Origin of the sequence: Plantibacter sp. T3 (assembly GCF_902506515.1) — a bacterium.
Lineage (GTDB): Bacteria > Actinomycetota > Actinomycetes > Actinomycetales > Microbacteriaceae > Plantibacter > Plantibacter auratus.
Genome location: NZ_LR733286.1, coordinates 280,864 through 336,282, shown reverse-complemented (window position 1 = coordinate 336,282; position 55,419 = coordinate 280,864). Strand labels below are relative to the sequence as shown.

The window sequence follows — 55,419 nt, the reverse complement described above, 5'->3', positions numbered from 1 at the left end:
GACCTCGGTGCGCCCGGCGCCGACGAGTCCCGCGAGGGCGACGATCTCACCCGAGCGCACCGTGAACGAGATGTCGGAGAAGACGCCGGCGCGCGACAGCCCGTCGACGGTGAGGACCGCGTCGCCGATCTCCGCGTCCTGCTTGGGGAAGAGAGCGGCGATGTCGCGACCGACCATCTGCCGGACGATCGCGTCGACGGAGGTCTCGTTCGTGACGTGCGTGGCGATGTAGCGGCCGTCGCGCATGACCGTGATGCGGTCGCACAGCGCGAAGACCTCCTCGAAGCGGTGGGAGATGAACATGATGCCGGCGCCCGCGTCGCGCAGGGAGCGGGCGACCTGGAAGAGGCGGTCGACCTCGACGCCGGAGAGCGCGGCGGTCGGTTCGTCCATGATGAGGACCTTGGCGTCGAGCGAGATGGCCTTCGCGATCTCGATGATCTGCTGGTCGGCGATCGACAGGCCCTCGGCGACGCGGTCGGGGTCGATCTGGACGCCGAGGCGGTCGAACAGGGCGCGGGCGGCCTTCCGCATGGCGCCAGTGCTGATGAGTCCGAGGCCGTTCTTCGGCTGGCGGCCGATGAAGATGTTTTCGGCGACGGTGAGGTCGGGGAACAGGGTCGGCTCCTGGTAGATCACGGAGATGCCCGCGGCCTTGCTGTCGGCGACACCGCGGAAGGCGACGGGCTTCCCGGCGAGGGTGAAGTCGCCGGCATCTGGGGTGTAGAGCCCGGCGAGGATCTTCACGAGCGTGGACTTCCCGGCGCCGTTCTCGCCGACGAGCGCGTGGATCTCGCCGGCCTCGATCTGGATGGTGCCGTCGGCCAGGGCGACGACGGGGCCGAAGGTCTTGGCGGCTCCGATGAGGGAGAGCGCCGGCTGGGCGCTGCGCCCGGCAGGTTCGGTGCGCGCCGGTTGCGCTGGATGGTCGATCGTCATTGAGGGTCCGTTCCTCCACGGTGAGGGGCTCGCTCCCGGCGGGATGTGAATCGATTCAGGGTCGGGAGCACCTGCACTGTATGGCCGTCGGATCGCGGGCGGCAAGGCGAAGCGGTCGTTCCTGACAGGACCTTCAGAAACGGCGCCCCGGTCGGCTCGCCTAGGCTGTGGATGCTCGATGGCGAAGGAGGACGACCGTGCGGATCCTCGTCGTCGATGACGAACGCGAGATGGCTGGCCTCCTCTCCCGCGGTCTCGGGTCGGACGGCCACGACGTGACGACGGCGTTCGACGGCCCGACCGCGTTGGACCTCGCGCGGCAGGCGATCGCGCCGGTGTCCGGTGGCGACGCGGGCTTCCAGGTCGCGGTGGTCGACGTCATGCTCCCCGGGCTCTCCGGATTCGCCGTCTGCCGCGAGCTCAAAGGCCTCGACCCGACGCTCGCGGTGATCCTGCTCACGGCGCGCGATGCCGTGGACGACCGGGTCCGTGGGCTCGACGCCGGAGCCGACGACTACATGATCAAGCCGTTCGCCTTCGCCGAGCTCGCCGCCCGGATCCGCGCGGTCCGGCGTCGGGACGCCCTCACCGTGCAGCCCCGCTTGGACGTCGGTGGGTTGACGCTCGACCTGCACCGGCACCGCGCGCGCGTCGGTGACCACGACGTGCCGCTGAGCGGGACCGAGTTCGACGTCCTCCGGGTGCTCGCGACCGATCCGGGCGTCGTCGTCTCGCGGGCGGCCATGCTGCGGGAGGTCTGGGAGACCTTCGACAACATCGACCCGAACGTCGTCGACCAGTACATCAGCCGCCTCCGTCGCAAACTCGACCTGGCGGAGGCGGGCGTCCGCATCGTGACGAGCCGCGGCGTGGGGTTCTCGCTCGTCGCCGCAGGGAGCTGAGGGCGTGTCGTCGGACCGTCGCCGGTCGACGCGGCACCACGGCATCCGCACGCGGATCGCCGGGGGCAGTCTGCTCATCGCCGTCGTCGTATCGCTCTTCGCCGGGCTCGCGATCAACGCCCAGCTGGAGCGCATCGTCCGCGACGGCACCGTGCAGGCGCTCCGCAGTGACGGCGCACAATACGTGTTCGCGCTGCAGGCGAGACCCGACGACCCGCTCCAGGGGCCCGGCCTCGGCACCCGTATCGCGGTCATCGCCCCCGACGGCTCCATCCCGGTCTTCAGCCTGCCGACGACGCTCGCCGCGCAACTCCCGGCGCTCGCCGCGACGCGGGAGGTCACCACGGTCGACGCCGGTTCCGCCACCTACATCCTGTTGTCACAGCCCGTGACCGTCGGTGGCGACACCTGGTACGTCATCGCCGGACGCGACGAGGCTGAGGAGACGACCGTCCTCGTCCAGATGCGCCTCCTGCTCGTCGGGTCCTTCGCGCTCCTCGTCCTCGGTGTCGCGGCCGGCGGGTGGATCCTGACGACGGTGTCGCTCCGGCCCGTCACGCGGCTCCGGGTGAGCGCGCAGAGCCTCAGCGAACGGTCGACGGACGAGGTGCTGCCGGTCGGCCGCGCGGACGACGAGATCGCGCAGCTCGCGATCACCCTCAACGACCTGATCGAGCGGCTGCGGGCCTCGGCGGACCGCGAACGGCAACTCGTGTCCGACGCGAGTCACGAGCTCCGCACGCCGCTCGCGATCCTCCGCACCCAGCTCGAACTCGCGCGCCTCGAGGACTCGTCGCGTGAGCAACTGCTCGCCGACATCGAGGGGGCGGAGCGCAGTGCGACGCGGCTGTCGGCGCTCGTCACCTCGCTGCTCGAGCTGTCCCGCATCGAGGCGGCGACGCCGGAGGAGCGGACGAGCGCGGCCAGGTTGGAGGCCGACGTGCTCGAGGCGGTCGAGCGCGCGCGGTTCCGGGTCGCCTCGGACGACGCGCTGGCCGGGATCGAGGTCGAATACGTGAGCGCGATCGCTGAGAGCGGGCCGGGGGAGGGTGCGGCGGTGTACGCCGTGCGCGCCGACGATGTCGGTCGGGTCGTCGACAACCTCGCGGGGAACGCGCTGCAGGCCTTCACCGAGCGCGGGGGCGCTCCGCGCCGGGTGTCGGTCATGCTCGACGACGACGGCGGTCAGCTCACGCTCCGGGTGTCGGACAACGCCGGAGGACTCGACCCGGCCTTCGAACCGCGGGCGCTCGAGCGGTTCAGCCGGTCGGACGCGACGCGGTCCTCCGGGCACGGTTCCGGGCTCGGGCTCGCGATCGTCGCTGCCATCGCGCGCAACGCGGGTGGGGCGATCGTGCTGCACAACCGTCCCGGCCACGGTCTCGAGGTCGTCGTCACCCTGCCCGCCGCGTCGGCCCTGCCGGTCGATCCCGCCTGATCGTCGCCCCGTTCTCAGGAGTCGCCCGGTGTGTCGGGGTCGGGCGGGGCCGCCGCGCCCGGGAACTCCTGAGTTGGGGACGGCGGCGGGCGGATGGCCCGTTCTCAGGAGTCGCCCGGTGTGTCGGGTTGGGGTGGGTGCGGCGCGCCGGGGGAGTCCTGAGTTGGGGACGGCGGCGGGCGGGTGACAGAGGGCTGCACGGGCGCACGAAGGCGCTGCATGCAACAATGAGCCAGCCCGTCCGGCGTCGCCTGGCGGGTCTGACAGGCGAAGGGGAGCTGTGAGCGCGAGCGTGAAGGACGTCGCGGCGAGAGCCGGCGTCTCCGTCGGGACCGTCTCCAACGTGCTGAACCGCCCCGAGAAGGTCTCGCCCGTCACGGTCGACCGCGTCCACGCGGCGATCGACGAGCTCGGCTTCGTGCGGAACGACGCGGCCCGCCAGCTCCGGGCCGGTCGCAGCCGCAGTGTCGGCCTCGTCGTGCTCGACGTCGGCAACCCGTTCTTCACCGACGTCGCCCGCGGTGCCGAGGACCGGGCCGATGCGGAGGGGTGGTCGGTCCTGCTCGGCAACAGCGACGAGAGCATCGACCGCGAGCGCGCCTACCTCGACCTCTTCGAGGAGCAGCGGGTCGCCGGCGTGCTCATCACCCCGCTCGGCGACGACCTCACCCGGCTCAGTCGACTGCGCGACCGCGGGACGCCGACGGTCCTCGTCGACCGGCAGACGGAGGACACGAGCTTCTCATCGGTCGCCGTCGACGACGTCGCGGGTGGGCGACTCGCGGTCGAGCACCTCATCGGACTCGGTCGGCGTCGTATCGCGGTCGTGGGTGGTCCGTCCTCGCTCCGGCAGGTCGTCGACCGGCTCGCCGGTGCGCGTCAGGCGGTCGATGCAGCCGCGGCCGGTGGGGCCGAGGTCACCCTCCAGGTCGTGGAGACCACCGCGTTGACGGTGCTGCAGGGCCGTTCCGCGGGTGAGGCCATCCGGAACCGTCCTCGTGACGAGTGGCCCGACGGGGTGTTCGCGGCCAACGACCTCCTCGCGATGGGGGTCCTGCAGGCGTTCAGCATGCTCGGTTCGGTGCGCGTGCCGGACGACATCGCCCTGATCGGGTACGACGACATCGACTTCGCGTCGGCGGCGGTCGTCCCGCTGTCGTCGATCCGTCAGCCGAGCGCGCTCATCGGCCACACCGCCGTCGAGCTCCTGCTCCGTGAGGCGGACGCGGGCGCTCGACGCGTGCCCGAGCAGATCGTCTTCCAGCCGGAACTCGTCGTCCGGCAGTCGACGGTCGGCGTCGACCCGTCCTGAGGCGGGTGCCGCCCTGCGTCATGCCAGGTGGTCGGGGACCCACGGGTCGATGAGGTGGAGGCCGACACCGGCGAAGTCGCGCGTGTTCCGCGTTGCGAGAGCGGCGCCGGAGGATCTCGCGATGGCCGCGATGATCGCATCCTGAGGTCCGATGGGGTTGCCGGTGCGGCGTCGCGTCGTCATGAGCTCCGCGTAGTCGAGCGCGGCTTCCGCAGAGAAGGGGAGGACGCGTCCTGCGAAGTCGGCATCGAGCACGGTCGCCACGGCCTCGACGAGCGCCGATCGGCGAGCGCCGTCAGGGAGGCGCAGGGCTCCTTCGAGGAGCTCGGCAGCGGTCATCGCGGTGAGGTGGAGATCGGCCTCGTCCTGCCGGTCGACCCACCGGGCAACCGTGGGGTCGGGCCGTGGCCTGAACAGTTCGGAGACGACGTTCGTGTCGAGGATGATCACCTCGGGGCCGGGTCGTCCGCGTCGGCGCTCGCGGCATCGTCGAACGGATTCGGTCGGGTGGTCGTGGTGCGGTCGGGCAGTTCGATGACGAGTTCACCGTCGAGGTGGAGGTCGACGAAGCGCTGATGGATACGCTCCGCCAGGCCTGGTCGGTCGCTGTCGGCGGCCGAGGTGGCGCGGAGATCCTCAGCCGTCGTCGTCCTGACGGCCGCGGCGAGGATCGCCCGGATCTCCGCCTCCATCGAGCGTCCGTGCAAGGCGCCGAGCTGTTGCAGACCGCGTTTCGTGTCCTCATCGAGATTCCGGACGGTCACCGTGGGCATGTCGTCACCTCTCGCAGGAATGGAGTGCTAGCACGATGCTAGCAAATCGGTGATTCGTGCTTCATCGGTCCTCCACAGGCTGGGCCAAGCGGAGGATCCTCTCAGGGACGTCCACGTAGGGTGGCCGTTTCGCCTCCCTCGGATCGGGCAACCGGTCGACCGCGGTCATCGAGGGGCGGCTCTGCCGAGGCGATGCTGCACCCACCGAGCATGAACCGAGCGCGCCCCCGACGCGACCGAGACCCAGGACGGTACCCCGTACATGACCAGCACCACCCCTGCGCGCGCCCTCGAGCGCCGCGACCCGAACACTCCCGCCGTAACCCCCGTGACCCCCGCCCGGACCGGCGGCCGCCACGTGGCCCTCAGCCCACGAGCCGCCCGTCGCGCGGCTCGACTCGAGGACGCCAGCTGGACCGCCTCCGCCGAGGAGGAGCGACGTCACGTCGACCTCGTGCCCACCAAGCGGCCCTCGACCCCACGCGCCAAGAGCTCGTTCGCGAAGCGCGCCAAGCCGTTCGCCACGTTCGGCGTGATGTCGCTCGCCACCGGGCTCTTCGTGTCGGTGTCGCTGCCGGCGGCCGCTGCGGGCGTCGACGTCGATGCGGCGACCGGTGGCGCGATCCCGTCTGCAGCGACGATGCAGTCGGTGTCGTACTCCGTGCCGTCGACCGCAGCCGATGTGCCCTTCGTGCGCGACGGCTACGGCGCAACCAGCCAGGAGGAGATCGACGCCGCCTCGGCCGCCGCTGCAGCAGCCGCAGCCGAGGCGGCCGCGAGTGCATCCGCCGCCTCCTCGTCGTCCGCGTCGGCTTCGGCGGGACGAACCTACGCGGCTCCAGCCGTCGCCCGATCCGGCGAGGCGATCCTCGCCTACGCGGCGCAGTTCGTCGGCGTCGTCCCCTATGGCAACGGCAACGACCCGTCCGACAGCTTCGCCTGCGACGGCTACGTGCAGTACGTCTTCGGGGCGTTCGGTGTGTCACTGCCCCGCGGCGCCGGTGCGCAGGCCGCGTCGGGCGTGCAGATCTCGGCGTCGGAGGCCGTCGCCGGTGACCTGCTCTACTGGCCGGAAGGTCACATCGCGATCTACGACGGCGCGGGCGGCATGTACGACTCTCCCGACTGGGGTCGCTACGTGCAGCACCGTCTGTCGATCTGGGGTGACCCGGTCTACATCCGCATCCCGTAGGCCGAGCGCTGAGTCGCCCGGAACGGTGCGTTTTCACCGTAAATATGCACGGTTCCGGGCAACTCAACCGGAGCGGCGGATACCGTGGAGCGATGAGCGACACACGCAGCTTCGAGACCTCCCTCGGCACGATCCTCGGTCGGGTCGACGGGGCGGTGATTCGGGCTCGCGGCATCCCGTACGCCCGCGCGGGACGCTTCGAGGTGCCGGTGCCGACCGGTCTTCCCGTCGGCGCCGACGGCGATCCGGTGCCATTCCGGGCCTTCGAGCGGGCGCCGGCCTCACCGCAGCGTTCCTCCCGGGTGCTCGAGGCCGTCCTCGAGGGTGCTGGCGAGGGGATGGTCGACTCCGAGGACTGCCAGGCGCTCTCGATCACGGTCCCTGCCGACATGCGCCCGGACGAGTCGCTGCCGGTGATGGTGTGGATCCATGGCGGCGCCTACGTCACTGGCGCCGGCGACCTCGACGTCTACGATCCGATCAGCCTGGTCGTCGAGCAGCGGGTCATCGTGGTGTCGGTCACGTACCGGCTCGGGATCCTCGGCTTCCTCGGTGACGGCGAGACGCTGCCGGCGAACCTCGGCCTGCTGGACCTCGTCCTCGCGCTCCGGTGGGTCCACGAGCACATCGCTGCGTTCGGCGGCGACCCGGGGTCGGTCACGCTCTTCGGGCAGTCGGCGGGCGGCGATGCGATCGCGCACCTCATGATCAGCGACGGCACCGCGGGGCTCTTCCAGCGCGCCATCGTCCAGAGCGCGCCGCTCGGCATCAGTAGTGGGCGGGCGAAGATGGCGAGCGCGATGATGCGGGCGGCCGGCAGCCCGACGCGGGACACCCCGGTGGTCGAGTTACTCGCGCTCGAAGAGCAGGTGGAGCGGGCGGCGCGACGGTTCGGACTGCGTGGCGGCATGGCGTTCGGCACCCAGTACGGTCACGCGCCGCTCCCGGCGGAGGCCGACCGCGACGCCGCCTGGCGGGAAGCCGCCTCGCGCATCGACGTCCTGATCGGCTCGACGACGGAGGAGACTCGGCTGTACGTGCCGCTCATCCCGGCCTTCGCCCGTGTGACCTCGATGCCGCTCGTCGGTGACCCCATCCGGCGGGCGCTCGTCGGCGCGACGACGCACGTGACCTACACGCGCGACGCCCGGAAGTTCGTCGAGCGGCATCGCGCGTCCGGCGGCCGGGCCACGCGGTACGAGCTCAGCTGGGCGCCGCCCGGCAGCCCCTACGGGGCGTCGCACGTGACGGACCTGCCCCTGCTCCTCGGCACAGAACGGTCGTGGAGCCGGACGGCGCTCATCGGCTCGGCGACGTGGGCCGAGGTCGACCGTCGTGGCCGCTTCCTGCGTCAGATGTGGGCCGATTTCGCGCGTCACGGGGTTCTGGCCGCAGACGCGACCGCGGGCCTGAGCGACGTGGTCACGCTCGACCGCTGAGCATGCGGCGGGTGGCTAGCCCTGGAGGGCCTTCACCGAGGGGAGCAGCTCCACGTAGCTGGCGTAGTAGATGACCCCGTCCCGGTAGGTCACGACGGGCAGGTAGTCGGGGTCGTTCACGTCAGGAGCCTGGAGTGTGCCGGCGACCGGCGTGCCGATCTCGGTCCACCCGGCACTGATGAGCGACTGCTGCTGCGCGTCCCACTCGGCGCTGGTCGTGGCTCCCTGCGCGTACCAGACGCGGATGTCGCCGCCGGAGCGGGTCCAGTAGCAACCGAGGCCGCCGGCGTCGATGATCGACTGCATCGTGTCGTCGAGGACGAAGATGTCGGGGTTCAGGACCAGCCCGTCCTCCGCGAGGCTCGTGTACTCCTCGTCCGTCAGGACGGTTTCGCAGGTCGCGTCGCTCATGGGCTCGGAGGTCGCCGAGGGTGTGGCCGTCGGCGTCGGCGCCGCGGTGGTCGCGGAGGGCGACGAGGTCTGCCCCGGGGTGCCCGCCGAACAGCCGGCGAGGGTGAGGAGGATGACGGCGAGGGCGGGGATGGTGGAGCGCTTCATGATCGTCAGTGTGTCAGACGACTCACACTCTCGGAATCGGGGCCGGCCCGGGTTGCGTGGCCTCCGACAGGTGGGCTACTTGTCGACGACCAGTGCGAGGCAGGAGCGGGCGTGCGCCCGTGCTGCATCCGGTGTCGGCGCAGCGGACAAGCCGAGCAGCCTGCGTCGATGCGGTTCGCCGAGGAGCAGGGTGTAGAGCTGTTCCGCCCGCTCGCCGACATGGCCGGCGAGGAACGCGATCGAGCGGGCCGGGCCGGCGGCGTAGAAACCGGCGGCGACCTCCGGGAAGCGTGGAGATTCCGCGATCACGAGTCGGTGCAGCGCGATCGAGACGTCCGAGTGCAGCGCGATGACGAGTCGGGTGGCCGCGTCCTCGAGGGGTTCGGCTTCGGAGCCTGGCTCGTCGGCCGCGAGGAGATATCCGTGCTGCCGTTCGACCGCCGCCGTCAGCATGCCGGCGAGATCGCCGAACCAGGTGTAGATCGTCCGCTTCGTCACGCCCGCGTCGGCGGCGATCGCCTCGATCGTCGTCCCGCCGTACCCGTGCCCGGTGAACCGGCGGATGGCGGCGTCGAGGATCGCGTCGCGCCGTCGGTCACGTTCGGCTGCCGTCGGGCGACCACGTCTCGATTCCATGCTCTAATGATACGGTAACGTCTCATTAAAGGGAGAGGGTGGAGATGACGAAGATCCTGCATGTCGCGATCGTCGACGATTGGGAGGCCAGTCGGCCGTTCGGCGAGTACGAGGTGTCGACTCGAGCCGTGCCGTTCGTCGACGCCGGCTTCGTCCACGCGACGACCGCTGACCGACTGCCCGAGGTGCTCGAGCGGGTGTACGGGTCGCTTCAGCTGCCGCTCGTGCTCATCGTGCTCGACGTGGAGGAGCTGCAGGCGGCGGGCCCCCAGGTCACCTGGGCTCCGACGCCGCGCGTCATCGCCCCGCTCCCGACCGCCGGCCCGGCGATCACGGCTGAGCTCCCGCTCGAACGAGATGCGGCCGGCACGTGGCAGGTGCCCGCGGCGCTCGCCGAGCTGTTGGGCTGAGTCTGGCGACCACAACTCCTGCGGACGGTTCGCCGCCGACCGTGAGGGCAGCGCCTGGAGCGCATGTCAACCTGCAGACGGGCGATCAGCGGGAGTTGTGATCCCTGCGGCTACCCCAGCGCCGGTTTGATGTCCTTGACGATCGACTCCAGGATGCGCGCGTTGAACTCGACGCCGAGTTGGTTCGGGACGGTGACGAGGACGGTGTCGGCGGCCTGCACGGCTGCGTCCTTCGCGAGCTCTGCGGCGATGACGTCGGGCTCGCCGATGAAGCTGCGGCCGAAGCGCGCGAGTCCGCCGTCGAGGTGTCCGACCTGGTCCTTCGAGTCGGCCTGGGCGCGCAGCCCGAAGTAGCGGCGCGTCTCATCGTCGATGAGCGGCAGGATACTGCGGCTCACGGAGACCCGTGGCTGCCACTCGTGACCGGCTTCGGTCCAGGCGTCACGGAACATCTGGATCTGCTCGGCCTGCAGTTCGTCGAACGGCACCCCGGTGTCCTCGGTGAGGAGCGTCGACGACATGAGGTTCATGCCCTGCTCCGCCGTCCACACCGCGGTGGACCGCGAACCGGCACCCCACCAGATGCGCTCACCGAGCTCCGGGGACTGCGGCTGGATCGCGAGCAGACCGTTGGTCCCCGTCATCTGCGGGTTGGCGCGAGCCACACCCGCGCCCGCGATGGCCGCACGGAACACCTCGGTGTGCGAGCGGGCGATGTCCGCGTCGGTCTCATCGTCGCCCGGCACGTAACCGAACGATTCTGACCCGCGGAGGGCTGTTTCGGGTGATCCCCGGCTCACGCCGAGCTGCAGTCGCCCGTCGCTGATGAGGTCGGTGGCCGCCGCCTCCTCGGCCATGTAGAGGGGGTTCTCGTAGCGCATGTCGATGACACCGGTGCCGAGTTCGATCGTCGAGGTCTTCGCCGCCATCGCCGCCAGGAGCGGGAACGGCGACGCGAGCTGTCGGGCGAAGTGGTGCACGCGCACGTACGCGCCGTCCACACCGACCTCCTCCGCCGCGACCGCGAGGTCGATGCTCTGCAGCAGTGCGTCACGCCCGGTGCGCACGCTCGAGCCCGGAACGTCTTGCCAGTGTCCGAAGGACAGGAACCCGATCTTCTTCACGCTGACTACAGCGTCGCGCGGAGCAGATCTATTCCTGTGAATGGATCGCAGGTCGCCGTCCCCGGCCGTGAACCGGCGTCGCAGTCACCGGCGGCTCGCCGACCTCGGCGACCGTGTGGCCACTGCACGCCGTCTTCGTCACGCTGGCCCGCTCGATGCGCGCGACCGTGAACCACCGCATCGCATCGCGCATCCGGCACCATCCGACGAGGTACCACTGACCGTTCGTCGACGCGAACAGCACGGGCTCGACGTCGCGGGTGGTCGTACTCCCGTCCCGCGAGGTGTACCTGATGCGGACGACCCGCTGCTCGGCCATCGCCTCCTCGAGCGCTGATCGGACGACGCGGGAAGCGGTCGGGGGCGCGTCGACCCAGATCCGACCGGCCAGTGCGTCGGCTCGTGCGCGGGTCCTGGGGTCGAGGATGTCCAGGATCTTCTGCACTCCGGCGGCAGCCAGATCCGCGTACGGGGCGTCGGGTGCCGCGGACACCGCCGACATGAGCGCCACCGCTTGCACCGGGGACAGGCTGACCGGGGGCAGTGTCGCCCCGACGGCCAAGCCGTATCCGCCACCTGGTCCGGGGCGGGACCAGACGGGCGCGCCGCTGCGCTCGAGTGCCTGGAGATCCCGCTTCACGGTGCGCACCGAGACGCCGAAGTCCCTCGCCAACCGCTCGGCGGAGGTTCCTCGCGATCCACCCCGACGCAGTGCCTCGGACAGGGCGTGGAGTCGCTCCGCCCGCTTCATCGGCTCACGAGTTCGAGATTCATGACAGAAATAGTGACACACACCTGCCTGGAGCACGCTTCAGGCTGGAGTCATGAACACACAGAACGACACCCCGACCATCATCCTCATCGCCGGCCACTGGCTGGGCGCCTGGGCCTGGGATGACGTCATCGACCATCTCGACCCCGACCGCTCGCGCACCGTCGCGATCGCCCTGCCCGGCCTCGACGGCGCCGATCCCGACCGGTCCAGCAGGACCCTCGACGACCAAGTGGCCGCGATCACGGAGGTACTCGCCCGGCGGGACGTCTCCGCGGACCACCCGGCCGTCATCGTCGCGCACAGCGGCGCCAACGCTCCCGTCACCCTGCTCCTCGACCGGCATCCGGAGCTCGTCCGCCGGGTGGTGTGGGTCGACTCAGGTCCGGTGGCGCCAGGAACCGTCTTCGCGCCGGACCTGCCGGACGACGTCGACGAGCTTCCGCTCCCGGCGTTCGACGTCCTCGCGCAGCAGGCGAGCCTCGACGGCTTGAGCGCCGAGGTCCTCGACCGGTTCCGCGCCCGGGCGGTCCCCGAGCCGGCGCCCGTCCTCCGACAGGCTGTCGAGCTGACCAACGACGCCCGCGCCGCCGTCCCGACCACCCTGGTGTGCTGCTCGATCCCCAGCGCGCAGGTGCTGGACCTGGCCCGAGGCGGACACCCCATGTTCGCCGAGGTCGCGGGGCTCGCGACCGTCGAGGTCGTCGACCTCCCGACAGGTCACTGGCCGATGTGGAGCCGTGCCGGCGAGCTCGCGGAAGTGATCCGCTCAGCGGCGCTCACCCCGCGACCGAACGGTCGAGACCGATCCGACGCTGGAACCCGCCGCGTCGGCTAGCGGACGTCCGCCGCCAACGCCCGCACCTCGGCGACCTCGCGGATCTCGTCGGCACCGATGTTCGCCCCGAAGAGCTCGTGTCCGGGTTCGAGGACGACGCCCGCGCGCAGCGGTCCGATCTCGACGGGGTCGAACCCGAGGGCGTCCACCACGGCCGAGACGGCTGCCCGGTCCGCGGGGGCGTCGCCGGCGATCGCGATGCCCTTGCGGCCCGGCGTGCCGGCCGGACGCGGCTCCCCGTCGAGGTCGTGGTACCCCATGTGGTTGAACGCCTTGACGACGCGCGACTCCGGCAGGAAGGCGGCGACCAGCTCGCTCGTCGACGTCTCCGGTGCGCTGAGGTCCTCGCGGTGTCCGTCGACCTCCCACCAGTAGTTCATGGCGTCGATGACGAGCTTGCCGCGCAGCTCGTCGACGGGCACCGACCGGTGCTTGCCGAGGGGCAGCGCGAGGATGACGAGGTCGGCCTGGGCCGCCGCCTCGGCGGCGGTCGTGGCGACGGCACCCGGTGCGAGGACGTCGATCGTCAGGGCGATCCGGGCGGCGTCGCGGGAGCCGCTGATGAGCACCCGGTACCCGGCGGCGACCGCGAGTCGTGCCAGGACCGTGCCGACCTTGCCGGCGCCGAGGATGCCGATGGTGGTGCCCTGCGACGGGGTCGGCTCGTCGGCGGATCGGTCGGTTCCGGAAGCGGTGTCGGACATGGGTCTCCTTCGTGGACGGTGCGGCCGCACGTGGTCGCCTGGGTCAACCGGGGGTCGTCCGTCGCTATTCCGACACCGATCGCGCGGGCCGCGCAACCCCTCCTGTCCGATCGTCCGCTCGACGTACCGTTGCCGCATGACTGACGCAGAACAGACCGACGCAACGACCCCTGACGCCACGACCTCCGGTGCACCCGAGACGATCGGCGCCACCGAGGAGACCCTCGGAGCACGAGGCGACGACAGCTCGACGAGCGCGAGCAAGGACCCCGAGGACTGGGTCACCGGCGACGAGCCGATGACCGGCCCGCAGCGCAGCTACCTCGACACCCTTGCGCGCGAGGCCGGCGAAGAGCTTCCCGCCGACCTGACGAAGGCGCAGGCCTCCGAACACATCGACCGGCTGCAGAACGCCACCGGTCGCGGTCAGTCCGGATCCTGAGCGCCGCCGCCACCGTGACCGATCCCAGGACGGCACCGCTCCATCACGAGGTGGTCGTCATCGGTGGCGGCAACGCCGGTCTCTCCGTCGCCGGGAGGCTCCGGCGATACGGCGTCGACGACGTCGCGGTCATCGAACCGCGGGAGCACCACCGGTACCAGCCGATGTTCTCGCACGTCGCTGGCGGGACCGCGTCCGCGTCGGTCGCCACGAGGCCACAGCACGCCGTGACGCCGAAGGGCGTGACCTGGATCCAGGACCGGGTCCGGTCCATCGACCCGGTCGCGAAGACGGTGACGCTGGAATCCGGCACCGCCGTCGAGTACGACCAGCTCATCGTCGCTCCGGGCATCCAACAGGATTGGGACGCCGTGCCCGGTCTGACGGAGGCGATGGCCTCGCCGGTGGGGATATCCAACTACACGTTCGAGTACGCGCAGAAGGCCTCGCGCGTGCTCCGGTCGGTCCGCTCCGGCACCGTCGTGTTCACGCAGCCCGCCGGCCCCGCGAGCTGCTCGGGTGCCGCGCAGAAGCCGATGTACCTCGCGTGCGACTACTGGCGGCAGACGGGCGTCCTCGACGACATCCGTGTGGTGCTCGTCGTGCCCACACCCACGATGTTCGGCATGCCGATGATCGACGCCGAACTCGACCGCAAGGTCGCCGAGTACGGCATCGAGGTGCGGTTCTCGCGCGAGCTCGTCGCGGTCGACCCGGAGCAGCGCGTGGTGACCATCGCGCAGACCGACCCGCAGGACGGCCCGGATCGCGGGCAGGACGGCGTGACGGGCGGACTCCGGGAGGAGATCCCCTACGACGTCCTCCACGCCGTGCCGCCGCAGTCCGCACCGGACTGGCTCGCGGCCACGGCGCTCGCCGCCCCCGGCAACCCGGGTGGGTTCGTCGAGGTCGACTCACTGACCCTGCGGCATCCGCGGTTCCCCGACGTCTGGGCGCTCGGAGACGCCGCCGCGGTGATGAGTTCGAAGTCCGGCGGTGCCCTCCGGCAACAGACGAAGACCCTCGCGAAGAACCTCGTCGCCGTGCGGTCCGGCCAGGAGCCGAGCACGGTCTACAACGGCTACTCGGTGTGCCCGTTCACGGTCTCCCGCGGAACGGTGGTGTTCGCCGAGTTCGACGACCGCTACCGCCCGAAGCCCTCGATCCCGTTCTGGAACGGACTCGCGAAGGAGCGTCGGTTCACGTTCATCGCCGACCGCTACGTCCTGCCCTGGGTGTACTGGAACCTCATCCTGCAGGGTCGGGCGTGAGCTCCAGCTCGCGAACTGTCACCAACCGCTCGTCCAGCGCCCCGTCACTGTGCTGGAGCGACAGTTCGCGGGCTTTGGCGGGTGGCGGTTCGGATTCGGTAGAGAGATGTGCTGGCCGTGATGTAGAGGGTGCGGCCGTCGGGGTCGCCGAAGCAGACGTTCGCGGTGCGCTCCGGGACCGGGATGCGCAGGATGGTCGCGCCGGACGGGTCGAACACCTCGACGCCGTCACCCGCCGACGACCACACGTTGCCGTCGACATCGATCCGGAAGCCGTCGGACGCGGGTACCGCGGTGCTCGCGAAGGTGCGACCGGGGGTGTCGCCGGCGACGACCGAGACGCCGTCTGCTGCGACGTCGTAGGCCGCGATCCGGCGGGCGGCGGTGGCGGTGTCGGACACGTACAGGATCGACTCGTCGGGTGAGAACGCGAGCCCGTTCGGGTGCACCATCGCCGTGATGACCGGCTCGATCGCCCCGGTGTCCGGTTCGAGTCGGAAGACGTAGCACCCGCCGTACTCCTGCTCGCCGGGGTGGCCCTCCTCTCCGCTGGCGTCGATGCCATAGGGCGGGTCGGTGAACCAGATCGAGCCGTCGGAGTGCACGACGACGTCGTTCGGGGAGTTGAAACGGCCGCCGGCCCAGCGGTCGACGAGCGTGACCGGGCCGTCCGGCCCCTCGATCTCGACCGCGCGGCGCCCGTGACTGCACTGCACGACCCGGCCCTCGCGGTCGATCGTGCGGCCGTTCGTGTACTCGGCTCCGTCGCGGAACACGGCCGTGTCGCCGGTCGCGGTGTCGTACTCGAGGATGCGGTCGTTCGGGATGTCGCTCCAGCGCACGCGGCCGGTCTCCGCGATCCACGCGGGCCCCTCGCTCCAGATCGCGCCGGTGTACAGGTGCTCGAGTTCGGCTCCCTCGGCGAGCAGCGGTGAAGGATCGGTCATGGTGACGTCGTCGTCGATCATGACACCCAGCCTATTCGGCAGGTGCTGGTCTACGCCGGATCGATGGGGGAGGAGCCGAGGTTGCGGGCGCTCGGTCGGGTGACGGGCGGCTCGACGATCGACTCCAGGAAGGCCCACGCGTCCATGCGCCAGCGGTCACCGGCGACGTCGATCGCCTCGATCCGGAACGGTGGCGTGAGGATCGCGTCCCAATCGATCGAGTCGAGCACGCGACGCGGGATCATCTCGTCGACGTACGGTGCCTCGCGCTCCGGGTCCGGCGCGACCTCCGGTGCCTCGTCGTCGACGAGGTTCTCGAGCCGGTCGATCATCGCGTCGTCGAACGCCTGCATGCGCGTGATGAGCGCCTGGAGCTCGTCAGGCTCGAGGGCGGCGACGAGTTCGAGCAGGTAGGCGCGGCCCGGATAGGCCTCCGCGGGTACGTCGACGATGTTGTACCGGCCGTCGTCGGAGATCCACATAGGTCAACGCTAGCCCGTCGCGGCTGGAGGCCTGCGGTGAGGTGCGTCGATTCGTCGTTCGAGTCGCCGTGGGACGACGATTCGCCGCACCTCAGGCGGTCGGGACCTGGCTCGGGTGGACGGGCAGCTGCGCGGCTGGACGGACGAGCGCCGTCGGGCCGGGATCGGTGAACCCGAACTGCTCGTAGAGGCCGTGCGCGTCGCTCGTGAAGAGTGTCCACCGGAAGTGCGCGCCGGGACCGTCGTCGATCATCGCCTGCACGATCCGCTTGCCCAGTCCGTGGCCGCGGTGGGCCTCGAGGACCACCACGTCGGCGAGGTACGCGAAGCCGACGCCGTCGGACACCGCCCGAGCGAAGCCGACCTGTGCGCCGGTCTCCTCCTCGTACACGCCGATCACGCGCCAGGCGTCGTCGATCTGTGCCTCGACGTCGGTTCGGCTGCGCCATTTGGCCCAGTAGACCTCACGGAGCAGGGCCCACACGGCGTCCTGGTCGATGCGGTCCTTCGAGTCGTCGATGCGGTAGCCCATCGGCCCACTGTAGGACGGTCGGTGCCGGGCCGTGGAGAGCCAGTCCGGCCTCGGCGGCCCGCTCGTCATCGGGCGACACGACGGAATAGTCGAGCCGTCTGCGGGCTTAGCGTGAGGAGAAGTACCAGCGATGCACCGAACCTCTGGAGGATCATCAGATGACTCACGCCCGCACCACCCTCGGAACGTCCGACCTGTCCGTCTTCCCGCTGAACCTCGGCGGCAATGTGTTCGGTTGGACCGCCGACCGGCAGACCTCGTTCGACATCCTCGACGCCTACGTCGCGGGTGGCGGTAACTTCATCGACACCGCCGACGGTTACTCCGCGTGGGTGCCCGGCAACACCGGCGGTGACTCCGAGCGACTCATCGGCGAGTGGCAGGAACTCCGCGGCAACCGCGACGAGCTCGTCATCGCGACGAAGGTCAGCCAGCACCCCGACTTCCAGGGGCTCGCGGCCGACAACATCCTGAAGGCCGCCGACGCCTCACTCGAGCGCCTCCGCACCGACCACATCGACCTCTACTACGCGCACTTCGACGACGAGTCCGTGCCGTTGGAGGAGACGGTGACCGCGCTGTCGTCGCTCGTCGACGCCGGCAAGGTCCGCTACCTCGGCATCTCCAACTACTCCGCAGCGCGCATCGCCGAGTGGTTCGAGATCGTCGAGGCCAAGGGGCTCCACCGCCCGATCGCCCTCCAGCCCCACTACAACCTCGTCGAGCGCGACTTCGAGGGTGAGCTGCGCACGATCGCCGAGCGCGAGCAGCTCGCGGTGCTGCCGTACTTCTCGCTCGCCAAGGGCTTCCTGACGGGCAAGTACCGCGAGGGGTCGAGCGTCGACAGCGTCCGCGCCGAGGGAGCCCAGGCCTACCTGGCCGCCCACGCCGCGCTCCTGCCGGTCCTCGACGAGGTCGCCGCCGCCCACGGCGTCTCGGTCGCGACGGTCTCGCTCGCGTGGCTCCGCTCGCAGCCGACCGTCGCCGCTCCCATCGCGAGTGCCCGCACGGTCGAGCAGCTGCCCGACCTCCTCGCCTCGGCGACGCTCGAGCTCTCCGCCGACGAGCTGGCCGCCCTCACCGCCGCCTCGGTCGCGTAGGGCTCGCTTCACCCCGCCTGTCCCTGAGCGACCTCCGCCGGTCCCTGAGCGACCTCCTTCGGTCCCTGAGCTTGTCGAAGGGCGCACCTCGACAAGTTCGGTGGCCGGTGGGGTGGCTCGGTGGCCGGTGGGGTGGCTCGTTGGCCGGTGGGGCGTCCTCTCCGCGCTCCGAAACACCCCGGCAACATGTGTCCCGGTAGAGTCGGCCCATGGGTGACCTGTTCAACGGCTATGGCGGCACGCTCGCCCCGCGCAAGACTCCGGGCGGTGTTCCCGCGTTCGACGAGATGTTCGGCGAGGCGGCGGAACACGCGGGTGGTGCGACCGCCAGGCGGGCGTACCAGGAGATCTACAGCTCCCTCGCACGGATGACCCAGGAGGAGCTCCGAGGCCGCACCGACGCCCTCGCCAGCTCCTACCTCGCCCAGGGCGTGACCTTCGACTTCGCCGGCGAGGAGCGTCCGTTCCCGCTCGACGCGGTCCCGCGGGTGATCGAGCAGCAGGAGTGGACGCAGGTCGAGGCCGGCATCAAGCAGCGTGTCAAGGCGCTCGAGGCCTTCCTCGCCGACGTCTACGGCCCGCAGCTCGCCGTACGCGACGGCGTCATCCCCGCGAAGCTCATCTCCTCATCGTCGCACTTCCACCGGCAGGCCTACGGGATCCAGGCGGCGAACGGCGTCCGCATCCAGGTCTCCGGTATCGACCTCATCCGCGACGAGCACGGTCAGATGCGTGTCCTCGAGGACAACGTCCGGGTCCCGTCCGGCGTCAGCTACGTCATCTCCAACCGTCGTGTGATGGCGCAGACGCTCCCCGAGCTGTTCGTGTCGATGCGCGTCCGTCCGGTCGGCGACTACCCCAACAAGCTTCTGCAGGCGCTGCGTGCGTCGGCCCCGCCCGGCGTCGAGGACCCGAACGTCGTCGTCCTCACCCCCGGCGTGTACAACTCCGCGTACTTCGAGCACACGCTGCTCGCGCGGCTCATGGGCGTCGAGCTCGTCGAGGGTCGCGACCTCTTCTGCTCCGGCGGCAAGGTCTTCATGCGCACGACCGCCGGGCCCACGCGCGTCGACGTCATCTACCGCCGTGTCGATGACGAGTTCCTCGACCCGCTGTCGTTCCGCGCCGACTCCATGCTCGGTTCGCCCGGGCTCATGCTCGCCGCGCGCCTCGGCAACGTGACCATCGCGAACGCGGTCGGGAACGGTGTCGCCGACGACAAGCTCGTCTACACGTACCTGCCCGACCTCATCAAGTACTACCTCGCCGAGGACGCGATCCTCCCGAACGTCGACACCTGGCGTCTCGAAGACCCGCTCGCCCTCGAGGAAGTGCTCGACCGCCTGGACGAGCTCGTCATCAAGCCCGTCGACGGCTCCGGCGGCAAGGGTCTCGTCGTGGGCCCGGACGCGTCGAAGGAGGAGCTCGCGACCCTCAAGACGAAGCTGCAGGAGGACCCGCGCGGCTGGATCGCGCAGCCGGTCGTCATGCTCTCCACCATCCCGACGCTCGTCGAGGACGGCATGCGTCCCCGCCACGCCGACCTGCGACCGTTCGCGGTCAACGACGGCAACGACGTCTGGGTGCTGCCCGGCGGCCTGACGCGCGTCGCCCTCCCGGAGGGGCAGCTGGTCGTGAACTCCAGCCAGGGCGGCGGCTCGAAGGACACCTGGGTCGTCGGACGTCCGTTCGACCCCAACGCGGCGCCCGAGGCGTCCTCGCACGACATCCAGGGTCTCGTCGCCGAGCAGGCCACGACCGAGACGACGTCGATCCCGATCATCTACGACCACGGCACGACCCCCGAGCACTCGCCCCAGGACCGTCCGGCCGGCAACCAGGACCAGCAGGAGCAGCAGCAGCAGACGCTCTCCGAGCCCGCTGCCGACGGGTCGACGCAGGAGGACGCATCATGCTGAGCCGCATCGCCGAGAGCCTCTTCTGGATCGGCCGCTACATCGAACGCAGTGACGGCACCGCGCGCATCCTCGACGTCCACCTGCAGCTGCTGCTCGAGGACCCGTGGATCGACGAGGACACCGCCTGCCGGTCGCTGCTGTCCGTCATGGGCAGCGACGCGCCTGCCGACCAGGAGCTCACCCGCCAGGACGTCCTCGCGCAGCTCGCCGTCGACCGCACGCACCCGGCGTCGATCGCCTACTCGCTCGGCGCCGCCCGCGAGAACGCCCGGCGCGCCCGCGAGATCGTGTCGACCGAGCTCTGGGAGTGCCTCAACACGACCCGTGCCCGGATGCCGCGTCGCGTCGCGAGCGACAAGGTGCACGAGTTCTTCGGGTGGGTGCGCGAGCGTTCGGCCCTCGCCGTCGGCATCGTCGACTCCGCCACGAGTCGTGACGACGCCTGGCGCTTCTTCACCCTCGGTCGCAGCCTCGAACGCGCCGACATGACGGCCCGACTCCTGGCGACGCGGTCGCTCACCGAGGCGAGCGGTCCGTCCTGGACGACGATCCTCCGCTCCTGCGGCGCCTACGAGGCCTACCTGCGCACGTACCGCGGCATGCCGAGCGCGAAGAACGCGGCCGAGTTCCTCCTGCTCGACCAGCTCTTCCCCCGGTCGGTCATGTTCTCCATCAGCCGGGCCGAGGAGTGCATGCGCGACCTCGAACCGCGCCGAGGCCGCGTCGGGACGGTTGATTCCGCCCAGCGCCTGCTCGGTCAGATCCGCAGCGACCTCGAGTACCGGCCCATCCAGGACACGCTCGTCGACCTCCCCGGTCGGATGGACGCCGTGCAGAACGTCACCAGCCAGGTGTCGGAGGCGATCCGCGAACGCTACTTCCCCACTCATGCGGTGCCCGCATGGATCGGAGAGAACTCATGACCCGGCTCCACATCAAGCACAGCACGGGCTTCTCCTACGGCGGCAAGGTCAACGCCTCGTACAACGAGGCGCGCATGCTGCCGGTGACGACCGAGGACCAGTACGTCCTGTACTCGCACATCGACATCCAGCCGGGGGCGTCGCAGTCGACGTACACCGACTACTGGGGCATGAAGGTCTCGGCGTTCGAGGTGCTGACGCCGCACGAGGAGCTCTCGCTCACGGCGACGAGCCTCGTCGAGGTCCGGCCGCGCAAGCATGAGCCGCACCCGACCGGCTGGGAGCAGCTCGACATCGCGACCCAGGCCGCCGTGACGCGGGTGGAGCACTTGGAACAGACCCGCCGCACGACGCCGCCGGACGACCTCGTCGAGCTCGCCCGGACCATCGCCGACCGCTACGAGAGCCCGTGCGAGGCCGCGATGGCCATCAGCCGGGAGATCGGCGAGCAGATGGATTACGTGCAGGGCGTCACGAGTGTGTACTCGACCGCCGCCGAGGCGTGGGCGAACCGCAAGGGCGTCTGTCAGGACATCACGCACATCGTCCTCGGAGCGCTGCGCTCGGTGGGGATCCCGGCCCGCTACGTGTCGGGGTACCTGCACCCGAAGCCGCATGCGGCGATCGGCGAGACGGTGACGGGGGAGTCACACGCGTGGGTCGAGTGGTTCTGCGGTGACTGGCGTGGATTCGACCCGACCAACATGGTCGACGTGGGCGAGCGTCACGTCCTCATCGGGCGGGGTCGTGACTACGGTGACGTCTCCCCACTCCGTGGTGTGTACGCGGGCCCCTACCGCTCGAAGCTCTTCGTGAAGGTCGAGATCACCCGAGAGGCCTGACCCGGGTGGTGCTGCTGCCAGTGCGGTGCGCTGACGCGAGCGCGGGTCATGCGCGTGAGCGCGGGGCTCCGGAGGGTCGCGCTCACGCGTCGGCTACGCGATCGCGCCCGTTCAGGTGCTCTCGCGTCAGCGCACCGCGCCGACGCCTACAAGCCCGCGCTCGCGTCGGCGCCCCGCGCCGGCACCCGTAGGATCGACGGCATGCAGACCGAGATGATCGTCCCGGCCCGCCGCCCGATGAAGCTGATCCCCGCGGTGCTGCTCGCCGCGTCCGCGTTCTGCCTCTTCGGCCTCATGCAGCCGCTCGCCGGCTACCCGCTCCTCGTCGCCGCGCTCGCGACCGCGATCCTCATCGACCGCGACCTCGCGAAGGACCTGTTCCTCATCGCGATCGGCATCGGGATCGTCTCGACCACGTCCGTGGAAGCGGACGTCTCCTGGCCGAGCTTCTTCCGCATCGGCACCGTCCTCCTGCTGGCGGTAGGCGTCCCGTTCCTCATCGACCGATTCGTCTACCGGCGGAAGGCGATCACCTTCCCCTGGCGCAGCCGCGAGAAGAAGACGAAGGGCGAGATCGCCTACCTCTTCGCCGTCCCGCTGCTCGGCTGGGCGATCCTCCCGTTCTACTTCATCCGCTCCGGTGCCTACGAGAACTGGCCGGTGATCAGCGACGCCGGAGAACTCGGCCGGTTCTTCGTCGGCGTCAACGCGGTCGGCACATGGGACGAGCTGTTCTTCATCTGCACCTGCTTCGCCCTGCTGCGCCGGCACTTCCCGGTCTGGCAGGCCAACCTGCTGCAGGCCGTCATCTTCGTCTCGTTCCTCTGGGAACTCGGTTACCGCTCGTGGGGTCCGCTCCTGACGTTCCCGTTCGCGCTCCTCCAGGGGTACCTGTTCTCGAAGACGCGGTCGCTCGGATACATCCTCGCGGTGCACCTCCTGTTCGACGCGATCGTCTTCCTCGCGATCGTGCACGCGCACCATCGCGACTGGATCCCGATCTTCTGGTACTGAGCGGCGCGTCCGCCCGCCAGCGCACCGCGCTGACGTGAAGGTCGGTGTCCCGGGCCCAGCGCGGTGCGCTGACGCGAGCGGCGGTGTTCAGGCTTCAGCGCGGGTCTGGCAGGTGACCGCGGGTCTCCAGAGGGGCGCGCTCACGCCACAGACCCGCGCTCACGCGAGCGCACCGCGCTGGCAGCAACCCGGACGGGGATCAGGTGGCGGCGGGCCTCGTCGCCGCTCCGTCGAGCCAGAGCTCGGTCGACTCGTCGCGGTGCACCCCGTCGGTGCCGACGTGCTTCTCGCTGATCGTCGGTCCGTTCTTGATGACGTGGACGAGCGCCATCCCATGACCCCGGCCGAGCTCGTAGTCCGTCTTCAGCCACTCGAGGATCTCGCCGGCCTTGGTCGACACGTCGAAGCCGCGGTCGTGCGCCTCGTCGACGAGCTCGCGCGGGGTCTTACCGGTCTTCGCCTCGGCGGCATCGAGATAGGCCTGGAACGACATGACGGCTCCTTCGTCGATCGAGTGTCAGCGCCATCGTAGCCAGCGACGGCACCGAGCGACAGACCCCGCAGCGCGCCATGCGGCCTCCCTCCAGGGTGGGCGGCGGCGACGCCAATAGGGTGAGGGGATGGACCGCCCCAGCAGGACCCCCGCCGGATTCGCCGCGACCGTCGGCATCGACCTCCTCGCCGTCATCGTGTTCGTCCTCATCGGCCGCGCCAGCCACGGCGAAGGCATCCTCGGACTCCTCGTGACGCTGTGGCCGTTCGCCGTCGGGCTCCTCGTCGGACACGTCCTCGCGCTCGTCCTCGGTCAGCGCGAGACCCGCTCCGTCCGCTGGGCCGGCGTCGTGGTCTGGGTGTCGACCGTCGTCGTCGGGATGGTGCTGCGCGCGGTCTCCGGCCAGGGCGTCCAACTCAGCTTCGTCATCGTGACCGTCCTCGTCCTCGCCGCACTCCTCCTGGGGTGGCGTTTCGTCGCGTGGCTCATCGCCCGCCGACGCCGATGACGCCGCCGACACCGACACCGACGATCACATGAGCGCCGAGCGCTGGGGGCGCTGGTACTTCGCCGTGCAGGCCCTCGCCGGTGCAGCATGGTGGGTGTCGGTGTTCCTCGTTCCGCCCGTCCGTGCGGCGACGCTCGGCAGCCTCGACCCCGTCGTCATGGCCGTGCTCGACGTCCCACTCTTCGTCGTCGCCTCGGCGCTCGCCGCATGGGCCATCCGATGGGCGGCGATCCTCGCGACCGGATGGACGCTGCTGGTCACCGTGTCACTGGGGATCTTCGCGGCCGTGACCCAGGAGGCGGGGATCGGCGCCCTGCTGATGGTCGGCGCCGCGGTCGGCTCGGTCACGGCACTCGCGCTCGTCCTCACCGGCGGGATCCCGAGAGCATGGATCGCCATCGGGCCGTTCGCGTTCCGCCCAGCCGATGCGTCGGCGTCGACCGGTTCACAACTCGCGAGGACCGCCGTCGAGATCGTCGCGTTCTGGGGCGTCTTCCTCGCGGTGATCCCCGCCGTCCTGCGGTTCTTCGAGCTGCGATGGCGGGTCGCGATCGCCCTACCGCCGGGTGCGGAGCAGTTCGCCGTCATCGCCGGCATCGTCGTCTTGGTGCTCGGGAGCGTCGTCGGGCTCTGGTCCGCAGCCGCGATGGCGACGACCGGGGGTGGGACGCCGCTGCCCGCCGCGATGCCGAACCGACTCGTCATCGCCGGGCCGTATCGCTTCGTCCGCAATCCGATGGCCGTCGGCAGCATCGTCCAAGGTGTCGGCGTCGGACTCCTGCTGTCGTCCTGGATCGTGGTCGTGTACGCGGTCTTCGGTGCCGTCGTCTGGAACGTCCTGGTCCGGCCGGTCGAAGAGGCCGACCTCGAGGCGCGCTTCGGCGAGCCGTACCGCCGCTACCGCGAGGACCTGCGGTGCTGGGTCCCGAGCCTCCGTCCGGTGGCGGCTCGTTCGTAACTCCTGCCGCCTGCGACGACCGGCGGCGTCACCCGCTGCCCCGCCCGCCCGCGAGCCCCGGCGGTCGCAGGATGCAGGAGTTGTGAACGCCGAGCGGGTCGGAGCGGAGGACCGTCTAGCGGCGGGAGCCGGTGAGGGTCATCGACTCGTCGACCGGCGACGACTCGGGACGCGACTCGGGACGCGGCTCGGGCGCCTTCGCGCGCGGCTTCGGCAGCGGGATCGGCGAGGTGAGCGCGATCTGCTCCGAGAAGTCCTCCGGCGTGACCGGGGACACGACGCCGTCGTGGGTGAACTGCAGGCGCCAGCGGGAGTCGGGCGCGACGCGCAGGCGGAGGTGATGACGGAACACCCCGTAGGCCAGGCCGGTGGCGCAGGCGGCGAAGCCGGCGAGTGCGCCCAGGCCGAGCGCCCAGCGCGGCCCGAAGGTGTTCGCCACCCACCCGACGATGGGCGCGCCGATCGGGGTGCCACCCATGAGGATCGCCATGTACAGCGCCATCACCCGGCCACGGACGGCGGCCTCGGTGCTCGTCTGCACGAGTCCGTTCGCGGTCGTCAGGAGCGTCACCGTCGAGAAGCCGACGAGGATCAGCACGGCGGCGAACGACCAGTAGCTCGGCATGAACGCGGCCGTGAGGGCAGCGACCCCGAAGAGCCCGGCCGCGCCGACGATCATCCGCATCTGGGCCTTCGCCCGCCGCGCCGCGAGGAGCGCCCCGGTCAGGGAACCGATCGCGAGCACCGACGAGAGGATGCCGTACTCGCCAGCTCCCTTGCCGAACTCGACGGCCATGGTCGAGGCGAAGATCGGGAAGTTCATGCCGAACGCGCCCATGATGAACACGATCACGAAGACGACCATGAGGTCCGGCCGCCCGCGGACGTAGCGGAAGCCCTCGACGAACTGTCCTCGAGCCCGCGGTGGGCGCGGCGCGCGGCGGAGCTTGCCGGTGCGCAGGGCCAACAGGGCGCCGATGACGCCGAGGAAGGTGAAGGCGTTCACGACGAACACCCACCCGGAGCCGATCGCGACGATGAGGAGACCGGCGATGGCGGGGCCGACCATGCGCGCCGCGTTGAAGGACGCCGAGTTGAGCGCGACGGCGTTCGACATGTTGTGCTCGTCGACGAGCTCGGAGACGAAGGTCTGGCGGGCCGGGCCGTCGACGGCGTTGATGATGCCGAGGGCCAGCGCGAAGAGGTACATGTGCCACAGCTCGGCGTGACCGAAGATGAGCAGGGCGCCGAGCGCTGCGGCCAGGAGCATGAGGCTCGACTGGGTGAGGATGAGGATCTTCCGCTTGTCGAAGCGGTCGGCGATGAGACCGGTGATCGGCACGAGGACGAGCTGCGGCCCGAACTGCAGGGCCATGGTGGCGCCGACGGCCACGGCGTCGTTGTCGGTGAGGTCGGTCAGCACGACCCAGTTCTGGGTGGTGGCCTGCATCCAGGCGCCGACGTTCGACACAAGGGCGCCGATGAACCAGATGCGGTAGTTGACGCTGGACAGGGAACGGAACATTGCACTCACTGGGTGGCGAGTCTCCTCATGATCTCGGCTGCGCGGGCGAGGGTGTCGCGTTCGTCCGGGGTGAGCGCGCGCAGCTGCTGGGTGATCCACGCGTCGCGTTTCCGGACGGTCTCGGTGACGGTGGTATGGCCCGCTTCGGTGAGGGCGATGGTGACCTTCCGGCGGTCGGCCGCGTCGGTTTCTCGGGTGACGTACCCGGCCTCTTCGAGGCAGTTGACGGTGCGATTCATGGATGGCGCGGACACGCGGTCGCGTTCGGCCAGTGCCCGCAGGGTTGCGGAGCCCTCTTTGTAGAGCCCTCCGAGGACGGAGAACTGCGGATCGCTGAGGTCGTCGACCGACTTCTCCCCGCGCAGTCGTCTCGCGAGCCGGAAGGTGCCCATCCGGAGTTCGGACGCCTGCTCGGCGATCGTCAGTGCCCTGGTCTTCGTCGCTGCTCCGCTTGCCACGATTCATTAGCCTAGCAAATTAGCCACCCTAAGTAAACCCGCGAACTGTCACCAACCGACAGTGCACGGGGTGCAGGACTGACGGTTGGTGACAGTTCGCGGGCTGGGGTGCGGTCAGAGCCAGCGGCGCGCTCGGAAGATCGCGTAGAGAGTGCCGGAGAGGACGAGCATCGCTCCGATCGCGACCGGGTAGCCGAACTGCCAGTGGAGCTCCGGCATGTCGTCGAAGTTCATGCCGTAGACGGTGCCGATGAGTGTCGGGGCGAAGAGGATCGCCGCCCAGGAGGAGATCCGCTTGATCTCCTCGTTCTGCGCCAGCGCCGTCTCGCTCATCCGACGCGACTCCTCGTTCTGCGCGAGGCTCGCCTCCGAGAGGCGTCGCATCTCCTCGTTCTGCTGCTGCGTCATGAGCGTCGCGTGCACCGTCAGCGCGTTCCGGAGCAGGTGACGGAAGGAGTCGACGCGCTCCGCGATCCGGAGGGTGTGGTCGAGCACGTCGCGGAAGCCGTTGCGCAGCTCCTCGTCGAGACCGTACTTGTCGGCGCCCTGCAGCAGCCCGTGGAGCATGGCCCGCAGGGGCGTGGTCGCGCGCTGGAACGCGATGACCTGACGCAGCAGCTCGTAGATGCGACGCGAGACGTCCGCAGCGTCGCCGAAGAGCTCGTCCTCGATCTCGTCGATGTCGTTCTCGAGCCCCGCGACGACGGGACCGTAGCCGTCGACGACCTGGTCGAGCACGGCGTGCAGGACGGCGTCGGGGCCGAGCGCGAGGATGTCGGGCCGGGCTTCGAGTCGCCGCCTGACCTGGCCGAGGTCGGGCTTCTCCGCGTGGCGGACCGTGACGACGAATCCGGGTCCGACGAACAGGTGTACCTCACCGAACTCGACCCGCTCCTCCTCGTCCAGGTAGCGGGCGGGACGCAGGACGACGAACAGCGTGTCGCCGTAACGTTCGAGCTTCGCCCGCTGATGGCCCTTCAGGGCGTCCTCGACGGCGAGCGGATGCAGGTCGAACTCCTGAGCGACGGAGCGGATCTCCGACGGTTCCGGGCGGTACAGGCCGATCCAGGCCATGCCGCGCTGTTCGTTGAGGAGCTCGTACGTCGCGTCGAGCGATCGCGGGCTCGCCGAGCGCCGTCCGGTCACGTAGATGCCGTTGTCGATGAGTGCCATGAGGTCTCCGTCCATCGATCGACGGGAACGTGCGGCGGCCGCGCGGGTGCAGGCGATCGCGGTGGATCGCACCCGGGGAGGTGTGAGTGAGGGCGCCTCGGCACCGGCGGTGGCAGCGCCTACCGGGTGAGGGAGGCGAGGCGGTTCGTCGATGCGATGGCGCGGATACTGTCACCAGCCATGGCCGCTCACCTCGCTTCCGTCGAAACCTGCCGGCCCGCCGTTCGGGCCTCGTTCACCGTACGCCTGCCCTCCGGGAACTGCAAACGGACTCGCCACGCCGCCGGGCCGAGGGCCTACGCTGGCGGGATGAGCGAGCAGACCCCGCCACCCGTCGACGACGCGAACCGCCCCGTCGAGCCGCGACCGTATGCGACCGAGACGATCGTCGACGACGACGGCGTCACGGTCTACGTCTACCTGTGGGAGGTGCCGAATCCGCGGGCCGTCGTGCACATCGCCCACGGTGCGGGGGAGCACGCCCTCCGCTACGATCGCCTCGCCGCACGGCTCAACGACGCGGGGTACACGGTCGCGGCCGACGACCACCGCGGCCATGGTCGCACGGGGCTCGAGCACCTCGGCCTCGGCAAGCTCGGCCCGCGGACGACCCGGGGTGCGATCGACTCCGTCGCCGCCGTCGGCCGGTACCTGCGGACCCGCTTCCCCGAGTCGCGGCTCGCGTTGCTCGGGCACAGCTGGGGCTCGCTCATGGCGCAGAAGGTCGTCGCCGAACACGACCTCTACGAGCTCCTCATCCTCTCGGGCACCTCGCTCGCGATGCCCGGCGTCATCAACGCCGGTGACCTCAACAAGCGCTGGCGGAAGACCGGGAAGACCGGTCTCGAGTGGCTCAACCGCGACCCGGCCGCCTGGGCCGCATTCGCCGCCGACGAGCGCAACTTCGACATCGGCGTCACCCCGGTGTGGAACCCGATCCAGGCGTTCGCCTTCCTCGGTCGCCCGCCGAAGCGCCTGCCGCGCGCGGTTCCGGTGCTCATCCTCGGTGGGTCCGACGACTCGCTCGGTGGCGTCCGTGGCCTGACCCTCCTCCGCGACGCGTACGTGAAGCGGTCGAAGCTGACGGATGTGACGCTCATCATCTACCCCGAGGCTCGGCACGAGATCTTCAACGAGCTGAACCGCGAGGACGTCGAGCGCGACGTCGTGGAGTGGCTCGACAAGCGAACCTGAGCCGCCCCGGCCCGGCAGCGCCCGCCCCGGTCCGTGAGCGCCCGCCCCGGTCCCTGAGCCTGTCGAAGGGCAGCGAACGCCACCACCCGGTGACAAGCTCAGAGGCCGCGGGGTACAGTCGCGGCACCCACACTCGACGCAGAGGAGACCCGGTGACCTCGGACGGACCCACCTACAGCCACCGCAGACGGAACTCGGCGGAGCGCATCGCGCGGTCGCTCGCGGGAGCGAGCACGGTCCCGTACTGGCTCGACAGCCCTGATCGGCCGTCGCCGGAGCCTCGACTCGTCGGCCAGGTCACGGCGGATCTCCTGGTCGTCGGTGGCGGCTATTCCGGACTCTGGACGGCGCTCATCGCCAAGGAGGCCGACCCCTCGCGTGACGTCGTGCTCATCGAGGGCAAGGAGGTCGGCTGGGCGGCGAGTGGCCGGAACGGCGGCTTCTTCGAGGAGAGCCTCACCCACGGCGTCGACAACGGCGAGCGCCACTTCGCCGACGAACTGCCGGAGCTCGATCGCCTGGCGGACGAGAACTTCGACGAGTTCGTCGCCACGCTCGACCGCCTCGGGATCGACGCCGAGTTCGAGCACACGGGTGTGCTCACCGTCGCGACCGAGCCGCACCAGGTGGACGCGCTGCGCGAGGTGTCGGGGGACGGTGTGTTCCTCGATCGCGAGGCCGTCCAAGCGCTCGTGCATTCGCCGGTGTACCTGGCTGGTCAGCGGGAGTGGAAGAGTACCGCGCTCGTCCACCCGGCGAAGCTCGCCTGGGGTCTGAAGCGCGCGTGCATCGAGCTCGGCGTGCGGGTCTTCGAGCACACCCCGGCGACCCGGCTGCGGCGCTCGGGCGACGGCGTCGCGGTGACCACGAAGCAGGGCGGGGTACAGGCTCGGCAGGTCGCGCTCGCCACAAACGGCTTCCCGTCGCTCCTCAAGCGCACGGAGCTGCTGACGATCCCCGTGTACGACTACGTGCTCATGACCGAGCCGCTCTCGCCGGAGCAGCTCGAGAGCATCGGGTGGACCGACCGCTTCGGCATCGCCGATTCGAGTCGTGAGTTCCACTACTCCCGCCGGTCAGCCGACGACCGCATCCTCTACGGCGGCTTCGACGCGGTCTACCACCGGGGTGGCAGGATCCGACCGGAGCACGATCAGCGCCGCGAGACGTTCGAGACCCTCGCCGACCACTTCTTCACGACCTACCCGCAACTCGACGTCCGGTTCACCCACGCGTGGGGCGGCATGATCGACATGTGTTCGCGGCTCTCGGCGTTCCAGGGCACGGCCCTCGGCGGACGCGTCGCCTACAGCGCCGGGTTCACCGGACTCGGGGTCGGCGCGACGCGCTTCGGGGGGAAGGTCATGCTCGATCTGCTGAGTGGCGAGTCGACCGAGCTGACCCGCCTGAAGATGGTGCGGTCCAAACCGATCCCCATCCCGCCGGAGCCCATCGCGAACCCTGCGATCCAGACCGTCCGCCGCGCGGTCGCCCGTTCCGACGCGAACGAGGGCCGCGACGGCCTGCTCCTGAAGGTCATGGACCGCTTCGGCATCGGCTTCGACTCCTGACCTGGTTCGACGCCCCTTCCGGGGAATCCGGACGCCGTCCAGGAATAGGCTGGGGGCATGCATGGTGAGTACAAGGTCCCGGGTGGCAAGCTCGTCGTCGTCGATCTCGAGGTGGTCGACGACCGCATCGCGGACTTCCGTCTCGCCGGTGACTTCTTCCTCGAACCCGACGACGCGCTCGCGCTGATCGACCGCGCCGTCACCGGGCTCCCCGCCACCACGGACGCCGCAGGCCTCGCCGCCGCCATCCGCGGCGCTCTGCCGGAGGACGCCGTGCTCCTCGGGTTCACGCCCGAGGCGGTCGCGACGGCCATTCGCCGCTCCCTCGCGAAGGCGACGGGCTGGGGCGACTACGACTGGCAGCTCATCCATGAGGGCTCGGTGTCGCCGCAACTCCACCTCGCGCTCGACGAGGTGCTGACGAACGAGGTCGGCGAGGGCCGCCGCGGTCCGACGCTCCGCATCTGGGAGTGGGACCAGTCGGCGGTCGTCATCGGCAGCTTCCAGTCGCTCAAGAACGAGGTCGACCTCGACAACGCGAAGGCGAACGGCTTCGAGGTCGTCCGCCGCGTCTCCGGCGGTGGCGCGATGATGATGCAGCGCGGTGGCATCATCACCTACTCGCTCTACGTCCCGGCCGAGCTCGTGAACGGCATGACCTTCGCCGACTCCTACGCCTACCTCGACGACTGGGTGCTCGTCGCCCTCCGTTCGCTCGGCATCGAGGCGACGTACCAGCCGCTCAACGACATCACGAGCCCGTCGGGCAAGATCGGCGGTGCCGCGCAGAAGCGGCTCGGGAACGGCGCCGTGCTGCACCACGTCACGATGAGCTACGACATGGACGGCGAGCTCATGACCCAGGTGCTCCGCATCGGGCGCGAGAAGCTCAGCGACAAGGGCACCACCTCGGCCGCCAAACGCGTCGACCCGCTCCGCAGCCAGACCGGGCTCTCGCGGGCCGAGATCATCGACCGCATGAAGGACACCTTCGTCGAGATCACCGGCGCGACCCCTGGCCACGTCACGGATGCCGAGCGTGCCGCCGCCGAGCAGCTCGTCACCGACAAGTTCGCCACCGACGCCTGGCTCACCCGCGTCCCGTAGCCTGCCGCAGCCCGCGAACTGTCACCAGTGGCGGGTGTGCGGCTGCATCACCCACCGTTGGTGACAGCTCGCGGGCTAGGGTGGGGGGACGATGACAGCGCAGAACGAGACACCCGACCCGTCGACCCCCGCCACGCAGGCCTCCCTCGAGCAGCGGCTCGCCGACGCGGTGGCCGCCGAGAGCGAGACCCGGGTCGTCGAACGCTGCGTGTCCCTCCTCGCCGGTCGCTACGAGGGTGAGGACTTCCTCCGCGTCGTCGGCGGACACCACGCCGAGGGCATCCTCGGCGGAGCGCCCGCGCTGTACTGGCCTGAGCTCTGGGGCACCCGCGCCCTGCTGCACGTGTGGGACGACTCGGCCACCGCGCCCGTCGTCGGAGCACTCGGCAACCAGGCCTGGCGCGTCCGCGAGATGGCCGCACGCGTCTGCGCCGAACGCCGCATCGGCGACGTCGCCGCGATCGCACCACTGCTGAGCGACGACCACGCCCGCGTGCGCGCAGCCGGAGCCCGGTCGCTCGCCGTCGTCGGTGGTGAGGACGCCAAGCCGCTCCTCGAGGCGCTCCTCCGCGACCCCGACCGCGAGGTCCGTCGCGCCGCGCAGCAGTCCGCGAAAGCGCTCGCCGCTCGCCGCTGACCTCGCGAGGGGGCCCGAACGGTCGGTCCCGGACGCTCGGCACCAGCCATTCGGGACCCGTCGCGGGCCGGACTAGTGGGTGCCGGCCTCGAGCAGGATGATCACGATCCCGAACAGGGCCGTCGCGACACCGCCGAGGAGACACCACCACCAGCGTGACCCGCGCACCACGAACGCCGCGCACCCGAGCACGAAGAGCATCAGCGTCGACACCTGCAACGCCAGGATCACGGCGTGCTCATGGCTGAGCACGCCGGCGACGCCGAACACGAGCGGGATCGTCGGAAGGACGGCGGACAGGAGCATCCCGGACGACTCCTGGAACCCGTGCCTGATCGACGCGCCGAGCGTCACCAACGCCTCGTGTCGGTCGTCACCGTGGTGCGCGAGGGCGGCCGAGTAGACGTGCGCGAGCCAGAACACGATGAGGGTCAGCGCACTCGTGATGAGCACCTGCTCGACGTCGTCCTCCTCGTACACACTCGACGCGCCGACGAGGCCGGCGTAGACGACGGTGCCGTAGATCGCGCTCGAGGAGGTGAGGCGTCGCAACGGTGACGGTTTCGGCTGCATGATCCAGAGGATAGCGGGCGCTGCGGCCCGGCGTCCGGTTCAGTCGCCGAGGTTGCGCTCGCCGCGTTCGTAGACCGAGGCCGCGGGCCCGACGATGTTGGTGTCGGGCGTGCCGACGACCTCGTGGTCCTTGTTGTCGTAGTCGAAGCGGTGCAGCACATGTCGCATCGCCTCGACCCTGGCGCGCTTCTTGTCGTTGCTCTTGACGATCGTCCACGGGGCGTCGGCCGTGTCCGTCGCCTCGAGCATCGCTTCCTTCGCGCGGGTGTAGTCGCCCCACTTGTCGAGTGAGGCGAGGTCCATCGGGGAGAGCTTCCACTGCCGGACCGGGTCGACCTGGCGGATCGCGAATCGCGTGCGCTGCTCGTCGGCGGAGACGGAGAACCAGAACTTCACGAGGTCGACGCCGTCGCCGACGAGCATCTGCTCGAACAGCGGGGCCTGGCGCATGAACTCGTCGTACTGCGCCGGGGTGCAGAACCCCATCACGCGTTCGACGCCCGCGCGGTTGTACCAGGACCGGTCGAACAGCACGATCTCGCCGGCGGCCGGCAGGTGTTGGACGTAGCGCTGGAAGTACCACTGCGTGGACTCGCGGGTGGTGGGCTTCTCCAGCGCGACGACGCGGGCGCCGCGCGGGTTGAGGTGCTCCGTGAAGCGCTTGATCGTGCCGCCCTTGCCGGCCGCGTCGCGTCCCTCGAACACGACGACCAGCCGACGGTCGTTCGCCTTGATCCAGTTCTGCAGCTTCAGTAGCTCGATCTGGAGCAGTCGCTTGTCGCTCTCGTACTGCTCTCGCGACATGCGCTCGGCGTACGGGTAGCCCTCGCGCCACGTGTCGATGTGGCTGCCGGAGGCGTCGAGCAGGATGGGGTCGTCGTCGTCGACGTCGACCACCTGGTAGCCGTCGACCTGGTCGAGTGCGGGCGGCGGGGCGTAGTGCGAGACGAGCTGCTGCATGGTCGGGACGCTAGTCCCCGCGCGTAACCGTCAGGTGGCCGGTGGGTGACGCGCTGGTGGCGGTTCACAACTCATGACGCGTCCGGCGTGTCAGCGCCGAGGACGGGCCTCCGATCGAGACGCGCCTGGGTGACCCTGAGTTGTGAACGGTGGCTAGCCGGCTGAGCGGGTGAGGAGGTCCTGACGCTCGGGGTGCGCGTCGAACCACTCGCCCACGTACCAGCACATCGGCACGATGCGCCGCTTGCTGTGCTGCTCGACGTCGTCGACCGCGTAGGCGACGAGGTCACCCGCGTACCCCTTGCCGCGGAAGGGCGGCGTGGTGAAGGTGCGCGGGAACGAGATCGAGTCGCCGGAGATGCGGTAGTCGACGACGCTCACCAGCTGGCCGTCGACGTGCATGGTGTAGCGCTGGGCATCGGTCTCGTTGGCGAACTCCGTGGTCATACGCGGTACAACGCGCGGGGCCGATCGTTCCTTCCCGGGTGTGCGGGCTGCTGGCTGCCAGAATAGGCACATGTCCCTCGCCGCAGCAGCCGATGAAGTGCCGCTGCGATGGACCCCGGACGGCCCGGACCTCGTCCTCGAGGGCGACAACCTCGACGTTGTGGCGCAGCTGCCCGACGAGTCGTTCACGCTCATCTACCTCGACCCGCCGTTCAACACCGGCCGCGTGCAGCGTCGTCACTCCTCGACCTCGGTGCGGACGGCCGAGACGGGGGTGAACCGTTTCGCCGGCTTCAAGGGGCAGGCGTACGAGCGCATCCGCGGCGACCTCCGACGTTTCGACGACGCCTTCGACGACTACTGGGGCTTCCTCGAGCCGCGTCTCGTCGAGGCCTGGCGTGTCCTGGCCGCCGACGGCACCCTCTACCTCCACCTCGACTACCGCGAGGCGCACTACGCCAAGGTGCTCCTCGACGCCCTCTTCGGCCGGGAGTGCTTCCTCAACGAGATCATCTGGGCCTACGACTACGGCGCGAAGGCGCAGAGCCGCTGGCCGACGAAGCACGACACGATCCTCGTCTACGTGAAGGACCCGAAGGGGTACCACTTCGACAACGCGACCGTCGATCGCGAGCCCTACATGGCGCCCGGGCTCGTCACCGCGGAGAAGGCGGCGCGCGGCAAGCTGCCCACCGACGTCTGGTGGCACACGATCGTGTCGCCGACCGGTCGCGAGAAGACCGGGTACCCGACCCAGAAGCCGGAGGGAATCCTGCGTCGTATCGTGCAGGCGTCCTCCCGCGAGGGCGACTGGGTGCTCGACTTCTTCGCCGGCAGCGGCACGACGGGGGCGGTCGCGAAGTCGCTCGGTCGTCGTTACGTCCTCGTCGACGAGAACCCGCAGGCGCTCGAGATCATCCGCGCCCGCCTCTCCTAGCCCGCGAACTGTCAGTTCAGCACAGTCGCTACGCCCGGGACTGTCGTCTGGTGACAGTTCGCGGGCTGGCGGGGAGGGTCAGACGGAGGCGCGCGGGACGAGGCGGGTCGGCATCATCGTGACGCGCTCGACCGGCTCGCCCGCGAGGCGACGGACCAGCACCCTCGCCATCTCGGCGCCGAGGTCGACGGGCGACTGCGCGATCGTCGTAAGCGGCGGTGCGGCGGTCTCACCGTAGCGGTCGTCGTCGTAGCCCACGACGGCGATGTCGCCGGGGATCGTCAGGCCGGCCTCGCGGATGACGGAGTACGCGCCGGCGGCCATCTGGTCGTTCGCGGCGAAGAGCCCGTCGATGGGTACGCCGCGCGCGAGGAGACGCCGCATCGCGGCAGCGCCGTCGGCCGGGGAGAAATCGCCCACCTCGACGAGGTCGTGTGGAAGACCCGCGAGCTCGAGCTCCGCACGCCACCCCGCGAGTCGGTCGACCCCACCCGGCATGTCCTGACGGCCCGCGATCGTCGCGATCCGCGTCCGGCCGGCCTCGATGAGGTGGCGGGCCGCGGTCCTCGCGCCCTCGACGTTGTCGACGTCGACGTACGTGCTGTCGACGACGTCGGCACCCATGGGGCGACCGCCGAACACGATCGGGAGCTCCCGGCCGAGTCGGGTGTACGAGTGGTCGCCACTGTGGTGCGACACGACGAGCGCGCCGTCGACGTTGCCGCCGAGCAGGTAGCGACGGGTCTTCTCGGAGTTCGCCTCACTCGCGATGAGGAGGTTGAGCGTGTAGTCGGTCTCCGCCAGTTCGAGCGCGACGCCCTGCACGACCGACGCGAAGAACGGGTCCGAGAACACCCGGGCGGTCGACTCCGGGACGACGAGCGCGATGACCTGGGTGCGGCGGGAGGCCAGGGACCGGGCGGCGCGGTTCGGGACGTAGTCGAGTGCGGCGATGGCCTCGTTCACGACGGCGACGACCTCGGCCGTGACCTTCGGTGAGCCGTTCACGACCCGCGACACGGTCGCGCGGGAGACGCCCGCGCGGGCCGCGACCATCTCGAGCGTGGGGGCTCCTTGACCGGACTGCATCATCGTCCCCTTCCGAGCGGGTGAGCGTGTCGAGTGCAGTGTATCGCCGGGCGTCTGGACATCCGTGGCCGGTGCCGCTCCTCAGGAGGTGACCGGCGTGTCGCGTCCCCTCGATCGCGACACGCCGGAGTGTTCCTGCGTCAGGGAAGCTCCGCCACGGCGGGCACCACACGCGAGGCGGCGATGCGGCGCGCGTACGCGAGTCCGCTGTCCTTGATCGTGCGCTCCTGCGTGTCGTAATCGACCCGCACGATGCCGAACCGCTTGTCATAGCCGTACGCCCACTCGAAGTTGTCGAGCAGCGACCAGACGAAGTAGCCGCGCACGTCGGCACCGTCGGCGATCGCGAGTTCCACCTGGTCGATGTGGTCCTGGATGAAGGCGTCGCGGTCGACGTCGTGGATGCGGCCGTCCTCCGCGACGACGTCGTCGTAGGCCGCACCGTTCTCGGTCACGTACAGCGGCGGCAGCGTCGGGTACTCGCGGCCGAGCCGGACGAGCAGGGTGCGGAGGCCGGCGGGGTGCACCTCCCAGTCCATCGCGGTGCGCGGGAGTCCGCGGCTCGGGAAGGAGATGTCGGGCGAGGCGAGCCAGGGCGAACCGGCCTCGCGCTCGGTCGCGCCGGAGTGGCCGCCGTCGGCGCCGGAGTCGTCGGGGTGACCCGACACGAGGTCGTCGTGGTAGTGGTTGACGCCGAGGAAGTCGATCGGGGCGGAGATGGTCTCGAGGTCGCCGTCGTGGACGAGCGTGTCGAGGCCGAGGCCTTCGAGGTCGTGGGCGACGTCGGCCGGGTACGCGCCGAGGACGATCGGTTCGAGGAAGATGCGGTTCATGATCCCGTCGACGCGGCGGGCGGCGTCGACGTCGGCCGGGTCGGTGGGGTCCGCCGGGATCGCATTGGTGAGGTTGAGGGTGATGCCGATCTGCTCGGCACCGAGCTCGCGGAGGCGCGTGGTGGCCAGGCCGTGGGCGAGGTGCTGGTGGTGGATGGCGGCGAGCGCGGCGGCCTCGTCGCGGCGGCCGGGTGCGTGCACGCCGACCGCATAGCCGAGCAGGGAGGAGCAGAACGGTTCGTTGAAGGTCGTCCAGTGCTGGACGCGGTCGCCGAGCGCCTCGTAGGTCGCCTCGGCGTAATCGACGAAGCGCAGGGCGGTGTCGCGGTTCGTCCAGCCGCCCTGCTCCTCGAGCGTCTGTGGGAGGTCCCAGTGGTACAGGGTGAGCCAGGGGAGGATGCCGGCGTCGAGGAGCTGGTCGACGAGACGGCTGTAGAAGTCAAGGCCGGCGGGGTTGACGTCGCGGTCGCCCGGCTTGATGCGCGCCCAGCTCGTGGAGAAGCGGTAGGCGTCGAGGCCCAGCTCGGACATGATCGCGACGTCGCCGGCGGTGCGGTGGTAGTGGTCGACGGCGACCTCGAGGTCGTCACCGTTGGCGATCGCGCCGGGCACCCGGGCGAAGGCGTCCCAGATGGAGTCCTCCTTGCCGTCCTCGTGCGCTGCTCCCTCGACCTGGGCGGCCGCGGTGGCGGAACCCCAGAGGAACGGCGGCAGGATCAGGGCCGGACGGGTGGTGGGCTGGGGGGCGTGCGTCATCGAAGCTCCTCGTGGCTGGGTGCACGCCCATGCTATCGCCTGCTGAGAGCGCTCTCATGCTGGTGTCAGATGTGGGTGGGGTGTGGCGCCAGTGCGGTGCGCTGACGCGAGCGCGGGTCTGCGGCGTGAGCGCGCCCCTCCGGAGGGGCGCGCTCACGCGCTGGGGTCGCGGTGACGCCGATTCGACAGCGGTCACGTCAGCGCACCGCGCTGACACCCGGATGGCCCGTCAGCGCGGTGCGCCGGCGGCGGTCACCCCGCGCTCACGTCAGCGCGGTGCGCTGGCAAGCCGACGAACGACGGTCAGCGACGGGCGGACGGATCGACGACGCGGTTGCTCGCCGTGTCGGGTGACAGCTGCGACCCCGCCAGCTCGGCGGCACGCTGGGCGGCGAGCGACAACTCGTCCTCGGCGTCCTCCGCAGCCTGGGCGTCGGTGCGCTCCTGCAGCGCGGACTTCGCCCGCAGCGGCGGCGCCTTGAGGAACCAGCTCAGCACGAACGCGACGGCGACCACCGCGAAGCTCACCCAGAACACGGTCACGGTCGCATCCGCGAACCCCGTGAGGAACGGCGCGGCCAGGTCGTGGTTCGCACCGACGAGGAACGAGGTGTCGCCGTCGAGCGCGGAACCGGCCGAGCCGCTGTTCTCCTGCGCCCGCTGCAGCACCTTGAGGATGCCCTCGTTCGCCGGGTCCGACAGCACGGCCGGGTCCTGCGCCGCAGCCCGGACCCGCTCGCTGAGCGTCGGGTCGGCGAACGCCGCCGCGATGGTCGTCGGGATCCGCGTGTAGAGCACGGAGAAGATCACGGCCGTGCCCAGCGTTCCACCGATCTGACGGAAGAAGGTCGACGAGCTCGTCGCCACCCCGATGTCGCGTGCCTCGACGGCGTTCTGGCTCGCGATCGTCAGCGTCTGCATCAGCTGGCCGAGTCCGAGGCCGACGAGCAGCATGCCGCCCATCATCCACCAGACGGGCTTGTCGGCCGTCGCGAAGCTGAAGTAGAAGAAGCCGCTCAGGAGCAGGAAGGTCCCGACGATCGGGAACGCCTTGTACTTGCCGGTCCGCGCGATGATCTGGCCGCTCGCGATCGACGAGATCATGAGGCCGAGGATCATCGGCAGCATCAGCAGGCCGGACTCGGTCGGCGTCGCACCCTCGACGAGCTGCAGGAACAGCGGCACCGTCATCATCGCGCCGAACATGCCGAACCCGACGAGCACGCCGAGGATGGTGGCGACCCGGAAGGTCGAGTTCTTGAAGAGCTTCAACGGGATGAGCGCATCGTCGCCCATGGCCCGTTCGACGAGGATGAACCCGATGATGCCGGCGACCCCGATGGCGTAGCAGGCGATGGACCCGGCCGAGGCCCAGCCCCAGATGCGGCCCTGCTCGGCGACGAGCAGCAGGGGCACGACGGCGAGGACGACCGTTGCGGCGCCCCACCAGTCGATGCGGACGCTGTGGCGGGTGTGCGGGATGTGCAGGAAACGGAGGACGATCGCGAGCGCGATGACACCGATCGGCAGGTTGATGAGGAACACCCAGCGCCAGCCGGTGATGAACAGCAGCTCGGGGGCACCGGCGAACAGGCCGCCGATCAGCGGGCCGATGACGCTCGAGACGCCGAAGACCGCGAGGAAGTACCCCTGGTACTTGGCGCGCTCGCGCGGGGCGAGCATGTCACCCATGATCGTCAGCGGCAGGGCCATGAGGCCGCCGGCGCCGAGGCCCTGGATGGCGCGGAAGATCGCCAGCTCGTACATCGAACCGGACATGCCGGCGAGGAGCGAGCCGATGAGGAAGATCGAGATCGCGATGATGAACAGCGGGCGGCGGCCGAAGATGTCGGACAGCTTGCCGTAGATCGGCGTCGAGACGGTGGAGGTGATCAGGTACGCGGTGGTGACCCACGCCTGGAGGGCCATGCCGTCGAGGTCGTCGGCGATCGTGCGCATCGAGGTGCCGACGATGGTCTGGTCGAGTGCGGAGAGGAACATCCCGGCCATGAGGCCGAAGATGATGAAGAGGATCTGCCGGTGGCTGAGGACGGGGGCGGATCCCGACGGCTCGGTCGAGGCGGGGGAACTGGATGACATGCGGTCTCGTTCGACTCTGGGCGCGCCGGTTTGCAGGCGCACCGACGTTGGGGATTTTGCGTAGTGTGCAAACTTACACCCGGCGCAAGTTCCGCGGCAACCGCTTCGGTCAGGGTGTGGAGGTCGGCGCTGCGTCGAGGTTCGCGTCGAGCGCCGCGAGGTAGTCCAGGGTGGCCGTGAGTGCCACGTGGGCGTCGTCGAGGTCGAGGTGGAACTGGTACTCGTGGGGGAGTGCCGGCTCGTGGTCCGCGGCCCAGAACAGCTTCGAGACGTCGACGCCGGCATCCTCGAGAGCCCTGCTCATCGGGACCGACTGCAACCAGGTGAGCGCGTCGCCGTTCCCGCCGGTGATGAAGGTCGGCGGGAAGTCGGCGGTGACGAAGTCGATCGTCGACATGAGCGCGCCGGTCGACGTCTCCGACCAGTCCTTCGTGCCCGCGTAGGCCCAGAGGGCGGTCTGGAGGCCCCAGGCGCCGATACCGTCGAGCTCGGCCATCGACGGCAGGTCGTAGACCCCGCAGTTGAGGATCGTCCCGACGAGCTGATCCGCAGCGATGCCCGGGGTCATGCCCGACAGCGTCGCGTAGTCGGGGTTGGTCGTGAGGACGGCGAGCTGGCTGGCGAGCTGCGATCCCGCTGAGTCGCCCGCGAGCACGAGGCGATCCGGGTTCCCGTTCCACTCGGCGGCGTGCTCCGAGATGTACGCGAGGGCGTCGTTGAGTTGGTTCACGGCCGTCGGATAGACGGCCTCGGGAGCGATCGTGTAGTTGACCGCGATCGTCGTGTACCCCGCTGCTGCGAGGATGCGGAGGTAGGGCTCGACGTTGCCCTTCTCGCCGGAGATCCAGGCGCCGCCGTGGATCCAGACGATCGTGGTCAGCGGTTCGGTGCCGTCCGCTGGGGTGAAGACGTCGAGGGTGGTGTCCACCTGTGGTCGGCCGCCGCTCGGTGCCGCGTACGCGATGTCGCGGAACTCCGTGAGCTTCGTGTCGGGGACGTACGGTTCCATCTCGGCGACCGTCGCAGCACCGCCGCGTTCGAACACCGAGCGGATGAGGAGCGCGGACGGCCACGGGGTGATGGCTGCGATGACCGCGACGACGAGGCCGAGACCGATCACGACGGCGGCCGCGGTCAGGAGCCGACGGAATCGCGGGCGCTTCCGGTGCGTCGGCGCGTGGTGTGCTGGCGTCCCTGCGGTCATGATCGGGCCCCTCGTCCGGTGTGCAAGCCTGTCGACAGTGTGGCAGAGGCGCATGCGCCGTGTCGCGGTTAGGCTCGACGTGTGACCGCAGTCCACCAGCCCTCCCACCGACGCCCGGTTTCGCGGCGCGTCCGACGCAACCGCGTGATCGCGTTGAGCGTCCTGGCCGCCGCGCTCGCGATCCTGCTCGTGGTGCTCGTCGTGAACATCGCCGGCGGCGCCACGCCCACCCCGGCCGCCGCCACGAAGACGCCGAGCGCGACCCCGTCCGTCACCCCGACACCGACCCCCACGCCGACGCCGACGGAGACGGTTCCGGTCGCGCCCCCAGCCCCGCCGGCGTTCGACAAGGCCGCCTACTCGATCGACGACCCGCTGAGCCCGTGGGTGGTCGTCAACAAGACCCGGCCGCTGAACCCGGTCGACTACACACCACCGGACCTCGTGTCCGTCCCCGTCGCCCACACCTGGGACCCGCTGTTGCGTGCCGAGGCCGCCGCCGCGATCGTGCAGCTGTTCGACACCGCCTCGGCAGAGGCCGGCCTGTCGCTCGCTTCGAACAGCGCGTACCGCAGCTACTCGAGCCAGGTGTCGGTGTACAACAGTGAACCCGACGACTCGACGACCGCACGCCCCGGCTACAGCGAGCACCAGACCGGCTGGACGATGGACATCGGTGCCGAGAGCGGCAACTGCTCGCTCAACACCTGCTTCGGCGACACGGCGGAGGGGCAGTGGCTCGCCGCGAACGCCTACCGCTTCGGGTTCCTCCTGCGGTACCCGGCCGACAAGGTCGACGTCACCGGCTTCTCGTTCGAGCCATGGCACTACCGCTACATCGGCGTGCCGCTCGCGACCGAGATGCACGACACGGGCGTGACGACGCTCGAGGAGTTCTTCGGGCTCCCGGCGGCTCCCGGGTATCTGAACTAGCCCTTCGACAGGTTCAGGGACCGGGGCGGAGCGGGCTCAGGGAAGAGCGGTCACTGAGCCTGTCGAAGTGCGCCCTTCGACAGGCTCTGGGGCCGGGTGTCGACTCAGGGACCGCCCGTCGACAGGCTCAGTGACGAGGGGTGAGGGCGCCTAGGCGCCGAGGGCGGCGTCGACGATCTGCTTCGCCTCCGCCTGGACGAGCTTGAGGTGCTCCGCGCCCTTGAACGACTCGGCGTAGATCTTGTAGACGTCCTCGGTGCCGGACGGACGAGCGGCGAACCACGCGTGCTCGGTCACGACCTTGACGCCGCCGATGGCCGCGTCGTTGCCCGGCGCGTGACTGAGCTTCGCGACGATCGGGTCGCCGGCGAGCTCGGTCGCCGTGATGGCGTCGCCGTCGAGCTTGCCGAGCCGCGCCTTCTGTTCCTTCGAGGCGGCGGCGTCGACGCGCTCGTACACGGGGTCGCCGAAGCGCTCGGTCAGCTCCCGGTAGAGCACCGAAGGGGTCTTGCCCGTCACGGCGAGGATCTCGGCGGCGAGCAGGCAGAGGAGGATGCCGTCCTTGTCGGTGGTCCACACCGAGCCGTCGAAGCGGAGGAAGCTCGCGCCGGCGCTCTCCTCGCCACCGAAGCCGACCGAGCCGTCGACGAGACCGGGAACGAACCACTTGAAGCCGACCGGGACCTCCCAGAGCCGGCGTCCGAGGGATTCGGCCACGCGGTCGACGACCGACGACGACACGAGGGTCTTGCCCACGGCTGCGTCCTCGCGCCAACCCGGCCGGTTCGCGTAGAGGTAGTCGATCGCGACGGCGAGGTAATGGTTGGGGTTCATGAGCCCGGCGTCGGGCGTGACGATGCCGTGGCGGTCCGCGTCGGCGTCATTGCCGGTGAGGAGGTCGAACTCGTCGCGTCGTGCGACGAGCGCCGCCATGGCGGAGGGCGACGACGGGTCCATGCGGATCTTGCCGTCCCAGTCGAGCGTCATGAACGCCCAGGCCGGGTCGACGTGCGGGTTCACGACGGTGAGGTCGATCTCGTAGCGGTCGGCGATCGCCTGCCAGTAGTGGACGCTCGCGCCGCCGAGGGGGTCGGCACCGATGCGGATCCCGCTGCGCTTGATGGCGTCGAGGTTGATGATGTGCTTCAGGTCGTCGACGTAGTTGCCGCGGAAGTCGTACGTCTCGACGGCAGACGGTTCCGCCATCTTGACGTCGTGCAGCCCACCGGCGATGAGCTCGTTGGCGCGGTTCGCGATCCAGGAGGTCGCGTCGGAGCCGGCAGGTCCGCCGTGCGGGGGGTTGTACTTGAAGCCGCCGTCGGCCGGCGGGTTGTGGCTGGGCGTGACGACGATGCCGTCCGCCTGGTCGCCGTTGCCCTCGGCGTTGTACTTGAGGATCGCGTGGCTGAGCGCGGGGGTCGGAACGAAGTCGTCGAACTCGTCGACCAGGACGCGCACACCGTTGGCGACCAGGACCTCGAGGGCCGTCGTCTGCGCCGGCCCGCTGAGCGCGTGGGTGTCGGAGCCGATGAAGAGCGGCCCGGTGATCCCCTGGCTCGCGCGGTACTCGACGATCGCCTGCGTGGTGGCGGCGATGTGGTCCTGGTTGAACGCGGTGTTCAGCGAGGAGCCGCGGTGGCCGGAGGTGCCGAACACCACCCGCTGCTCGGGGATCGAGACGTCCGGCTTCAGCGTGTAGTACGCGTCGATGAGCGACGGGACGTCGATCAGATCTGCTTCGGTGGCGGGGGTACCTGCGCGATCGTTCATCGCACCAGTCTGGCAGGAACGACCGATGTCAGGAAGGCGCTTGACCCGTGGCGAGTGGCGATTCCCAGCGGAGGTCGGGGAAGCGCGCGAAGTCGCGATCGAGCGTGACGAAGGTGGCCCGGTGTTCGATCGCGAGTGCGGCGTGGGCCGCGTCCGAGACGAGGTTGCCTTGGGCCTCGACCGCTGCACAGAGCGAGGTGAAGACCGTCCAGAACGACGGGCCAGGGCGGACGACCTGAACGCCGGGCTCGTCGCGGAGTCGCTGCATCTGCTCGAGCGCGACGGAGATCGGAGTGGGATCGACGAAGATCCGACGCTGGGTCACGATCCGGATGTACCCCGCGAGCACGGCTTCGCTGACGCCCAGGGGCTCTCTCGATCGGACGGCATCTTCCAACCAGGTTGCGAGCGTGCGGTGGTGTTGTGAATCGGGTCGGAACGCGCCGATGAGGACGTTGGTGTCGACCACCTTCACTCGAAAGCGTCCATGATGTCCTCGAGTTGCGCGTTGTTCGTGAGGTCGATTCCTGGGCGGGGTCCGCCCCCGCCGTACGGCACGACCTTGTAGGGTTCCCGCTCGGGCGGCGCGGCCGCTGCGGCCAGCTTCGCGCGCAGGGCCTCTTCGATGTAGGCGGTGACGGTCTTCCCCTCCTGCGAGGCGTGCTCGCGGACGGCCTCGTAGAACTCGTCGGCGAGTCGGATGGTCGTTCGCATGAGCCGAGCCTACGAAGGCGTATGTCGGTATGTCAACGACGTTACCCGGTTCCCTCGGCGCAGGGGCGGGCCGACACAGATCTGTGGAGAGGTCCCTGCTCCGGGTGCCTGTGGAGGGCCGTCGACTAGCGCGTGGCGAGGAGCGCCGCGGCCGAGGCGGAAGCGGAGGCGGTGGTGGAGGTGCTCGTCGTGGACGCGCCCGCCCCGGCGCCCGCGGCGTCCGGCACGGAGGTGCGCTGGTGGGGCGATACGGGCGTCGTCAGGTCGGCGACCGCCGAGGCCTGACCCGTGACGATGCGCTGGATGGCGTAGAGGCTCTCGGTGGCCGGCCCGAGGTACTTGCCCCGGTCGTCGGCGTTGCTCGACCCGACCGCGTTGTGTCCCTCGACGGCGCCGAGGTGGTCGCCGTCGCCGAGCGTCAGCCCGTCCGAGCCGAAGGTGGTCGCGCCCCAGGAGCTCGTCGCGGGGTCGGCTCGACCGGACAGGAGCTGGCCGAGACCGGCGAGGGTGTCGGCGCTCGCTTGGGAGGCGTACACGCGGCCGGCCGGGACGTGCAGATCGTCGATCCCGATCTCCGTCGGGATGCCGGCCGAACCGAGCATGACGAAGTCGTCGACGTGATAGTCGCCGGACGCCAACGCGAGCGAGGCCGTCGCCGTGCCGTAGGAGTGCGCCACGACGCTCAACCGGGAGACGACGCCGTGGGCGGAGCGGACGGCGTCGTATCCGGCGAGCACCCCGGCGAGCAGGGGAGCCCCCTCGATGGCCCGGTCGTTCGACGGCACCTCGAGTGCGCTCGGGCTGTGTCCGCCGATCCAGAGGATGACCGCACTGTCGGCTGCGGCGGTCTGGATGCGCTTCGCCCCGCGCAGGTAGTCGTCGAGTTCGAGGGCGCTGCTGTTCATCCCGGGGACGAGCACCGTGACGTAGGCGGCGGTGTCCACGTCTCCGACGGCGACCGCGACCCGCGGGGGTCCGGAGCCGCCCGCCTGCAACGTGATCAGGTACTCGGGCTGGAGGCGGGCGGCGATCGCGTCCGGTGCGTACCGGTCGGCGAGCAGCTTGATCGCGTCCAGGCGCGACAGGGTCGTGGCGAGGGCCGCCGAGTCCGCCTGCCCGTCGACCTGGTCGCTGCTCACCGTCAGCGAGCGGTAGCTCGCCTCGGTGTCGGCGAGGAGGCCGGCGAGCCGGGAGACGTTGGCCGTCGCCCGGTCCGTGTAGGCGACACCCTCGAGGTTGCCGATGACCGCCGGGTAACCGGTGATGAGCAGTGCGCGGTATCCAGGAGCGAGCTCGGTCCACAGCTGCGCGACCTGCGATGAGGACATCGTCGTGAGGGTCGTCGCCGCCGCGGCGAGATCCCCGGCGTAGGCGGTGGTGAAGGCGGCGGCCGTCATCGTCGGGACGGAGGAGGCCGCCGGTGCGAAGTCGGCGGCGGAGATCGCGGACGCACCGGCGGTCGAGGTCTGCGTCACCGTGACCACGCCGGCCAGGATCGCGGCGATCGCGACGGTCATGACGAGCGACTTGACGAGGGTCGCGCGGGCCGCCGAGATCGGCCGGTGCACCCAGGTCGGCAGCGACAACGACGGGAGGATCCAGGAGGAGCCGAGGCTGAACGCGGCCTCGCTGCCGCTCGCCAGGTTCAGTCGGGGAGTGGACCGCGGGGCGGCGTCGGTGAAGACACTCGTCACGTCACTCCTGTTCCTGTCTCAGCCCGTCGGGTGGAGCCTCGCGCGACATGGATCACGCATCGAGATCGGGGAGACGAACGGCCGTGAACTCGCTTCCCGAGACGAGCGGCAGCGCTCAATACACCCTTGTATCCATTGTGGCGGGTATTGGCGTGATTTGAATAGCTCAAAACGGGGGGTATCGGGGCCGAAATGGCCCGATCTTCCTGGAAATCACCCGAATGTGACCTGGATGGGAGTCAACGGTCCTCCAAGAGCGTGTCGCGAAGCACACGGTACGCTCGGAGGCATGCCAGCCGCACCCGCCGACGACGCCCTCCGGAGCTACAGTTTCCTCGGTCCGAGCGGGACCTTCACCGAGGTGGCGCTCGGCCAGGTCGAGGAGGCCAGGGGCCAGATCTGGAAGCCCGTGTCGAACGTCGGCGAGGCGCTCGGCGACGTCCTCGAGGGCCGCAGCTCGGCCGCGGTCATCGCCATCGAGAACTCGGTCGACGGAGGTGTGTCCGTGGCGCAGGATGCACTCGCCACGATGCCCGGTCTCCGCATCGTCGGCGAGGTGCTCGTCCCGGTGAACTTCGTGCTCGTCGCCCGCCCCGGAACCCGCCTCGAGGACGTCTCGGTCGTGAACGCGCACCCCGTCGCCTACGGACAGTGTCACCTCTGGCTCGACGCGAAGCTGCCCTCGCACGGGCACATCCCGGCGTCGAGCAACGTCGCCGCCGCGGCCTCGCTCCTCGACGGCACCTCCACCGCCGACGCCGCGGTCGCCCCGCCCGGCATCGTGAACCACTACGACCTCGATGTCCTCGCGGAGAACATCGGCGACAACCCGAACGCCGTGACCCGCTTCGTCGTCGTCAGTCGCTCACGGGAGATCCCGGCCAGGACGGGTGCCGACAAGACGAGCCTCATCGTCGAGCTGCCGAACGACGAGTCCGGCTCGCTGCTCGGCATGCTCGAGCAGTTCTCCACGCGAGGCGTGAACCTGAGTCTCATCGAGTCCCGGCCCATCGGCGACGCGCTCGGCCGCTACCGCTTCGTGATCGACGCCCTCGGACACATCGAGGACGAGCGGATGGCCGACGCGCTGCTGGGGCTCCGACGCTTCAGCCCGAACGTGATCTTCCTGGGCTCGTACCCGAGCGCCGATCGCACCGCCGTCGACTACCACTCCCGCTACAACGACGAGGTGTTCATCGAGGCCCGTGACTGGTTGCGCGGGCTGCTGTCGGCGGAGCCGCTCGACGACTGAGCCGCCCGCGGCGGTCGGGTGTCGCGTTCAGCTGACGATGTCGACACCGTGACCGCGGAGGCGACGCTGGTCGGCGGTGAGTGATGCGATGAGCCGCTCGTTCGTCCCGCGGATGTGGCGCGCGACGAGGTCCGCAGCGCGCTCGGGGTCGCGCGCCGCGACCGCGTCGAGGATGGCGCGGTGCTCCGTGGCGGCCTGCTCTCGGGCCTCGGGCGTCCGCACCTCGAGCCAGCGGGTGCGGGCGAGCCGGACCATCGCGCCGTGCACCCCTTCGGCGAGCAGGTGGTTCGCGGACAGCGTCGCGAGCTCCTCGTGGAAGTCGCCTCCGACGCGGAGCACCGTGTGCTCGTCGTCGGGTCGGGGTTCATCGAGGAGGGTGCGGATCGCGGCGAGCTGCGCTTCCGTCGCGCGCTCGGTGGCGAGCCGGACGCCGGCGGTCTCGAGCGCCTCACGGACCTCGGCGATGAGCCCGATCTCCTCGAGGTCGATGGGTGCGACGATCCAGCCGCGGCCGTCGCGACGCGCCAGCCCCTCGGCTTCGAGCCGGGTGAGCGCGGCGCGCACGGGCGTCCGTGACGCCGCGAAGCGTTGCTCAAGCCCCCGCTCGGTGAGTGGCTGCCCGGGCGCGAGGTCGAGGGTCAGGATCGCCCCGCGGAGGCGCTCGTACAGCTGCGTGGTCTGCGTCGGAGTGCTCATCCGTGTTCCCGATCCGGCCGGTGGCGATTGGTATACCAAAATGGTGTACCGTCATGCTAGCAGTGGGAGACACCCAGCGCAGGAAGCGGCACGATGACCGGATCGACACCAGCCCCCGTGGCCCCGGCGACCGCTGGCGGCGCGCGCCCACCGATGCCGAACGCCGGTCGGGCCTGGACCGTCCTCGGGCTCGGTGTCGCCGCGCAGACCGCCGGCACGCTCTTCGTCAGCACCCCGGCGTTCCTCATCCCGCTCCTGCACGCCGAGCGGGGCATGTCGCTCGCCGAGGCCGGCGTCCTGGCCGCTGCCCCCACGCTCGGCATGGTGCTGACGCTCATCGCCTGGGGCTGGCTGGCCGACCGCGTCGGCGAGCGCATCGTCATCGCGGGCGGCCTCGCCCTCACCGCGCTGGCCGCTGCCGGGGCGATCGCCGCGGACGGCCTCATCCCCTCGCTCGGCTACGGTCCGCTCGGCATCCTGCTCCTGCTCGGTGGCGCCGCCTCCGCGAGCACGAACTCGGCGAGCGGCCGGATCGTCGTCGGCTGGTTCCCGAAGGACCGCCGCGGTCTCGCGATGGGGATCCGTCAGATGTCGCAGCCCCTCGGCGTCACGGCGGCCGCTGTGACGGTGCCTTCCGTGGCGGCGGCGTCGGGCATCTCCGCCGCCCTCGTGATCTCGCTCGTCGCGACGGGTGTCCTCGCCGTGGCCTGCACCATCGGACTCCGGAATCCGCCACGGATCGTCGTGCCGAAGCCGGTCCCGACGGAGACGACGCCGAACCCTGTGACCGCGCGACCCCGCAACCCCTACCGAGGCGACGGCTTCCTCTGGCGCATCCACGCCGTGTCTATCCTGCTCGTGGTGCCGCAGTTCACCCTCACGACCTTCGCGCTCGTCTGGCTCGTCACCGATCAGGGCTGGAACGCACTCGCGGCGGGCGTGCTCGTCGGCGTGGCGCAGTTCGTCGGAGCGATCGGCCGGATCGGCGTCGGGGTGTTGAGCGACCGCGTCGGCAGCCGGGTGCGACCGCTGCGCTGGGTGGCGGTGTCGGCGGTCGTCGTCATGCTGCTCCTCGCCGGTGTCGGGCTGCTGCAGTGGCCGGTGGCGGTCGCCGTCGCGCTCGTCGTCGCCAGTGCCGTGACGGTCGCCGACAACGGGCTCGCCTTCACCTCGGTCGCGGAGATGGCCGGCCCCACCTGGGCCGGGCGGGCGCTGGGAGCGCAGAACACCGGCCAGTTCATCGCCGCGTCCGTCGTCGGCCCGGCGGTCGGTGCGCTCATCGGGCTGGTCGGCTATCCGCTCGCCTTCCTCGCGGTCGCCGTGCTCCCGGCCCTCGCGATCCCGATCATCCCGAGCGAGGCCGCGGAGCACGACCACCTCTAGGCCGTCGTCCCACGGGTCAGGTCGGCTCGTCTAGTCGACGTTTGACGGATATCTATCGCGGCTGCCAGGCTTGCCGAGGCCCCACGACGGCCCGTGTACCTCCCCGCCGGCGAGTCGCGCTCCACTGCCTCCGACCACCGTCGAGCGACAGCCGGAGACGCCTGGTCGGCCGATCAGAAAGCACCACAGTGACCGGCACCACCACGTCCACCGACCCCGTCCACGCCGTCGCGGAGGCCGCCCTGCGGCGCAACGCGGGCGAACCCGAGTTCCACCAGGCGCTCCTCGAAGTCCTCGAGTCCATCCGCCCGGCGCTCGACGAACACCCCGAGTACCTCGAGGCGGGCATCCTCGAACGTCTCGTCGAACCCGAGCGGCAGGTCGTCTTCCGTGTGCCGTGGACCGACGACCGCAACCGGGTGCAGGTGAACCGCGGATTCCGCGTCCAGTTCAACTCGGCGCTCGGCCCGTACAAGGGCGGGTTGCGCTTCCACCCGAGCGTGAACCTGTCGATCGTGAAGTTCCTCGGGTTCGAGCAGATCTTCAAGAACGCCCTCACCGCGCAGGGCATCGGCGGCGCGAAGGGCGGCAGCGACTTCGACCCGCACGGGCGGTCGGACGCCGAGATCATGCGCTTCTGCCAGAGCTTCATGAACGAGCTCTACCGCCACCTCGGCGAGCACACCGACGTCCCTGCCGGCGACATCGGCGTCGGCGCGCGCGAGATCGGCTTCCTCTTCGGCCAGTACCGGAAGATCACCAACCGTCACGAGTCGGGCATGTTCACCGGCAAGGGCGTCGGCTGGGGCGGCGCCGAGGTGCGCACCGAGGCGACCGGGTACGGGACGGTGTTCTTCGTGGACGAGATGCTCGCCGTCGACGGCCGCGGGGTCGAGGGCAAGCGCGTCATCGTGTCGGGCTCCGGGAACGTCGCGACGTACGCGATCGAGAAGGTCCACCAGCTCGGTGGTACCGCCGTCACCGCATCGGACTCCTCGGGGTACGTGGTCGACGACGCCGGCATCGACCTCGAGCTCCTCAAGCAGATCAAGGAGGTCGAGCGCGGCCGGATCTCCGAGTACGCCGCCCGCCGTCAGGGCGCCCACTTCGTCGCCGGCGGCAGCGTCTGGGACGTCCCGGGGGAGATCGCGCTGCCGAGTGCGACGCAGAACGAGCTTCATGAACGCGACGCGATCGCCCTCGTGAAGCACGGCGTCATCGCGGTCGCGGAGGGCGCGAACATGCCGTCGACGCCCGAGGCCGTGCGGGTGTTCCAGCAGGCCGGCGTCCTCTTCGGCCCGGGGAAGGCGGCGAACGCCGGTGGCGTGGCGACCTCGGCGCTCGAGATGAGCCAGAACGCGGCCAGGCAGCGGTGGTCCTTCGACGACAGCGAGGTGAAACTGCGCGGCATCATGCACGGCGTGCACCGCGCCGCCTACGAGGCCGCCGAGCGCTACGGTCGGCCGGGCGACTACGTCGTCGGGGCGAACACCGCCGCGTTCGTGAAGGTCGCGGACGCGATGCTCGCCCAGGGCGTCATCTAGTTCCGTCCTTGTCCCCGACTCAGGAGTGCTCCGGCGAGTCGACCGCTGACGAGGCCGGCGCGCCGCGCACCTCCTGAGTCGGGGACGCGGAATCCGCCGGCGAAGGACACGGCGGGTGTCGGATTGCGACGGGGTGGTCGGCTCCTGGACGGCGAGTGACTAGCCTCGAAGGGTGACCGACCCCCGCCCCGCAACCACCGTCATCGTCGGTGCCGGCCTCTTCGGCCTGGCGACCGCCGTCCACCTCGCTCGCGCCGGGCGACGGGTGACGGTCCTCGAGTCGGGCACCGCCGCCGGGGCGACGACCGCGGCGGGAGCGGGCTTCGTCGGCCTGTGGGCGGCGGGCTACGCCTGGTACTGGGACGAGTCGGAACTCGCCCTCGAGCAGGCGGGCCTCGACTTCTACCGCGGGCTCGACGCGGCCGGATACGACATCGGGCTGCGGAACACGGGCAACGTGTGGCTCGCCCTCACCGAGCAGGCCGTGCTCGATCACCTGCTGCCGTTCGCCGAGCACCCGCTCCGACCCGAGGACGCCCGCCTGCTCACCGCCGTCGAGACCGCTGAGCTCGTTCCAGGTCTCGACCCTGAGGCCATCGTCGGAGCGTTCATCCATCCCGACGGCATCCAGATCAGCGCGCCCGACGCCGGACTCGCGCTCGCGGCGCTCGCCCGGGCCGAGGGCGTCGAGATCGTCGAGCACACGCCCGTCGTCGACTTCCTCGCCGAGGGCGGCCGAGCCGTCGGCGTGCTGACCGCCACCGGCGGGCGCGTCCTCGGCGACGAGGTCGTCCTCGCCGCAGGGTCCTGGACGAACGGACTCCTCGCCGCCACGGACCGCGTGCTGCCGTTCGCACGCGTGATCGCGAGCCGCCTGACCACCGCCCCGTTCGGCCTCGGAGAGGTGCCGACCCTCATGATCCCGGAACTCGACGGACTGTGGATCCGGGAACACCTCGGCGGTCTCACCTATGGCAACGGTGTCGGCTACGAGGCGCTCGCGGTGCACGACAGCCCGGCGGACCGTCGCCCGGACCGCCCCGACCTCGTCGAGGCGATGCGGGAGCACCTGTCGCCGATCATCTCCGAGCTCATCCCGGCCGCCGCGCCCGTCGTCGACGACGCCGACGCCGTGCAGGGGATCGTGTCGTACACCGCGGACCGCCGCTTCATCGCGGGGCCCGTCCCGGAGCTCGACGGGCTGTACGTCGTGGCCGGCGACAACGAGTCCGGCGTCACGCACGGCCCCGGACTCGGCCGGATGCTCGCCGAACTGATGGTCACGGGTGAGAGCCCCTTCGTCGACGCGTCGCGATACGCGCCCGGTCGATTCCCGTCCCGTCCGTTCGCCGACGAGGCCGCCGTGGCCGCCGCGATGCCGGCTCGTCGGGCGGTCGACGCGCGCGCCACCGCAGCGACGCGCGAGACCACGGAGTCGGGCCTGCCTGCGGAGTCGGGCCGATGACCGCGCCGGGTCCGGCAGCGGACGCGACGCCGACCGCGCTGCCGGCGCGCGCCGAGGTCGTGGTCATCGGTGCCGGGATCGTCGGTGCGGCGGCTGCGCGCTCGCTGGCCGAGCAGGGCCGGGACGTGCTGCTCCTCGAGCGGTACCCGCGCGGTCACGAGCACGGCTCCTCACATGGCGCGACCCGCATCTTCCGTCAGGGCTACGACGCCGACGACTACGTCTCCCTGACCTCGGAGGCGCTCGCGGCCTGGCGGGCGCTCGAGTCGGCGAGCGGACGGACGCTGCTCGACCTCACCGGCGCGCTCGACCACGGCCGACCCGAGATGCTCTCGGCGATCGAGGCGGCGATGACCCGAGGCGGGATCGCCTCGGAGCGCCTCACCCCGGAGCAGGCGAGCGACCGCTGGCCCGGACTGCGGTTCGACCGCGAGGTCCTCCACCACGCGACCGGCGGGCGACTGTACTCCGCCGAGGCGATCGAAGCCCTGCTCGACCTCGCCGAGGTGGCCGGAGCGACCCTGCGCTTCGGCGTGCGGGTGGCGGGCGTCGATCCGACTGAGTCGAACGATCCGACCGCGGGTGTCGGCGGCGCCGTCGTCCGCACCGAGCTGGGCGACGTCGTCGCCGACCACGTGGTCGTCGCGGCCGGGTCCTGGACGCCCGACCTCGTCGGCGACCTCGCTCGCAGCGTCGATCGTCCGCTGCCCGAGATCGTCGTGACGCAGGTCCAGCCTGCCCACTTCCCGAGCGAGCTGGCCGCCGACGCCTGGCCGAGTTTCGTCCACTACCCCGCTGAGGGGTCGAGCGTGTACGGCCTGCTGACGCCGGGCGAGGGGGTCAAGGTCGGGCTGCACGGCGGTGCCGTCCACGTCCACCCCGACGAACGCGACGGCCTCGCCGAACCCGAGGAACTCGCGCGGCTCACCGCCTACGTCGCCGAATGGGTGCCCGGCGTCGACGCGTCCGCACCCCATACCATCAGCTGCCTCTACGATCTGAGCCCCAGCGAGGATTTCGTGATCGACCGGATCGACAGCATCATCGTCACGACGGGATTCTCCGGTCACGGGTTCAAGTTCGGCCCGGTGCTGGGACGCCTCATCGCCGAGCTCGTCGACGGAGCCGAACCGCACCCGAGGTTCGCGCTCGCCGCACACGCGGTCCCCGTCGCGCCATCAGCATCAGCATTTGCACTCCCGCAGTCACCCGAAGGAACCGCTCCATGAACCGATCCGCCAGATTCGCCACGGTCGCCATCGGCCTCGGTGTCGTCGCCGCCCTCACCGGTTGCACGGCCCAGGGCGGCACCACGACGACCACCGCGCTCGTCATCGGTACGACCGATCAGATCGTCTCGCTCGACCCGGCCGGTGCCTGGGATCGTGGATCCTTCACGCCGCAGAACCAGATCTACCAGCACCTCCTCAGCTACGACGAGGGCGACGTCGTCCCCGCCCCCGACGCGGCGGAATCGTGCGACTTCGCCGACGAGACCACCTACGTCTGCACGGTCAAGGAGGGGCTGACCTTCTCCAACGGTCACGCGCTCACGGCCGAGGACGTCGTCTACTCCTTCACCCGCGTCCGTGAGATCGCCGCCGACAACGGTCCGTCGCCGCTGCTCGCGAACCTCGACAGCGTCGAGGAGGGTGACGACAACCAGGTCGTCTTCCACCTCACGGTGCCGAACGACCAGACCTGGCCCTACGTGCTCACGAGCATGGCCGGGCCGATCGTCGACGAAGAGGTCTTCCCGGCGGACAAGCTGCTGAGCGACGACGACGTGATCGGCTCCGGCCCCTACGCCGTCGACAGCTACCAGGCGGGCGGGCTGCTCTCCCTCGAGGCGAACTCGCGCTACTCCGGGACCCGCGCGAAGACGCAGCACGTCGTGCTCAAGCCGTACACGACGGCGTCGAACCTGCGGCTCGACCTGGAGAAGGGCGACGTCGACATCGCCTACCGCTCGCTGACCGCGACGGACGTGGCCGACCTCCGAAGCGACTCCGACCTGCAGGTCGTCGACGGGCCGGGCGGTTCGGTGCGGTTCCTCACGTTCAACCTGAACACCCAGCCGGGTGCGAACGACGCCCAGAAGCTCGCCATCCGGCAGGCGGTCGCGTCGCTCGTCGATCGTGAGGATATCGCCGACCAGGTCTACAAGGGCACCTACGCGCCGGCCTACTCGGTCGTGCTCGACGGTCAGACGGGTGCGACGCCCGCGTTCCAGACCGCGTACGGTGACGCGCCGGACCCCGCGAAGGCCGCGGCGATCCTCGCGGCCGCGGGCGTCAGCACCCCGGTCGCTCTGCCGATCCAGTACACGAGCGACCACTACGGCCCCGACTCCGACCAGGAGTACGCGCTCATCAAGTCGCAGCTGGAGACGTCCGGCCTGTTCACCGTCGACCTGCAGTCGACGGAGTGGACGAGCTACGTGAAGGAGCTGAACCCGGAGTCGGGTTACCCGGCGTACCAGCTCGGGTTCTTCCCGGACTACCCGGATCCCGACAACTTCCTGCGTTCGGCGTACTCGACGACCGGCGCGTCCGTCGCCAACGGATACTCGGACCCGGCCGTCGACGCGCTCATCGACACCGAGGCGACGGCGACCGACCCGGCGGCGCGCATCGCGGCGATCGAGCAGATCCAGGCGCTGACCGCGACCGCGGCTCCGATCATCCCGCTGCTCCAGGGCACCGAGACGGTCCTCGCCCAGAAGAACGTGACGGGCCTCGAGGACACGCTCGACGCCACATACACCTTCCGCTTCGCGGTCCTCGACCGCACGAAGTAGCCGTCGCGGCTGGGGTGTGCGTCAGCGCGGTGCGCTGACGTGAGCGCGGGTCTGTGACGTGAGCGCGCCCTTCCGGAGACCCGCGCTCGCGTGCGCGGGGAGCGCTCACGCCGGGTGTGCGTCATTCACGCGGGCG

General features: G+C 70.3%; 55 protein-coding genes (1 of these 55 only partly in view). 28 read left to right on the top strand and 27 right to left on the bottom strand.

Annotated elements, in window-relative coordinates:
• Positions 1–939 carry the 5' portion of a sugar ABC transporter ATP-binding protein gene (locus GV015_RS01645; protein ID WP_159876155.1) on the bottom strand. It extends 615 nt beyond the left edge of the window, so only the first 939 of its 1,554 coding nucleotides appear in the window; the start codon lies at positions 937–939; the stop codon falls past the left edge of the window.
• A gap of 197 nt (positions 940–1,136) precedes the next feature.
• On the opposite strand from GV015_RS01645, the gene GV015_RS01640 reads away from it, so the two are divergent.
• The 3 genes from GV015_RS01640 (at position 1,137) to GV015_RS01630 (ending at position 4,591) form a co-directional block, all read left to right on the top strand.
• A complete protein-coding gene (locus GV015_RS01640; RefSeq protein ID WP_079706411.1) occupies positions 1,137–1,841 on the top strand; it encodes a response regulator transcription factor in 705 nt (234 codons plus the stop codon).
• A gap of 4 nt (positions 1,842–1,845) precedes the next feature.
• The gene (locus GV015_RS01635) at positions 1,846–3,279 is read left to right on the top strand and encodes a HAMP domain-containing sensor histidine kinase (protein WP_124767611.1); all 1,434 of its coding nucleotides are present in this window, start codon (positions 1,846–1,848) and stop codon (positions 3,277–3,279) included.
• 280 nt (positions 3,280–3,559) lie between these two features.
• Entirely contained in the window at positions 3,560–4,591 is a 1,032-nt protein-coding gene (locus GV015_RS01630; protein WP_201299326.1) for a LacI family DNA-binding transcriptional regulator, read from the top strand.
• A gap of 18 nt (positions 4,592–4,609) precedes the next feature.
• Here GV015_RS01630 and GV015_RS01625 read toward each other — a convergent pair whose 3' ends face one another.
• Together GV015_RS01625 and GV015_RS01620 are read right to left on the bottom strand one after the other, a co-directional pair.
• Positions 4,610–5,041, bottom strand: coding sequence for a type II toxin-antitoxin system VapC family toxin (locus GV015_RS01625; protein ID WP_159876153.1), 432 nt, complete (start codon positions 5,039–5,041; stop codon positions 4,610–4,612).
• Entirely contained in the window at positions 5,038–5,364 is a 327-nt protein-coding gene (locus GV015_RS01620; protein WP_201299325.1) for a FitA-like ribbon-helix-helix domain-containing protein, read from the bottom strand. Before GV015_RS01620 ends, GV015_RS01625 begins: the two co-directional genes overlap by 4 nt.
• Before the next feature lie 262 nt (positions 5,365–5,626).
• Between GV015_RS01620 and GV015_RS01615 the strand changes: the two genes are divergently transcribed.
• Positions 5,627–6,556 (top strand): C40 family peptidase, encoded by a 930-nt coding sequence (locus GV015_RS01615; protein ID WP_159876151.1) that lies wholly within the window; start codon positions 5,627–5,629, stop codon positions 6,554–6,556.
• A 92-nt stretch (positions 6,557–6,648) separates the two neighbouring features.
• Complete coding sequence (locus tag GV015_RS01610; RefSeq protein WP_159876149.1) at positions 6,649–7,995, top strand: carboxylesterase family protein; 1,347 nt, start codon at positions 6,649–6,651, stop codon at positions 7,993–7,995.
• 15 nt (positions 7,996–8,010) lie between these two features.
• On the opposite strand, the gene GV015_RS01605 is transcribed toward GV015_RS01610, so the two are convergent.
• Both GV015_RS01605 and GV015_RS01600 read right to left on the bottom strand, forming a co-directional pair.
• Positions 8,011–8,553, bottom strand: a complete 543-nt coding sequence (locus tag GV015_RS01605; RefSeq protein WP_159876147.1) for a hypothetical protein — start codon at positions 8,551–8,553, stop codon at positions 8,011–8,013.
• Between the two features lie 75 nt (positions 8,554–8,628).
• The gene (locus tag GV015_RS01600; protein WP_159876145.1) at positions 8,629–9,189 is read right to left on the bottom strand and encodes a TetR/AcrR family transcriptional regulator; all 561 of its coding nucleotides are present in this window, start codon (positions 9,187–9,189) and stop codon (positions 8,629–8,631) included.
• 44 nt (positions 9,190–9,233) lie between these two features.
• Between GV015_RS01600 and GV015_RS01595 the strand changes: the two genes are divergently transcribed.
• Entirely contained in the window at positions 9,234–9,599 is a 366-nt protein-coding gene (locus GV015_RS01595) for a DUF952 domain-containing protein (RefSeq protein WP_159876143.1), read from the top strand.
• Between the two features lie 110 nt (positions 9,600–9,709).
• Here GV015_RS01595 and GV015_RS01590 read toward each other — a convergent pair whose 3' ends face one another.
• Together GV015_RS01590 and GV015_RS01585 are read right to left on the bottom strand one after the other, a co-directional pair.
• Entirely contained in the window at positions 9,710–10,723 is a 1,014-nt protein-coding gene (locus GV015_RS01590) for an LLM class flavin-dependent oxidoreductase (RefSeq protein ID WP_159876141.1), read from the bottom strand.
• 28 nt (positions 10,724–10,751) lie between these two features.
• Positions 10,752–11,474: a YafY family protein gene (locus GV015_RS01585; RefSeq protein WP_159876139.1), complete on the bottom strand. Its 723-nt coding sequence runs from the start codon at positions 11,472–11,474 to the stop codon at positions 10,752–10,754.
• Positions 11,475–11,547: 73 nt separating this feature from the next.
• On the opposite strand from GV015_RS01585, the gene GV015_RS01580 reads away from it, so the two are divergent.
• The gene (locus GV015_RS01580; RefSeq protein ID WP_159876137.1) at positions 11,548–12,333 is read left to right on the top strand and encodes an alpha/beta fold hydrolase; all 786 of its coding nucleotides are present in this window, start codon (positions 11,548–11,550) and stop codon (positions 12,331–12,333) included.
• On the opposite strand, the gene GV015_RS01575 is transcribed toward GV015_RS01580, so the two are convergent.
• Positions 12,330–13,037 carry an NADPH-dependent F420 reductase gene (locus GV015_RS01575; RefSeq protein WP_159876135.1) on the bottom strand — a complete coding sequence of 236 codons (708 nt, stop codon included), beginning with the start codon at positions 13,035–13,037 and terminating at the stop codon, positions 12,330–12,332. The genes GV015_RS01580 and GV015_RS01575 overlap by 4 nt on opposite strands.
• Before the next feature lie 136 nt (positions 13,038–13,173).
• On the opposite strand from GV015_RS01575, the gene GV015_RS01570 reads away from it, so the two are divergent.
• Both GV015_RS01570 and GV015_RS01565 read left to right on the top strand, forming a co-directional pair.
• A complete protein-coding gene (locus tag GV015_RS01570; RefSeq protein WP_079706423.1) occupies positions 13,174–13,479 on the top strand; it encodes a DUF3072 domain-containing protein in 306 nt (101 codons plus the stop codon).
• Between the two features lie 14 nt (positions 13,480–13,493).
• Positions 13,494–14,750 (top strand): NAD(P)/FAD-dependent oxidoreductase, encoded by a 1,257-nt coding sequence (locus GV015_RS01565; protein ID WP_159876133.1) that lies wholly within the window; start codon positions 13,494–13,496, stop codon positions 14,748–14,750.
• 44 nt (positions 14,751–14,794) lie between these two features.
• Here the strand turns inward: GV015_RS01565 and GV015_RS01560 are convergent, their stop codons facing one another.
• From GV015_RS01560 to GV015_RS01550, 3 genes are all read right to left on the bottom strand, one after another.
• Positions 14,795–15,718 (bottom strand): SMP-30/gluconolactonase/LRE family protein, encoded by a 924-nt coding sequence (locus tag GV015_RS01560; RefSeq protein ID WP_236555283.1) that lies wholly within the window; start codon positions 15,716–15,718, stop codon positions 14,795–14,797.
• Positions 15,719–15,747: 29 nt separating this feature from the next.
• A complete protein-coding gene (locus GV015_RS01555) occupies positions 15,748–16,179 on the bottom strand; it encodes a hypothetical protein (RefSeq protein WP_159876131.1) in 432 nt (143 codons plus the stop codon).
• Positions 16,180–16,270: 91 nt separating this feature from the next.
• Positions 16,271–16,711 carry a GNAT family N-acetyltransferase gene (locus GV015_RS01550; RefSeq protein WP_159876129.1) on the bottom strand — a complete coding sequence of 147 codons (441 nt, stop codon included), beginning with the start codon at positions 16,709–16,711 and terminating at the stop codon, positions 16,271–16,273.
• Between the two features lie 158 nt (positions 16,712–16,869).
• Here GV015_RS01550 and GV015_RS01545 point away from each other — a divergent pair, with 158 nt between their 5' ends.
• The 5 genes from GV015_RS01545 (at position 16,870) to GV015_RS01525 (ending at position 22,509) form a co-directional block, all read left to right on the top strand.
• A complete protein-coding gene (locus tag GV015_RS01545; protein ID WP_159876127.1) occupies positions 16,870–17,811 on the top strand; it encodes an aldo/keto reductase in 942 nt (313 codons plus the stop codon).
• Positions 17,812–18,020: 209 nt separating this feature from the next.
• Positions 18,021–19,730: a circularly permuted type 2 ATP-grasp protein gene (locus GV015_RS01540; protein ID WP_124767596.1), complete on the top strand. Its 1,710-nt coding sequence runs from the start codon at positions 18,021–18,023 to the stop codon at positions 19,728–19,730.
• Positions 19,724–20,653: an alpha-E domain-containing protein gene (locus GV015_RS01535; RefSeq protein WP_064295753.1), complete on the top strand. Its 930-nt coding sequence runs from the start codon at positions 19,724–19,726 to the stop codon at positions 20,651–20,653. Before GV015_RS01540 ends, GV015_RS01535 begins: the two co-directional genes overlap by 7 nt.
• Positions 20,650–21,495 carry a transglutaminase family protein gene (locus GV015_RS01530; protein ID WP_079706431.1) on the top strand — a complete coding sequence of 282 codons (846 nt, stop codon included), beginning with the start codon at positions 20,650–20,652 and terminating at the stop codon, positions 21,493–21,495. Before GV015_RS01535 ends, GV015_RS01530 begins: the two co-directional genes overlap by 4 nt.
• A 201-nt stretch (positions 21,496–21,696) precedes the next feature.
• Complete coding sequence (locus tag GV015_RS01525; protein ID WP_079706990.1) at positions 21,697–22,509, top strand: CPBP family intramembrane glutamic endopeptidase; 813 nt, start codon at positions 21,697–21,699, stop codon at positions 22,507–22,509.
• A gap of 199 nt (positions 22,510–22,708) precedes the next feature.
• On the opposite strand, the gene GV015_RS01520 is transcribed toward GV015_RS01525, so the two are convergent.
• Positions 22,709–23,002 carry a DUF4287 domain-containing protein gene (locus GV015_RS01520; protein ID WP_159876125.1) on the bottom strand — a complete coding sequence of 98 codons (294 nt, stop codon included), beginning with the start codon at positions 23,000–23,002 and terminating at the stop codon, positions 22,709–22,711.
• Positions 23,003–23,129: 127 nt separating this feature from the next.
• Between GV015_RS01520 and GV015_RS01515 the strand changes: the two genes are divergently transcribed.
• Positions 23,130–23,510 (top strand): DUF3054 domain-containing protein, encoded by a 381-nt coding sequence (locus GV015_RS01515; protein WP_064295756.1) that lies wholly within the window; start codon positions 23,130–23,132, stop codon positions 23,508–23,510.
• A gap of 28 nt (positions 23,511–23,538) precedes the next feature.
• The gene (locus GV015_RS01510) at positions 23,539–24,468 is read left to right on the top strand and encodes an isoprenylcysteine carboxylmethyltransferase family protein (RefSeq protein WP_159876123.1); all 930 of its coding nucleotides are present in this window, start codon (positions 23,539–23,541) and stop codon (positions 24,466–24,468) included.
• 115 nt (positions 24,469–24,583) lie between these two features.
• Here GV015_RS01510 and GV015_RS01505 read toward each other — a convergent pair whose 3' ends face one another.
• The 3 genes from GV015_RS01505 to GV015_RS01495 all read right to left on the bottom strand — a co-directional run bounded on the left by GV015_RS01505 (position 24,584) and on the right by GV015_RS01495 (position 27,624).
• A complete protein-coding gene (locus tag GV015_RS01505) occupies positions 24,584–25,993 on the bottom strand; it encodes an MFS transporter (RefSeq protein ID WP_159876121.1) in 1,410 nt (469 codons plus the stop codon).
• A gap of 5 nt (positions 25,994–25,998) precedes the next feature.
• Positions 25,999–26,451 (bottom strand): MarR family winged helix-turn-helix transcriptional regulator, encoded by a 453-nt coding sequence (locus tag GV015_RS01500; protein ID WP_229939713.1) that lies wholly within the window; start codon positions 26,449–26,451, stop codon positions 25,999–26,001.
• Between the two features lie 114 nt (positions 26,452–26,565).
• Complete coding sequence (locus tag GV015_RS01495) at positions 26,566–27,624, bottom strand: magnesium and cobalt transport protein CorA (RefSeq protein ID WP_064295772.1); 1,059 nt, start codon at positions 27,622–27,624, stop codon at positions 26,566–26,568.
• A gap of 309 nt (positions 27,625–27,933) precedes the next feature.
• Between GV015_RS01495 and GV015_RS01490 the strand changes: the two genes are divergently transcribed.
• The 4 genes from GV015_RS01490 (at position 27,934) to GV015_RS01475 (ending at position 32,133) form a co-directional block, all read left to right on the top strand.
• Entirely contained in the window at positions 27,934–28,818 is an 885-nt protein-coding gene (locus GV015_RS01490) for an alpha/beta hydrolase (protein ID WP_159876119.1), read from the top strand.
• A gap of 152 nt (positions 28,819–28,970) precedes the next feature.
• A complete protein-coding gene (locus GV015_RS01485) occupies positions 28,971–30,389 on the top strand; it encodes an FAD-binding oxidoreductase (RefSeq protein WP_236555282.1) in 1,419 nt (472 codons plus the stop codon).
• A 57-nt stretch (positions 30,390–30,446) separates the two neighbouring features.
• Positions 30,447–31,496: a biotin/lipoate A/B protein ligase family protein gene (locus GV015_RS01480; protein ID WP_079706437.1), complete on the top strand. Its 1,050-nt coding sequence runs from the start codon at positions 30,447–30,449 to the stop codon at positions 31,494–31,496.
• A 91-nt stretch (positions 31,497–31,587) separates the two neighbouring features.
• Positions 31,588–32,133 (top strand): HEAT repeat domain-containing protein, encoded by a 546-nt coding sequence (locus GV015_RS01475; RefSeq protein ID WP_159876117.1) that lies wholly within the window; start codon positions 31,588–31,590, stop codon positions 32,131–32,133.
• A 72-nt stretch (positions 32,134–32,205) separates the two neighbouring features.
• Here GV015_RS01475 and GV015_RS01470 read toward each other — a convergent pair whose 3' ends face one another.
• From GV015_RS01470 to GV015_RS01460, 3 genes are all read right to left on the bottom strand, one after another.
• Positions 32,206–32,706, bottom strand: a complete 501-nt coding sequence (locus GV015_RS01470; protein WP_079706439.1) for a hypothetical protein — start codon at positions 32,704–32,706, stop codon at positions 32,206–32,208.
• A 39-nt stretch (positions 32,707–32,745) separates the two neighbouring features.
• Entirely contained in the window at positions 32,746–33,666 is a 921-nt protein-coding gene (gene ppk2, locus GV015_RS01465) for a polyphosphate kinase 2 (RefSeq protein ID WP_124767589.1), read from the bottom strand.
• Positions 33,667–33,819: 153 nt separating this feature from the next.
• On the bottom strand, positions 33,820–34,113 hold the full coding sequence (locus GV015_RS01460) for a GNAT family N-acetyltransferase (RefSeq protein WP_159876114.1): 294 nt from the start codon (positions 34,111–34,113) through the stop codon (positions 33,820–33,822).
• Positions 34,114–34,183: 70 nt separating this feature from the next.
• Here GV015_RS01460 and GV015_RS01455 point away from each other — a divergent pair, with 70 nt between their 5' ends.
• A complete protein-coding gene (locus GV015_RS01455; protein WP_159876112.1) occupies positions 34,184–35,050 on the top strand; it encodes a site-specific DNA-methyltransferase in 867 nt (288 codons plus the stop codon).
• A gap of 78 nt (positions 35,051–35,128) precedes the next feature.
• Here the strand turns inward: GV015_RS01455 and GV015_RS01450 are convergent, their stop codons facing one another.
• The 4 genes from GV015_RS01450 to GV015_RS01435 all read right to left on the bottom strand — a co-directional run bounded on the left by GV015_RS01450 (position 35,129) and on the right by GV015_RS01435 (position 41,032).
• Entirely contained in the window at positions 35,129–36,142 is a 1,014-nt protein-coding gene (locus GV015_RS01450; protein ID WP_159876110.1) for a LacI family DNA-binding transcriptional regulator, read from the bottom strand.
• A gap of 137 nt (positions 36,143–36,279) precedes the next feature.
• Entirely contained in the window at positions 36,280–37,728 is a 1,449-nt protein-coding gene (locus GV015_RS01445; RefSeq protein ID WP_159876108.1) for a GH1 family beta-glucosidase, read from the bottom strand.
• 303 nt (positions 37,729–38,031) lie between these two features.
• Positions 38,032–39,828 (bottom strand): MDR family MFS transporter, encoded by a 1,797-nt coding sequence (locus GV015_RS01440; RefSeq protein ID WP_079706445.1) that lies wholly within the window; start codon positions 39,826–39,828, stop codon positions 38,032–38,034.
• A gap of 109 nt (positions 39,829–39,937) precedes the next feature.
• Entirely contained in the window at positions 39,938–41,032 is a 1,095-nt protein-coding gene (locus tag GV015_RS01435; protein ID WP_159876106.1) for an alpha/beta hydrolase, read from the bottom strand.
• Positions 41,033–41,113: 81 nt separating this feature from the next.
• On the opposite strand from GV015_RS01435, the gene GV015_RS01430 reads away from it, so the two are divergent.
• The gene (locus tag GV015_RS01430) at positions 41,114–41,965 is read left to right on the top strand and encodes a M15 family metallopeptidase (protein WP_236555281.1); all 852 of its coding nucleotides are present in this window, start codon (positions 41,114–41,116) and stop codon (positions 41,963–41,965) included.
• A gap of 150 nt (positions 41,966–42,115) precedes the next feature.
• Here the strand turns inward: GV015_RS01430 and pgm are convergent, their stop codons facing one another.
• The 4 genes from pgm to GV015_RS01410 all read right to left on the bottom strand — a co-directional run bounded on the left by pgm (position 42,116) and on the right by GV015_RS01410 (position 46,143).
• Positions 42,116–43,735, bottom strand: a complete 1,620-nt coding sequence (pgm, locus tag GV015_RS01425; RefSeq protein ID WP_159876104.1) for a phosphoglucomutase (alpha-D-glucose-1,6-bisphosphate-dependent) — start codon at positions 43,733–43,735, stop codon at positions 42,116–42,118.
• A 28-nt stretch (positions 43,736–43,763) separates the two neighbouring features.
• On the bottom strand, positions 43,764–44,204 hold the full coding sequence (locus GV015_RS01420) for a type II toxin-antitoxin system VapC family toxin (protein WP_236555280.1): 441 nt from the start codon (positions 44,202–44,204) through the stop codon (positions 43,764–43,766).
• A gap of 2 nt (positions 44,205–44,206) precedes the next feature.
• Positions 44,207–44,449: a ribbon-helix-helix protein, CopG family gene (locus GV015_RS01415; protein ID WP_159876100.1), complete on the bottom strand. Its 243-nt coding sequence runs from the start codon at positions 44,447–44,449 to the stop codon at positions 44,207–44,209.
• Positions 44,450–44,574: 125 nt separating this feature from the next.
• Positions 44,575–46,143 carry an alpha/beta hydrolase gene (locus GV015_RS01410; protein WP_159876098.1) on the bottom strand — a complete coding sequence of 523 codons (1,569 nt, stop codon included), beginning with the start codon at positions 46,141–46,143 and terminating at the stop codon, positions 44,575–44,577.
• Between the two features lie 289 nt (positions 46,144–46,432).
• Here GV015_RS01410 and pheA point away from each other — a divergent pair, with 289 nt between their 5' ends.
• Positions 46,433–47,395 (top strand): prephenate dehydratase, encoded by a 963-nt coding sequence (gene pheA / locus GV015_RS01405; RefSeq protein ID WP_159876096.1) that lies wholly within the window; start codon positions 46,433–46,435, stop codon positions 47,393–47,395.
• A gap of 27 nt (positions 47,396–47,422) precedes the next feature.
• Here pheA and GV015_RS01400 read toward each other — a convergent pair whose 3' ends face one another.
• On the bottom strand, positions 47,423–48,091 hold the full coding sequence (locus GV015_RS01400; RefSeq protein ID WP_079706453.1) for a GntR family transcriptional regulator: 669 nt from the start codon (positions 48,089–48,091) through the stop codon (positions 47,423–47,425).
• 153 nt (positions 48,092–48,244) lie between these two features.
• On the opposite strand from GV015_RS01400, the gene GV015_RS01395 reads away from it, so the two are divergent.
• From GV015_RS01395 to GV015_RS01375, 5 genes are all read left to right on the top strand, one after another.
• Positions 48,245–49,474 (top strand): MFS transporter, encoded by a 1,230-nt coding sequence (locus GV015_RS01395; protein ID WP_159879989.1) that lies wholly within the window; start codon positions 48,245–48,247, stop codon positions 49,472–49,474.
• Positions 49,475–49,662: 188 nt separating this feature from the next.
• Positions 49,663–51,018, top strand: coding sequence for an NADP-specific glutamate dehydrogenase (gene gdhA / locus GV015_RS01390; RefSeq protein WP_064296885.1), 1,356 nt, complete (start codon positions 49,663–49,665; stop codon positions 51,016–51,018).
• A 172-nt stretch (positions 51,019–51,190) separates the two neighbouring features.
• On the top strand, positions 51,191–52,483 hold the full coding sequence (locus tag GV015_RS01385; protein WP_159876094.1) for an FAD-binding oxidoreductase: 1,293 nt from the start codon (positions 51,191–51,193) through the stop codon (positions 52,481–52,483).
• Complete coding sequence (locus GV015_RS01380) at positions 52,480–53,712, top strand: FAD-dependent oxidoreductase (RefSeq protein WP_159876092.1); 1,233 nt, start codon at positions 52,480–52,482, stop codon at positions 53,710–53,712. The genes GV015_RS01385 and GV015_RS01380 overlap by 4 nt, the downstream gene beginning before the upstream one ends.
• Entirely contained in the window at positions 53,709–55,283 is a 1,575-nt protein-coding gene (locus tag GV015_RS01375; RefSeq protein ID WP_159876090.1) for an ABC transporter substrate-binding protein, read from the top strand. Before GV015_RS01380 ends, GV015_RS01375 begins: the two co-directional genes overlap by 4 nt.
• Positions 55,284–55,419 lie beyond the last annotated feature (136 nt).

What these genes read in the sequence shown, in the direction of transcription:
- GV015_RS01620 (WP_201299325.1), bottom strand. Translation starts at nt 5,364, where the DNA reads ATGCCCACGGTGACCGTCCGGAATCTCGATGAGGACACGAAACGCGGT.
- GV015_RS01615 (WP_159876151.1), top strand. Translation starts at nt 5,627, where the DNA reads ATGACCAGCACCACCCCTGCGCGCGCCCTCGAGCGCCGCGACCCGAAC.
- GV015_RS01610 (WP_159876149.1), top strand. Translation starts at nt 6,649, where the DNA reads ATGAGCGACACACGCAGCTTCGAGACCTCCCTCGGCACGATCCTCGGT.
- GV015_RS01605 (WP_159876147.1), bottom strand. Translation starts at nt 8,553, where the DNA reads ATGAAGCGCTCCACCATCCCCGCCCTCGCCGTCATCCTCCTCACCCTC.
- GV015_RS01600 (WP_159876145.1), bottom strand. Translation starts at nt 9,189, where the DNA reads ATGGAATCGAGACGTGGTCGCCCGACGGCAGCCGAACGTGACCGACGG.
- GV015_RS01595 (WP_159876143.1), top strand. Translation starts at nt 9,234, where the DNA reads ATGACGAAGATCCTGCATGTCGCGATCGTCGACGATTGGGAGGCCAGT.
- GV015_RS01585 (WP_159876139.1), bottom strand. Translation starts at nt 11,474, where the DNA reads ATGAAGCGGGCGGAGCGACTCCACGCCCTGTCCGAGGCACTGCGTCGG.
- GV015_RS01580 (WP_159876137.1), top strand. Translation starts at nt 11,548, where the DNA reads ATGAACACACAGAACGACACCCCGACCATCATCCTCATCGCCGGCCAC.
- GV015_RS01575 (WP_159876135.1), bottom strand. Translation starts at nt 13,037, where the DNA reads ATGTCCGACACCGCTTCCGGAACCGACCGATCCGCCGACGAGCCGACC.
- GV015_RS01570 (WP_079706423.1), top strand. Translation starts at nt 13,174, where the DNA reads ATGACTGACGCAGAACAGACCGACGCAACGACCCCTGACGCCACGACC.
- GV015_RS01560 (WP_236555283.1), bottom strand. Translation starts at nt 15,718, where the DNA reads ATGATCGACGACGACGTCACCATGACCGATCCTTCACCGCTGCTCGCC.
- GV015_RS01555 (WP_159876131.1), bottom strand. Translation starts at nt 16,179, where the DNA reads ATGTGGATCTCCGACGACGGCCGGTACAACATCGTCGACGTACCCGCG.
- GV015_RS01550 (WP_159876129.1), bottom strand. Translation starts at nt 16,711, where the DNA reads ATGGGCTACCGCATCGACGACTCGAAGGACCGCATCGACCAGGACGCC.
- GV015_RS01545 (WP_159876127.1), top strand. Translation starts at nt 16,870, where the DNA reads ATGACTCACGCCCGCACCACCCTCGGAACGTCCGACCTGTCCGTCTTC.
- GV015_RS01540 (WP_124767596.1), top strand. Translation starts at nt 18,021, where the DNA reads ATGGGTGACCTGTTCAACGGCTATGGCGGCACGCTCGCCCCGCGCAAG.
- GV015_RS01535 (WP_064295753.1), top strand. Translation starts at nt 19,724, where the DNA reads ATGCTGAGCCGCATCGCCGAGAGCCTCTTCTGGATCGGCCGCTACATC.
- GV015_RS01530 (WP_079706431.1), top strand. Translation starts at nt 20,650, where the DNA reads ATGACCCGGCTCCACATCAAGCACAGCACGGGCTTCTCCTACGGCGGC.
- GV015_RS01525 (WP_079706990.1), top strand. Translation starts at nt 21,697, where the DNA reads ATGCAGACCGAGATGATCGTCCCGGCCCGCCGCCCGATGAAGCTGATC.
- GV015_RS01520 (WP_159876125.1), bottom strand. Translation starts at nt 23,002, where the DNA reads ATGTCGTTCCAGGCCTATCTCGATGCCGCCGAGGCGAAGACCGGTAAG.
- GV015_RS01515 (WP_064295756.1), top strand. Translation starts at nt 23,130, where the DNA reads ATGGACCGCCCCAGCAGGACCCCCGCCGGATTCGCCGCGACCGTCGGC.
- GV015_RS01510 (WP_159876123.1), top strand. Translation starts at nt 23,539, where the DNA reads ATGAGCGCCGAGCGCTGGGGGCGCTGGTACTTCGCCGTGCAGGCCCTC.
- GV015_RS01505 (WP_159876121.1), bottom strand. Translation starts at nt 25,993, where the DNA reads ATGTTCCGTTCCCTGTCCAGCGTCAACTACCGCATCTGGTTCATCGGC.
- GV015_RS01495 (WP_064295772.1), bottom strand. Translation starts at nt 27,624, where the DNA reads ATGGCACTCATCGACAACGGCATCTACGTGACCGGACGGCGCTCGGCG.
- GV015_RS01490 (WP_159876119.1), top strand. Translation starts at nt 27,934, where the DNA reads ATGAGCGAGCAGACCCCGCCACCCGTCGACGACGCGAACCGCCCCGTC.
- GV015_RS01480 (WP_079706437.1), top strand. Translation starts at nt 30,447, where the DNA reads ATGCATGGTGAGTACAAGGTCCCGGGTGGCAAGCTCGTCGTCGTCGAT.
- GV015_RS01475 (WP_159876117.1), top strand. Translation starts at nt 31,588, where the DNA reads ATGACAGCGCAGAACGAGACACCCGACCCGTCGACCCCCGCCACGCAG.
- GV015_RS01470 (WP_079706439.1), bottom strand. Translation starts at nt 32,706, where the DNA reads ATGCAGCCGAAACCGTCACCGTTGCGACGCCTCACCTCCTCGAGCGCG.
- ppk2 (WP_124767589.1), bottom strand. Translation starts at nt 33,666, where the DNA reads ATGCAGCAGCTCGTCTCGCACTACGCCCCGCCGCCCGCACTCGACCAG.
- GV015_RS01460 (WP_159876114.1), bottom strand. Translation starts at nt 34,113, where the DNA reads ATGACCACGGAGTTCGCCAACGAGACCGATGCCCAGCGCTACACCATG.
- GV015_RS01455 (WP_159876112.1), top strand. Translation starts at nt 34,184, where the DNA reads ATGTCCCTCGCCGCAGCAGCCGATGAAGTGCCGCTGCGATGGACCCCG.
- GV015_RS01450 (WP_159876110.1), bottom strand. Translation starts at nt 36,142, where the DNA reads ATGATGCAGTCCGGTCAAGGAGCCCCCACGCTCGAGATGGTCGCGGCC.
- GV015_RS01445 (WP_159876108.1), bottom strand. Translation starts at nt 37,728, where the DNA reads ATGACGCACGCCCCCCAGCCCACCACCCGTCCGGCCCTGATCCTGCCG.
- GV015_RS01440 (WP_079706445.1), bottom strand. Translation starts at nt 39,828, where the DNA reads ATGTCATCCAGTTCCCCCGCCTCGACCGAGCCGTCGGGATCCGCCCCC.
- GV015_RS01435 (WP_159876106.1), bottom strand. Translation starts at nt 41,032, where the DNA reads ATGACCGCAGGGACGCCAGCACACCACGCGCCGACGCACCGGAAGCGC.
- pgm (WP_159876104.1), bottom strand. Translation starts at nt 43,735, where the DNA reads ATGAACGATCGCGCAGGTACCCCCGCCACCGAAGCAGATCTGATCGAC.
- GV015_RS01415 (WP_159876100.1), bottom strand. Translation starts at nt 44,449, where the DNA reads ATGCGAACGACCATCCGACTCGCCGACGAGTTCTACGAGGCCGTCCGC.
- pheA (WP_159876096.1), top strand. Translation starts at nt 46,433, where the DNA reads ATGCCAGCCGCACCCGCCGACGACGCCCTCCGGAGCTACAGTTTCCTC.
- GV015_RS01400 (WP_079706453.1), bottom strand. Translation starts at nt 48,091, where the DNA reads ATGAGCACTCCGACGCAGACCACGCAGCTGTACGAGCGCCTCCGCGGG.
- GV015_RS01395 (WP_159879989.1), top strand. Translation starts at nt 48,245, where the DNA reads ATGCCGAACGCCGGTCGGGCCTGGACCGTCCTCGGGCTCGGTGTCGCC.
- GV015_RS01380 (WP_159876092.1), top strand. Translation starts at nt 52,480, where the DNA reads ATGACCGCGCCGGGTCCGGCAGCGGACGCGACGCCGACCGCGCTGCCG.
- GV015_RS01375 (WP_159876090.1), top strand. Translation starts at nt 53,709, where the DNA reads ATGAACCGATCCGCCAGATTCGCCACGGTCGCCATCGGCCTCGGTGTC.